Origin of the sequence: Klebsiella sp. D-Nf1 (genome assembly GCF_002810515.1) — a bacterium.
GTDB classification, from domain to species: Bacteria; Pseudomonadota; Gammaproteobacteria; order Enterobacterales; family Enterobacteriaceae; genus Klebsiella; species Klebsiella variicola.
This window is the reverse complement of the sequence record NZ_PIOK01000010.1, coordinates 57,672-106,512: the sequence shown is the minus strand read 5'-3', so window position 1 is coordinate 106,512 and position 48,841 is coordinate 57,672. Positions and strand designations below refer to the sequence as shown.

Below are 48,841 nucleotides of genomic sequence, written 5' to 3'. Positions count from 1 at the left end.
ATTTGCCTGGCGGCGACAGCGCGGTGGTCCCACCTGACCCCATGCCGAACTCAGAAGTGAAACGCCGTAGCGCCGATGGTAGTGTGGGGTCTCCCCATGTGAGAGTAGGGAACTGCCAGGCATCAAACAAAGCAGAAAGCTCAGTCGAAAGGCTGAGCTTTTTGTTTTGTCTGTTGTCTGTCGGTGAGCGCTCTCCTGAGGAGGACAAATCCGCCGGGAGCGGATTTGAACGTTGCGCAGCAACGGCCCGGAGGGTGGCGGGCAGGACGCCCGCCATAAACTGCCAGGCATCAAACAAGTGAAGAGCCCATCCTGACGGATGGGCTTTTTGCGTTTCAGTGGACCGGGCAGCATGCCGGCATATCTCCCCCGGTGGTGCTGCGCTGACCGGGGCTACAAACCGGGGCTGACTGGTAGCCCGGACAAGGTGCGCAGCACCGCCTCCGGGGAGGCCCCCTGTCAGCCGATGCTATTCATTAAAGTCTGTGTTAAGAAGCAATCCCTACCGATAAACTGCTAATGCCTCTCTAACCAACTTGCAATAAATGTCGCGATCTGTGGAACATCATTTAAATCCAACTGCGGAAGTGATGTCGCGATCGGCACATCGCTGGCCACGGCGATGGTATGCTCATCAATCACCAACTCTTCTACACAATGGCCGCTGTTTTGCCGAAAAAGTAGGATCTTCGGCAAGGGTTCATGTTTGAACCCCTCCACTAAAACCAGGTCCAGTTTGCTGGCATCCATTCGACTGACAAGCCACGTGAGATCTAATTCCGGCGTCTCTGGCGTCTCCGTCATCAACGCCCAGCGCTGTTCGCTGGCGACAATGGTTTGCGCAGCGCCCGCCTTACGTAATTCATAGCTATCTTTGCCGGGTTTATCGACGTCCATATCATGATGGGTATGTTTTATCAGTCCGGGACGCAGACCTCTGACGCACAGCTCAGGGATAAGACGCTTTAATAATGTTGTTTTTCCGGTACCGCTCCATGCGGCGATCGCCAGTAATGGGATCATGATGGCTCCTGCATCTGCTGCAAATCATCAAGCGTATTTACATTGATGAACGCTGATTTCACATCGCTGAAATTCACCGGGCGCCCACCCACTTGACGCATAAAGACCATTACCCGGCGTTCTCCACTGGTAAGGTAGGCCTCGAGGTCCGGGATGATTTGTCGATGCACGAGCGCAACGGCGGGATGATCCCGTTCGCCGTCATGGGCCCAAACGACCGGCGCAGCATCTTTCTGCTGTACAAAGCGCTCCACCAAAAAGGACGGAATGAACGGCGTGTCGCAGGGGCAAAAAACAAACCATGGACTTGTAACCTGCTGCATCACAGCAAGCATTCCGGCCAGTGGTCCCTGATAATCCTCCTGTATATCTCTAAAGACCGGATATCCACTGGCACGCCACTGTTCAAGATGACGGTTGGCGCTAATGACTAACGCATCAACCTGCGGGGCTAATGCCTCTGCGACGTGACGCCAGAGAGGGCGTCCATTGAGCAGCTGTAATCCTTTATCAATGCCGCCCATTCGCGTGGCTCTGCCGCCCGCCAGCACGACGCCGGTTATCGCCTCGCTTTGCATATGAATATCGCCTCTTTCATTGTGGGATTGACCCTGTTAACTTGTCCCTATCAAGAGTAAGGAGCATGACCATGAAATGTAAACGTCTGAATGAAGTAATTGAACTCCTCCAGCCTGCCTGGCAGAAAGAGCCTGAACTGAATCTGATGCAATTTTTGCAGAAACTGGCGAAAGAGGCTGGCTATGATGGCGAACTGAGCGATCTTTCCGACGATATTCTGATCTATCACCTGAAGATGCGTGACTCTTCTAAAGATGCCATCATCCCAGGTATTCAGAAGGATTATGAAGAGGACTTTAAAACCGCACTGCTGCGCGCCCGCGGGGTAATAAAAGAGTAAAAGGTTGTAAGCGCTGCCGCGTAAAGTGCAATGAGATGATATCCTGAACTATTCGTACGATTATCGGATGTCAGGATGCACGGTAAGGCTTTTACTTTTCAGACGCTTCGCCCGGATACCATTATCGATGGGTTATTCGATCTGGGTATGCGGGTGGATTCCGGTCTCACTCCGCTAAACAGCTATGAGAACCGCGTTTATCAGTTCCAGGACGAAGAGCGCCATCGCTATGTGGTAAAGTTCTATCGTCCTGAGCGCTGGTCCGCAGAACAGATCCTTGAAGAACACCAGTTTGCGCTTCAGCTTGTAGAAGATGAAGTGCCTGTTGCTGCGCCGCTCTTATTTAACGACAGCACGCTTCATCAGCATCAGGGATTCTACTTTGCCGTTTTCCCAAGCCTTGGCGGTCGTCAGTTCGAAGCGGATAACCTTGATCAGATGGAATGGGTTGGCCGCTATCTGGGGCGCCTGCACCAGACTGGCCGCAAACAGCGCTTTACTGCCCGCCCGGAAATTGGCGTGCAGGAGTACCTGCTGGAACCGCGCCAGGTGTTTGAACAGGCGACGCTTATCCCCTCTGGCCTGAAGGCCGATTTTCTGAAGGCGACCGATAAACTCATTGCTGCCGTCATGGAGCAATGGCACGGCTGTGGGAACACGTTACGCCTGCACGGTGACTGCCATGCGGGTAATATCCTCTGGCGCGACGGGCCACTGTTTGTCGACTTAGACGATGCGCGAACCGGCCCGGCGATTCAGGATCTGTGGATGCTGCTTATCGGCGATAAGGCTGAACAGCGTATGCAGCTAGAGACCATCGTCGAGGCCTATGAGGAATTCAGCCCCTTTAACAGCGATGAAATCGCGCTAATTGAACCTTTACGCGCTATGCGGCTGGTTTATTATCTGGCGTGGTTGCTCAGACGCTGGGACGATCCCGCTTTCCCGGTCAATTTCCCCTGGTTAACCGGGGAGGATTACTGGCGGGGGCAGACGTCGACTTTTCTTGAGCAGGTGAAGGTTCTACAGGAACCCCCGCTTCAGTTAACGCCAATGTATTAATGTGATATATCCAGGAGAGAGTAAATCATGAAAAAAGTTTGGCTGGCGCTGGCTGGTATGATTCTGGCTTTTAGTGCATCCGCTGCCCAGATCACCGATGGCAAGCAGTACATCACCCTTGATAAGCCGATTGCTGGCGAGCCGCAGGTGCTCGAGTTCTTTTCATTCTATTGCCCGCACTGCTACCAGTTTGAAGAAGTGCTGCATGTTTCTGACAATGTGCGTCAGAAACTGCCGGAAGGCACCAAAATGACCAAATACCACGTTGAGTTCCTGGGCCCTCTGGGCAAGGATCTGACGCAGGCATGGGCGGTGGCCATCGCTCTGGGCGTTGAAGATAAAATTACTGCGCCGATGTTCGAAGCCGTGCAGAAAACCCAGACCGTGCAGAGCGTGGCTGACATTCGTAAGGTGTTCGTCGATGCTGGCGTGAAAGGGGAAGACTACGATGCCGCTTGGAATAGCTTCGTGGTGAAATCTCTGGTCGCTCAGCAAGAGAAAGCGGCAGCCGATCTGCAGTTGCAGGGGGTACCGGCTATGTATGTTAATGGTAAATACCAGCTGAACCCGCAGGGGATGGACACCAGCAATATGGATGTCTTCGTCGCTCAGTATGCGGATACCGTGAAGCAACTGGTAGAGAAGAAATAAAAAAAACGCCGGTCACTGACCGGCGTTACTTTAGCTGTTCTGGCTGTGACTACCTTTCTTTGTCCCGCATGATGTCAGTCAACTGACGGTCTTTCTCTTCCCATAGCCCATTCAGCCAGCGCTGGAAGCCGCGCTTAAAGTTCTTATCGTTAACGTAATCGCCGTGCAGCTCTTCACCAATAGGGACCAGATTGATTCGTACTACAATGCGCGTCAGGCGGCCGCTCAGCATGTCGTAAAATGGCCTTGTATTGTTCTCCGGGTAGCACAGCGTGACATTCAGTAGTTTATCGAACTGCGAACCGAGTACGTTGAGCGCCATGGCGATGCCTGCCGCTTTAGGCGGTAGCAGGTTATCGTAAGGCGAGCGCGTCTCGCGTTTTTTGGCTTCGGTAAAACGCGAGCCTTCCACGAAATTGACGATAGTCGTCGGATGCGCGCGGAATTTTTCACACGAACGGCGGGTGGTTTCGACATCTTTACCGCGGCGTTCTGGATGTCTAATAAGGTAACTGCGCGAATAGCGGCGCATAAAGGGCATATCCAGCGCCCAGCAGGCGAGGCCGATGAAGGGTACCCATGCCAGCTGCTGTTTAAGGAAGTACTTATTCATCGGAATATGCTTGCGGAACAGCACGCACAACACCACGATGTCTGCCCAGCTATGGTGGTTACTGATCAGCAGATACCAGTTCTTTTTATTTAAGCCTTCCAGACCCTCGACGTCCCATTTAAGCCAGGGATTGAGATACAACAGCAGCGCCAGCCCTTCGCACCAGCAATACATCATAAAATTGCAAAAAACAGATATAGATCGCCATACCGCTGGAATGGGAACCAGCAGTTTAATCAGCCCGGCGACGATGATCGGTACAGAGCAGATAATGGTGACTAAGATGGTTAAGGCGATACTCAGCGGAAGTGTTATCGCAGCGAGTAATCTCGACATAGTTAGTTTATTCAGAAAGTTAGGCTGACAAAGAGCGCCTTTAAGCTGCGCAAGAGGCTGATTTTACCAGAAAACGCGGTAAATAACGGATCTTACGAGAACAGAAAAAAACAAGGATCTTCTATCCACATGGAACATTGGGTCATCAAATTGATGCCATGATCACCGATATGTTTTTAATTGGCTGATATATAAAGAGTAATACTATTTATTCGTTTTTTTTCAGGGGCGGATAAGCTGACGTTGTAAAACTATGCACAAAGTTATCCACAAACAAAGTTGTCCGGCGATCGCGACGATCGTTGAATCTTTTCCACGAAATGTGGGAAAAATTCAGGATTTCATGCCCGTCTGTGGCATCCTTTATCCATAATCTGATAAACAGGCACGGAAATTATGGTTCAGATCCCAGAAAACCCTCTCATCCTCGTTGACGGCTCCTCCTATCTTTATCGGGCGTATCATGCGTTTCCGCCGCTGACTAACAGCGCAGGGGAGCCGACCGGGGCTATGTACGGCGTACTGAATATGCTGCGCAGTTTGATCCTGCAGTATCAGCCGTCTCATGCCGTCGTGGTCTTTGATGCGAAAGGGAAAACCTTCCGTGATGAATTGTTCGAACACTACAAGTCCCACCGCCCGCCGATGCCGGACGATCTGCGTGCGCAGATCGAGCCTTTGCATAAGATGGTGAAAGCGATGGGGCTGCCGCTGATGGCGGTTCCGGGCGTCGAAGCCGACGATGTGATAGGCACCCTGGCACGGGAAGCAGAAAGGGCGGGCCGTCCGGTGCTGATCAGCACCGGTGATAAAGACATGGCTCAGCTGGTGACGCCGGGGATCACCCTGATCAATACCATGACTAACACTATCCTCGGACCGGATGAGGTCGTCACCAAGTATGGCGTCCCGCCGGAGCTGATTATCGATTTCCTGGCACTGATGGGCGATTCCTCGGATAACATTCCCGGCGTGCCGGGCGTGGGTGAGAAGACCGCCCAGGCGCTGCTGCAAGGCCTTGGCGGCCTTGATACGCTGTATGCGGAACCGGAGAAAATTGCTGAACTGAGCTTCCGCGGCGCGAAAACGATGGCGGCGAAGCTGGAACAGAACAAGGACGTGGCTTATCTCTCTTATCAGCTGGCGACCATTAAAACCGACGTCGAGCTGGAGCTCACGTGCGAAGAGCTGGAGGTGCAGCCGCCGGCGGCTGATGATCTGCTGGCGCTGTTCAGGCAGTACGAATTTAAGCGCTGGACAACCGACGTTGAGGCCGGGAAATGGCTGCAGGCCAAGGGCGGCAAACCGGCCGCGAAACCTGCAGAGCCTGCGGCAGCGGCACAAGCAGAAGCAGAGGATGAACCGGCCTCCGCCCTTTCAGCAGAGCACTATGTCACTATCCTTGATGAGGCCACGCTGGTCACCTGGATCGATAAGCTGAAGCAGGCGCCGCTCTTTGCCTTTGATACGGAAACCGACAGCCTGGATAACATCTCCGCCAATATGGTCGGTCTTTCATTCGCGGTTGAGCCGGGCGTGGCCGCCTATGTTCCCGTGGCGCATGATTATCTTGATGCACCGGATCAGATCCCCCGCGAGCGCGTACTGGCGTTGCTTAAACCGCTGTTGGAGGATGAGAAGCTGCTCAAGGTCGGGCAAAATCTCAAATACGATCGTGGTATTTTGGCCAACTACGACATTGAGCTGCGCGGGATTGCGTTCGATACCATGCTGGAATCCTACATTCTCGACAGCGTGGCGGGCCGTCACGATATGGACAGTCTTTCCGACCGCTGGCTGAAGCATAAAACCATTACCTTTGAAGAGATCGCCGGTAAAGGTAAGAACCAGCTCACCTTTAACCAGATTGCACTGGAGGAGGCTGGCCGCTACGCGGCGGAAGATGCCGACGTCACGCTCCAGCTGCATCTGAAGATGTGGCCGAAGCTGCAGCAGCATGAAGGTCCGCTGAATATCTTTAAGCATATCGAAATGCCGCTGGTGCCGGTGCTGTCACGTGTTGAACGCAATGGCGTGAAAATCGATCCCGCTGTGCTGCATGCGCATTCGCAGGAGATCGCTCTGCGTCTGGTAGAGCTGGAGCAGCGCGCGCATGATATTGCCGGGGAAGTGTTCAATCTCTCTTCCACCAAGCAACTGCAAACGATTCTGTTTGAGAAACAGGGCATCAAGCCGCTGAAGAAGACGCCGGGCGGCGCGCCGTCCACGTCTGAAGAGGTCCTGGAAGAGCTGGCGCTGGATTATCCGTTGCCGAAAGTGATTCTGGAATATCGCGGGCTGGCGAAACTGAAATCGACCTATACCGATAAACTGCCGCTGATGATTAACCCCAAAACGGGGCGCGTGCATACCTCCTATCATCAGGCGGTCACTGCTACCGGCCGTTTATCGTCTACCGATCCAAACCTGCAAAATATCCCAGTGCGTAACGAAGAAGGACGGCGTATTCGCCAGGCGTTTATCGCGCCGGAAGAATACGTCATTGTCTCAGCAGACTACTCGCAAATCGAACTGCGTATTATGGCGCACCTGTCGCGGGATAAAGGCCTGCTGACCGCTTTCGCAGAAGGGAAGGATATTCACCGGGCGACGGCGGCTGAAGTGTTTGGCTTACCACTGGACAGCGTCAGCAGCGAACAACGCCGCAGTGCGAAAGCCATCAACTTCGGTCTCATCTATGGTATGAGCGCCTTCGGCCTGGCCCGCCAGCTGAACATCCCGCGTAAAGAAGCACAGAAGTATATGGATCTTTATTTCGAGCGTTATCCGGGCGTCCTGGAGTATATGGAGCGCACCCGCGCTCAGGCGAAAGAGCAAGGGTACGTTGAAACGCTGGATGGCCGTCGACTCTATCTGCCGGATATCAAATCCAGCAATGGTGCCCGTCGCGCCGGCGCGGAACGTGCGGCGATCAACGCCCCGATGCAGGGGACGGCGGCGGACATTATCAAGCGGGCGATGATTGCTGTTGATGAATGGCTGCGGAAGGAGCAACCTCGCGTGCGGATGATCATGCAGGTTCACGATGAACTGGTCTTTGAAGTGCATAAAGATGAGCTCGATGCCGTGTCGAAAAAGATCCATGAACTGATGGAGAACAGCACTACGCTGGCGGTACCGCTGCTGGTGGAAGTCGGTAGTGGTGAAAACTGGGATCAAGCGCACTAAGTATACAAAGCGCAAAGCGATTTTCTGTAAGTAAGCAACATAACTTATAGCGTTTTGTGAGGATCATTTGAATTTGCTATGTAAATAGTGAAAAAAAACTACAAAAAATGCTTTATCCGTGAGCGAAAGAAGAGTAGAGTTAATCGCGTAGGGTACAGAGGTAAGATGTTCTATCTTTCAGACCTTTTACTTCACGTAATCGGATTTGGCTGAATATTTTAGCCGCCCCGGTCATTTATGACCGGGGCGTTTTTTATTGCGCGAAAGAAAAGTTTGATGCAGTTAAAACCGCGTAATATGAACGTCCGGATAGGGCGCTACGCGCCGTTATCCGGAAAAAGCGGGGTTACTCGGCGTCTTCGACGGCTTCTTGCGGCGGGATTTCGTTAAACCAGCTATCCAGCTTCTGTCGCAGCTTATCCACGCCAGATTTTTTCAGCGAGGAGAAGGGTTCAACCTGGACATCGCCATTGAAGGCCAGTACCGCTTCTCGCACCATATTCACTTGCGCTTTACGCGCGCCGCTGGCGAGCTTATCGGCTTTGGTCAGCAGGACCAGAACCTGAATATCACTTTCTACCGCCCATTCGATCATTTGTTGATCGAGATCTTTAAGGGGGTGGCGAATATCCATCAGCACCACCAGGCCTTTCAGGCACAGACGTTTTTCCAGGTACTCTCCTAGCGCACGCTGCCACTTGATCTTCATCTCTTCGGGTACTTGCGCATAACCATAGCCGGGCAGGTCAACCAGGCGTTTGCCCTCGGCGACTTCGAACAGGTTAATCAGCTGCGTACGTCCAGGAGTCTTGGAGGTCCGCGCCAGGCTCTTCTGGTTGGTCAGCGTATTCAGCGCGCTGGATTTTCCCGCGTTGGAGCGGCCGGCGAACGCCACTTCAATACCGGTATCGGCAGGAAGATGGCGGATATCTGGCGCGCTAGTGACAAAGTGCGTCAGTTGATAATTCCAGTTGGTCAAGACGGTCGTCTCCGTTAAAACAGGCTATGGCAGGGATTATACCTGAACAGCAGAAAAAGGCTGTTTTTACCGCACGCCGTTCCTGTAAGTAAAAACCATATGGTTTGTGAGACATTGACTATTCTTCGTATAGGACATACCTGAGAATAATAAGACGATAAAGATATAATGCATTGAAAATAAAAGAGTTATAAAAATAGAGAAATCTGAAAATGTTTTTTTAACGGCCTGGCTGGTTGTCGATTTTTGTCAACAGGGTAAAGTAATACACAACGGCGGGGATGCTGAAAGGATTAAGACTCAGGACGAGGGGTCAGGAAGCGCCAGGAGGCGAAGACCACAGGATAGTCAGGATGACGCGCGTCTTGGAGACGTTTCAAAGGGAAAAGGAAGAAACAGGGACCGTTGGACGCTAAGGGAAAGACAGGGTAAGTCGTTAGCGAACAGGGAAAGAAGAAGCCCGTTAAGGGTGGTCAGTGAGGAAAAAGGCGACAGAGTAATCTGTCGCCTTTTTTCTTTGCTTGCTTTCTGCTAGATTCCGCCTCAATTCTATACTGAATAATACTGTCTGAAGATTACATACCATGAAAAAACCGACATCCGCCACCCGTGGCAAATCCGGCCGCAAGTCGCGTGAAGAAATAAATCAGGAAGCTCGCGATCGCAAACGGCAAAAGAAACATCGTGGCCACGCGGCGGGAAGTCGCGCGAACGGCGGCGATGCGGCTTCAGCGGGCAAAAAACAGAGCCAGACGCAAGACCCACGCGTCGGTAGTAAAAAACCGATCCCGCTGGGCGTGAGCGAAAGCAGCACCCCGGCCCCCAAGCAGCATAAACCAAAGAGCGAGAAACCTATGCTTTCACCGCAGGCTGAGCTGGAGTTGCTGGAGAATGATGAGCGCCTGGATGCGCTGCTGGAACGTCTGGAAGAGGGCGGCACCCTGAATGCTGAAGAGCAGAGCTGGGTGGACGCCAAACTGGATCGCATTGATGAGCTGATGCAGCAGCTCGGCCTCTCTTACGATGACGAAGATGAAGAAGAGGAAGAACGTCAGGAAGATATGATGCGTCTGCTGAAGGGTGGAAACTAACATTTGCATCCCATCGGATTCCCGGTACTGCTTATAACCCTTCTGGTTATATGTTATCTGCTGTGGTTATTCGTTAAACTACGACGGTTGTCGCGGCGTCAGAAATGGCTGCGCAACCGGCTCATGACCCGCGGTGCGGTGAGGCCGGGACGGCGTACCCGTCGGCGGCACCATCGGAAGGAGTGAGCATGTCTGAGCAGATAATCGACTGGGATCTGGCCCTGATCCAGAAATATAACTATTCCGGGCCGCGCTATACCTCGTATCCCACCGCGCTGGAGTTTTCAGCGCAATTCGGCGCGGCGGAATTCGAAGCCGCTGTGGCCCGTTATCCACAGCGGCCCCTGTCGCTGTACGTGCATATCCCTTTTTGCCATAAGCTGTGTTATTTCTGCGGCTGCAATAAGATAGTCACCCGCCAGCAGCATAAGGCCGATCAATATCTCGATGTCCTTGAACAGGAGATCATCCGCCGCGCGCCGCTGTTTGCCTGTCGCCAGGTTAAACAACTGCACTGGGGTGGCGGCACGCCAACCTATCTCAATAAGGCGCAAATCAGTCGCCTGATGAATCTGTTGCGCAGCCACTTCCATTTCAGCGCGGAAGCCGAGATCTCCATTGAGGTCGATCCACGTGAGATCGAGCTGGATGTCCTCGATCATTTACGCACCGAGGGTTTCAACCGCCTGAGTATGGGCGTGCAGGACTTCAATAAAGAGGTTCAGCGTCTGGTTAACCGTGAGCAGGATGAAGCGTTCATCTTTGATTTGCTCAACCATGCGCGGGAGATTGGTTTTACCTCGACCAATATCGACCTCATCTACGGCCTGCCGAAGCAAACGCCGGAGAGCTTTGCCTTTACCCTGCAAAAGGTCGCTGAGCTCAATCCTGACCGCCTGAGCGTGTTTAACTATGCGCATCTGCCCACGCTCTTTGCCGCACAGCGGAAAATTAAAGATGCCGATCTGCCCTCCGCTGAACAGAAGCTGGAGATCCTGCAGGAGACCATCGGTTCACTGACGGCGGCAGGCTATCAGTTTATCGGCATGGACCACTTTGCTCGCCCAGACGATGAATTAGCGGTCGCGCAACGTCACGGCATACTGCACCGCAATTTCCAGGGCTACACCACCCAGGGGGATACCGATCTGCTGGGAATGGGCGTTTCGGCGATCAGCATGATTGGCGACAGCTACGCTCAGAACCAAAAAGAGCTGAAGCAATACTACCAGCAGGTGGCAGAGCAAGGGGACGCCCTGTGGCGCGGGATCGCGTTAACCCGTGATGACTGTTTACGTCGTGACGTGATTAAGGCGTTGATCTGTAATTTCCGTCTGGATATTGAGGCAGTAGAGGCGCAGTGGGATGTGGATTTTCAGTCTTATTTTGCGGAAGACCTGAAGCTACTGGCGCCGTTGGCACATGACGGGCTGGTGGCTGTGGATGATAAGGCCATTCAGGTGACGGCGAAAGGCCGCCTGCTGATCCGCAATATCTGTATGTGCTTTGACGCGTATCTACGGCAAAAGGCTCGGATGCAGCAGTTCTCACGGGTCATTTAATGTTTTCCCCCTCTCCGACGGAAGAGGGGGAACAATTAGCTGAACAGCCCGACCAGCGCAGCGCACAGAACGGCTGCGACTGCCGTCTGTGGCGTGTGACTCGCAGCGGCGCCGCTCGATATCATACTCACCAGTGATTCAAACATGATGCTCTCCCGTAATGCCGGGCACGATCATACTCAACTCATCGGAACAGTAAAGTACAAAATAGCAGCACTTTGCGCTGAACGGCTAATTTTCATCATGCCGTTAATCACTACTCCATTCCCAGCTCTTTTAGCTTACGCGTCAGGGTATTACGACCCCATCCCAGCAGGCGTGCGGCTTCCTGCTTGTGACCTTGCGTGTGGCGCAGGGCGGTTGTCAGCAGCGTGCGTTCCATTTCAGGTTGCGCTTCTGAGAGCAGGTTTTGATGACCGGAGCGCAGCGCCCGATCGGCCCACTGACCCAGCAGCGTCGCCCAGCTATCGGGCTGCATCTGCGTCGGGCTGTCCGGAACCGTGGTCTCAAACAGTTCGCTCGGCAGATCCTGCGTCAGCACTTCCTGGCCGGCGGCCATCACGGTGAGCCAGCGACAGGTATTTTCCAGCTGACGGACGTTGCCAGGCCACGCCAGGCGAGTCAGCGCTGTCTCCGTTTCCGGATGCAGCTGTTTGGCTTCAACGCCGAGCTCGCGGGCGGCTATCTGCAGAAAATGGCGAGCCAGACGTGGAATATCTTCCCGGCGCTCGCGCAGCGGCGGTAAATGTACCCGGATCACGTTCAGGCGGTGGAATAAATCTTCACGGAATTTCCCCTCCTGCACGCGCTGTTCCAGGTTCTGGTGGGTGGCGGCGATAATCCGCACATCAACCTTCACCGGCGCGTAGCCGCCCACGCGATAAAACTGGCCATCCGCCAGCACGCGCAGAAGACGAGTCTGCACATCAAGCGGCATATCGCCAATTTCATCCAGGAATAGCGTGCCGCCGTCAGCCTGTTCGAAGCGTCCCTGGCGGACGGTATTGGCGCCGGTAAAGGCCCCTTTTTCATGACCGAACAGCTCGGACTCAATCAGGTCCTTGGGGATTGCTGCCATATTGAGCGCGATAAACGGCGCTTTTGAACGTGGACTATGACGATGCAGGGCGTGAGCGACGAGCTCTTTACCGGTACCGGATTCGCCATTGATCAGCACGCTGATGGATGAGCGCGACAAGCGGCCAATAATGCGAAAGACATCCTGCATTGCCGGCGCTTCGCCGATGATGTCCGCAGTTGGGCTGCTTATCGGCGCATTTCGCGGCTGTTGCTGCTCCTGGTAGTGGCTTATCGCCCGATCGACCAGGGCGACGGCTTCATCAATATCAAAAGGTTTGGGCAGATAATCAAACGCGCCTTGCTGATAGGCGCTAACCGCAGCGTCCAGATCGGAATGTGCGGTCATTATGATGACCGGAAGCATTGGATGACGCTGCTTAATCTGTTTGAGCAGCGCCAGACCATCCATTCCCGGCATACGGATATCTGACAGCAGTACATCCGGGGTTTTGGTGGTGAGGGCATCTAGCACCTCATTGCCGCTTTCGAACGTTGTGCAGCTCAAGCCGGCTCCGGTGAGCGCGCGTTCAAGCACCCAGCGGATGGAGCTATCGTCATCAACGATCCAGGCTATCCCTCGTTGCATAAACACCTCTACTTCCGAATAGGCAGGTATACCGAAAATTCGGTATGACCCGGCCAGCTGGTGAATTCAATTTTGCCGGAGTGCTGATCGATAAGGCTGCGGGCAATAGATAAGCCCAGGCCGGTACCGCCTTCGCGGCCGCTGACCATCGGATAAAACAGCGTATCCTGGAGATGGGGCGGAATACCCGGGCCATTATCTTCAACGTCAATACGTGCGGCGAGGCGATAACGCACCCCGTGCAGCGTCAGCTGGAAAGCGGTGCGGGTGCGGAGAACAATTTCGCCCCCTTCCGGCCCCAGCGCCTGCAGCGCATTACGGACGATGTTCAGCAACACCTGTTCAATTTGATCCGGGTCGTGGGGCAGCTCTGGTAGGCTGGGGTCGTAATCACGGATTAACTTCACGTTGTCCGGTAACTCCATGGAGACCAGTTTCACTACCCGCTCGGCGACTTTATGGATACTTTCAGTAACGTGCATGCCCGGATGCTGTGGCCCAAGCAGGCGATCGACCAGATTTCTCAGCCGGTCAGCCTGCTCGATGATCACTTTGGTATATTCCGTTAGCGCCGGGTCGGGCAGGGCTTTGCTGAGCAGCTGTGCCGCGCCGCGCAGGCCACCTAACGGGTTTTTTATCTCATGTGCCAGGCCGCGGACCAGATCGCGGGCGGCGACCTGCTGTGCGTGCTGCAGTTGCTCCTGGCTCAGGCGGCGCTGGTTATCCATTGGCGCCATTTCCAGCAAAATAAAGCCTTCCGGTAGCCGCTGGGCGGTCAGAGACAGGATGTGTGAGCGGCCATCGATAACCAGCGTGACTTCGTTATCGGTAAAACCCTGGCCCGCCTGCAGACTCTCCTGCATCAGCCCAATATTCAATGAGAAATAGCTCAACAGCTCAGGTAACGGGGTGCCAAACAGCTTGCGTGAACTCTGCGCCAGCAGCTGCTGCGCCGCAGGGTTGGCAAAGTGCACCGCCAGGTCATCATCGACCAGTAAGATACTGTTGATTAGAGAGTTAAGGATCTGCCCAGCATCGGGCAGTGTGCCTGTTGCCATTCGACAGTCTCCTGAAAATGAGTGCACCAATTTAGTGCATTATAGCTTTTTATCGGTAAAAAGCTCGCGAGATCAGCGTGTTGGTGGAGAAAAAAGCCCATCCTGAGATGGGCTGAAAGTTTCCACGGCAACAAAATATCCCGGGCATCCCGCGCCACAACACGACATACCCTGGATTTACAGCAAAATTAGACGCTGTAGTACAGTTCGAACTCAACCGGATGCGGAGTCATGCGTACGCGGTCGTTCTCTTCCAGACGCAGGGCGATGTAAGCATCGATAGCGTCATTGGTGAACACGCCGCCAGCCGTCAGGAACTCGCGGTCAGCATCCAGGGCCTGCAGGGCTTCTTCCAGAGAACCAGCAACCTGCGGGATCTCTTTCGCTTCTTCCGGCGGCAGGTCGTACAGGTTTTTGTCCATTGCTTCGCCCGGATGGATTTTGTTCTTGATACCATCAAGGCCAGCCATCAGCAGCGCTGCAAAGCACAGGTACGGGTTGGCAGCCGGGTCCGGGAAGCGCACTTCGATACGACGCGCTTTCGGAGAGGTCACCACCGGAATACGGATGGAGGCAGAGCGGTTACGCGCAGAGTAAGCCAGCATAACCGGCGCTTCGTAACCCGGGACCAGACGCTTGTAGGAGTTGGTGGTCGGGTTCGCCAGGGCGTTAATCGCTTTAGCGTGTTTGATTACGCCGCCGATGTAGAACAGCGCCTGCTCAGACAGACCTGCGTATTTGTCGCCGGAGAACAGGTTAGTCCCGTTTTTCGCCAGAGACATATGGCAGTGCATGCCGGAGCCGTTGTCGCCGAACATTGGTTTCGGCATAAAGGTCGCGGTTTTACCGAAGCGGTGAGCGACGTTGTGAACAACGTATTTGTAAATCTGAATTTCATCCGCTTTTTTGGTCATGGTGTTGAAGCGAGTTGCCACTTCGTTCTGACCTGCGGTTGCCACTTCGTGGTGGTGAGCTTCAACAACCAGACCCATCTCTTCCATGATCATACACATGGTGGAGCGGATATCCTGTGAAGAGTCTACTGGCGGAACCGGGAAGTAACCCCCTTTCACGCCCGGACGGTGACCTTTGTTACCGCCTTCGTATTTGGTGGAGGAGTTCCACGCACCTTCGATGTCATCGATCGCGACATGGGAGCCAGAGATAGAGGCGCCGAAGCGGACGTCGTCGAACAGGAAGAATTCTGGTTCTGGCCCGAACAGGACGGTATCAGCGATGCCGGTGGCGCGCAGGTACTCTTCAGCGCGTTTCGCGATGGAGCGCGGGTCGCGGTCATAGCCCTGCAGGGTGCCTGGTTCGAGGATATCGCAGCGGATGATCAGCGTCGGTTCTTCGAAGAACGGGTCAATGACCGCGGTGGAGGCGTCTGGCATCAGGACCATGTCAGATTCGTTGATACCTTTCCAGCCACCAATCGAGGAGCCATCAAACATTTTGCCTTCTTCGAAGAATTCGGCATTTACCTGATGAGACGGAATCGTGACGTGCTGTTCTTTACCTTTGGTATCGGTGAAGCGCAGATCGACAAACTTCACTTCGTGCTCGTTCAGCATCGTCAAAACGTGTTCAGCGGACATACTTAAACTCTCCCGGATTGGTCATTGTCGTCGTGGTAACGAAAACTTCATACTGCTTAAAAGTGGCGTTGTTGCCTTAAAAAATATAAAGCGAAATCTGTGCCAACTTTTAAATGCCCTATAAAACGCTGTATCATGCGCACCATAGTGCAAAAGGACTGCACCATGATGGAGATAATGCACCAAAGTAGTGCCTCAGTGTGAACATTGAGCACCATTTTGGTGCAATTTTTGTTACGGTGCCCTTTTATCGCTCCGTGAAAGCGGTCACAAAGAAACTCTGCAATACTTGTTTGCGGAGGATGTTTGTGATCCTGTTCAGTCCTTCGCTTAATACGTGTACAATAACGCGCTATTTCTAATGCCTGAGGCAAAGTTGTGATCGAAAATCTGCGTAATATCGCCATCATCGCGCACGTTGACCATGGTAAAACTACCCTGGTTGACAAGCTGCTACAGCAATCCGGTACGTTCGACGCACGTACTGAAGCACAAGAACGTGTGATGGACTCCAACGATTTGGAGAAAGAGCGTGGGATTACCATCCTCGCTAAAAACACCGCAATCAAATGGAATGATTACCGTATCAACATCGTTGATACCCCAGGGCACGCCGACTTCGGAGGTGAGGTTGAGCGTGTTATGTCCATGGTTGACTCTGTGCTGCTGGTGGTCGATGCCTTTGATGGCCCGATGCCGCAAACGCGCTTCGTGACCAAAAAAGCTTTTGCCCACGGCCTGAAGCCGATCGTGGTCATCAACAAAGTTGACCGCCCGGGCGCCCGTCCGGACTGGGTTGTCGATCAGGTGTTCGACCTGTTCGTTAACCTTGATGCGACCGACGAACAGCTGGACTTCCCGATCGTTTACGCGTCCGCGCTGAACGGTATCGCGGGTCTGGACCACGAAGACATGGCTGACGACATGACCCCGCTGTATCAGGCGATTGTTGATCGCGTGCCGGCGCCGGACGTTGACCTTGACGGTCCGCTGCAGATGCAGATTTCCCAGCTGGACTACAACAACTATGTTGGCGTCATCGGTATCGGCCGCATCAAACGCGGTAAAGTGAAGCCGAACCAGCAGGTCACTATCATCGATAGCGAAGGCAAAACCCGTAACGGTAAAGTCGGTAAAGTTCTGACTCACCTGGGTCTGGAGCGTATCGAGAGCGACGTAGCCGAAGCTGGCGACATCATCGCGATCACCGGTCTGGGCGAGCTGAACATCTCCGACACCATCTGCGATCCGCAGAATGTTGAAGCGCTGCCGGCACTGTCCGTTGATGAACCGACCGTAACCATGTTCTTCAACGTCAACACCTCTCCGTTCTGTGGTAAAGAAGGTAAGTTCGTTACCTCTCGCCAGATTCTGGACCGTCTGAACAAAGAGCTGGTGCACAACGTGGCGCTGCGCGTCGAAGAGACTCAGGACGCTGATGCATTCCGCGTTTCTGGTCGTGGCGAACTGCACCTGTCCGTTCTGATTGAAAACATGCGTCGTGAAGGTTTCGAGATGGCGGTTTCCCGTCCGAAAGTTATCTTCCGCGAAATCGACGGCCGTAAACAAGAGCCGTTCGAAAACGTGACGCTGGACGTCGAAGAGCAGCACCAGGGTTCTGTCATGCAGGCGCTGGGCGAGCGTAAAGGCGACCTGAAAAACATGAATCCAGACGGTAAAGGCCGCGTACGTCTCGACTACGTGATCCCAAGCCGTGGTCTGATCGGCTTCCGTTCAGAGTTCATGACCATGACTTCTGGTACCGGTCTGCTGTACTCCACCTTCAGCCACTACGACGACGTTCGTCCGGGCGAAGTGGGCCAGCGTAACAACGGCGTACTGATCTCTAACGGTCAGGGTAAAGCGGTTGCGTTCGCCCTGTTCGGTCTGCAGGATCGCGGTAAGCTGTTCCTCGGCCACGGTGCTGAAGTTTACGAAGGCCAGATCATCGGTATTCACAGTCGTTCTAACGACCTGACGGTAAACTGCCTGACCGGTAAGAAACTGACCAACATGCGTGCGTCCGGTACTGACGAAGCAACGGTTCTGGTTCCGCCGATTAAGATGACCCTGGAGCAGGCTCTGGAGTTCATCGATGACGACGAACTGGTAGAAGTGACCCCTACGTCTATCCGTATCCGTAAACGTCACCTGACTGAGAACGACCGTAAACGCGCGATGCGCGGTGCAAAAGAAGAGTAATTTTTCTTCTTGTTGTTCGCTAAACCCCGCCTCTTCGGCGGGGTTTTTTTATGGGCGGTCTCTGCCTGTCGTCGCGCTATTTCCGAGTTGCCGAGAGAGATCGGTCACATTTATACCTAAAGTTTGTGTGAGGAATTGCTTTCTTTTTTTGCGGAAGAGTAAGATGAGTTATCTGGTTTAAACCAAATGGATTAAACAATGACTGAAAATATCTCCACTGTTGAAAATGCGAAAGAGAAACTGGATCTGTGGCTTAAGCAAGGGCTGACGGCTGCGGGGGGAAAACTCCCTTCAGAAAGAGAGCTTGGTGAGCTACTGGGCATCAAACGGATGACGCTGCGTCAGGCGCTGCTTAGCCTGGAAGCGGAATCGAGGATTTTTCGTAAAGACCGTAAAGGATGGTTTGTCGCCCAGCCGCGTTTTAACTATAGCCCAGAGCTCTCAGCGAGCTTTCAGCGAGCCGCCATTGAGCAGGGCAGAGAACCCTCATGGGGCTTTAATGAAAAACAGCGAACCCGAGACTATCCCGACGTTGCTAAACCCCTGCTGGATGTTATTCCGTCTGATGATTTATATCTGGTAACCGGCTGGGGAGCGCTTGAAGGGCATAAAGTTTTCTACCACGAGACCTTTATCAACCCTAACGTCGCGCCAGATTTTATTGACCGGTTGAAGAACCAGTCTTTTTCCTCCGTCTGGGAGCGTGAATATCATAAGCCAGTGGTGATTAAAAAACTGGCTTTTAGACCCGTCAGAATGTCGGGCGATGTGAGCAAATTCATCGGCGGCTCTGCAGGTCTGCCGGCTATTCTGATAGAAAAACACCGTGCCGATAGTGCAGGTAATATTGTGCAGATAGATCTCGAATACTGGCGATTTGAGGCTGTGGATCTCTTTATTAACTTGTAGGTATTTTATGGTCACTAAAGATAACGCCGGGAAGATCCTTTCCCGTATTGATAACATACCACTCTACCTTCATGCCTATGCCTATCATTTGAATATGCGGCTTGAACGTATTTTACCTAATGATTTGCTGGTCATCGCAGATAGCCTGCATTTAAAAGGGGTAAAAATACATGTTCTTGATGGCGAGCGCTACTCGCTGAGCAATATGAATGATATCCAGTTAGCCGAGTTTGGAGATAAAGCAAAATCGTTGCAACTGGATATTCATATCGAGACCAGCGCCTCCGATAAACAAACAATCGATCAGGCCGTCACTATCGCTTTAAAAACAGGCGCATCATCCGTTCGCTTTTATCCTCGTTATGAAGGACATTTGCACGACGTTATTGAAAAAATTTCCACCGACATTCAATACATTAAACAAGCATATAGCCATACTGGCCTGACGTTTACCCTTGAGCAACATGAAGATCTGAAAAGCGTTGAACTGGTAAATTTAATTAAACACAGCGAAATGCCAACGCTATCGCTTCTTTTTGACTTCGCCAATATGATCAACGCCAATGAACGACCTCTTGAGGCGTTAGCGTTGATGTCACCTTACATTACGCAGGTTCATATTAAAGACGCCTGTATTATTGCTGAGAACGGTGGACTTGGGCATCGGGCCTGTAACTCAGGCCAGGGCGATATGCCATTTAAGGCGCTGCTGACGAAATTAATTTGTCTCGGCGATGACCAGCCGCAGGTCATGGCGTACGGCCTGGAAGAGGAGGTGGATTACTATGCACCCCCGTTCCGTTTTGCAACGGAAGGTGACAACCCGTGGATCCCGTGGCGGCAAATGAGCGAAACTCCGCTACCTGATGCTGACCAGCTTGAAGAGCGGCTGCTGAAAGAAAAGCAGGATGCGATTGCGCAACTGAAACATGTCGAAGATACATTGCAAATAATAAAAAACGAAGCGCTTACCGTGCTGGCACACTAAATTTATCGATAATTCGTTATACCGGGTCATCATTTTTAATAAATGATGATGGTCTGTTATCTTCCTTAAACCAAATGATGTTAAATCATTAGGGGATCCTATGCTCACAAAAAAGAAATGGGCTATATTCAGTTTATTAACCTTGTGCGGCGGCACCATTTATAAACTGCCCTCACTGAAAGATGCCTTTTATATTCCAATGCAGGACTATTTTCATCTGACTAATGGCCAGATAGGTAATGCCATGTCGGTGAACTCAGTGGTGACCACGATTGGTTTTTTCCTGTCAATTTACTTTGCCGATAAGCTTCCTCGCCGTTACACCATGTCGTTGTCACTGATTGCAACAGGCTTATTAGGGATCTATCTGACGACGATGCCTGGATATTGGGGAATTCTCTTCGTTTGGGCCTTATTTGGCGTTACCTGCGATATGATGAACTGGCCGGTGCTATTAAAGTCGGTAAGTCGGCTGGGCAACAGCGAACAACAGGGGCGGTTATTTGGCTTCTTTGAAACCGGGCGGGGGGTTGTCGACACGATTATTGCCTTCTCTGCTTTAGCTATTTTTACCTGGTTTGGTAGCGGTTTGCTGGGTTTTAAAGCCGGGATCTGGTTCTATGCTCTCATCGTGATTGTTGTCGGGATCATGCTGTTTTTTATGTTGAAAGAAAAGGATGAGGATGCGCCTGAGAAAGCTATCACCGAGAGCGCCACAGAGAAAAGTAGCATCTCTTCGGTATTAAAAGATAAAACCATCTGGCTCATCGCATTTAACGTCTTCTTCGTTTACGCCGTTTACTGCGGACTCACTTTCTTTATCCCCTTCCTGAAAAATATCTACCTGTTGCCAGTAGCGCTGGTGGGCGCCTACGGCATCATTAATCAGTATTGTTTAAAAATGGTTGGCGGACCGATTGGTGGCCTGATAGCCGATAAAATTCTTAAGTCGCCAAGCAAATATCTCTTTTATACCTTCTGTGTGAGTACCCTGGCCTTAGTGGCGTTAATATTGCTGCCCCATGAAAGTATGCCGGTCTATCTGGGTATGATCTGCACTCTGGGATTTGGTGCAATTGTGTTTACGCAGCGAGCGGTATTCTTTGCCCCGATCGGTGAAGCAAAAATCGCTGAAAACCGGACCGGCGCAGCCATGGCGCTGGGGAGCTTTATCGGTTATGCGCCGGCCATGTTCTGCTACAGCCTGTATGGCTACATTCTTGACCTCAACCCAGGTCTGGCAGGCTACAAGATAGTCTTTGGCATCATGGCGGGCTTTGCGCTCTGTGGCGCGTTCGTCTCGGTCATGTTAGTGAAACGAATTAGCGGTGGCAGGAAAATGCTGCGCGCTGCGACGGAATAACCTCCCGTCTCATTCTGTTTATTCAAAGCCGCGTTATGCGGCTTTGTTCGTCAGTGGCTGGCGGCCCACGCGGTTGTTTCAGGTTTATACATAGTCAAACCTCATCTTTCCCGCTAAAGTTAATTTTCCACGGCGCGGAAGGAGACAAAAATGCTCTATATCTTTGATTTAGGTAATGTGATTGTCGACATTGACTTCAACCGGGTATTGGGAACCTGGAGTGATTTAACCCGCATCCCGCTGGCGACGCTAAAGCAGCATTTCACCATGGGAGAGGCTTTCCACCAGCATGAGCGTGGCGAGATCAGTGATGAAGACTTTGCCACCGCCATGTGCCATGAAATGAATATGTCCCTCAGCTATGAGCAGTTTGCTCACGGCTGGCAGGCAGTATTCGTCGCGCTACGCCCGGAGGTGATTACCATCATGCATAAACTTCGTGCCCAGGGGCATCGGGTGGTGGTGCTCTCCAATACCAACCGTCTTCACACCACGTTCTGGCCTGATGAATACCCGGAAGTGCGCGCTGCCGCCGATCGCATCTATCTGTCACAAGAGATGGGAATGCGTAAGCCTGAAGCGCAAATTTACCAGCGAGTATTGGAAGAAGAGGGATTTTCCGCCGCAGATACGGTCTTTTTTGATGATAACGTCGATAATATAGCAGGGGCTAACCGGTTGGGGATCACCAGTATTCTGGTGACCGGGAAGAAGACCATCCCTGATTATTTTGCGAATCAGCTATGCTAAAAACCGTTCATCAAAAATTACACCACCATACCCGGCCGCTGCTGGCGTGGCTTAAGCTGCTGTGGCGGCGCATTGATGAAGACCATATGACCACCCTGGCGGGAAACCTCGCCTATGTGTCATTACTTTCCCTGGTGCCGCTGATAGCCGTCGTGTTCGCGCTGTTTGCGGCCTTTCCCATGTTTTCCGAAGTCAGTGTGCAGATTCGCCATTTTATCTTCGCCAATTTCATTCCGGCGACGGGCGATGTGATTCAGGGGTATATCGAGCAGTTCGTGGCCAATTCCAGCCGCATGACCGCGGTAGGCGCGTTTGGCCTGATCGTCACTTCGCTGCTGCTGATGTACTCGATCGACAGCGCGCTAAACACCATCTGGCGCAGCACACGCAGCCGTCCCAAAGTTTACTCCTTTGCCGTCTACTGGATGATCCTGACTCTTGGCCCGCTGCTGGCGGGTGCCAGCCTGGCGATCAGTTCGTATCTGCTGTCGCTGCGCTGGGCGAGCGATCTGGACGGCGTGATTGATAATCTGCTCCGCCTTTTCCCGCTGATCCTTTCCTGGGCGGCATTCTGGCTACTCTACAGTATTGTGCCGACCACCCAGGTGCGTAACCGCGATGCAGTTATCGGAGCGCTGGTGGCGGCGCTGCTGTTCGAGGCTGGTAAGAAAGCCTTTGCCCTCTATATCACCACCTTTCCGTCCTATCAGTTAATTTATGGCGTGATTTCGGTGGTACCGATTTTGTTCGTCTGGGTGTACTGGACCTGGTGTATCGTCTTGCTTGGCGCTGAAATTACTGTCACTCTCGATGAATACCGCAAACTTAAAACAGAAGAAACAGAACAACCATGATTGCATTAATTCAACGCGTATCCCGTGCAAGCGTTACCGTGGAGGATGAAGTGACGGGCGAAATTGGTCCGGGACTTCTGGTGCTGCTGGGGGTCGAAAAAGACGATGATGAACAAAAAGCGAATCGCCTCTGCGAACGCGTGTTGGGCTACCGCATCTTCAGCGATGCGGAGGGGAAAATGAACCTGAATGTTCAGCAGGCGGGCGGCAGCGTGCTGGTGGTTTCGCAATTTACGCTGGCGGCCGATACCGAGCGGGGGATGCGACCGAGTTTCTCGAAAGGCGCTGCCCCTGACCGCGCTGAGGCGCTGTATGAGTATTTCGTCGCCCGCTGTCGCCAGCAGGAAATGAACACCCAGACCGGAAGATTCGCTGCGGATATGCAGGTTTCTTTGGTCAATGATGGTCCCGTGACCTTTTGGTTGCAGGTATGACCCAGCTTCCGGGCAGGCTGCGGGTAACAAAAGAGAGTACGACTATGTATCACCTTCGTGTACCGCAAACAGCAGAAGAGTTAGAGAGCTACTATCAGTTCCGCTGGGAGATGCTGCGTAAGCCGCTGCATCAGCCAAAAGGATCGGAACGTGACGCCTGGGATGCGATGGCGCATCACCAGATGGTGGTGGATGAAGAAGGCAATCTGGTGGCCATCGGCCGGCTATATATCAATGCGGAAAATGAAGCCTCCATTCGCTTTATGGCCGTTCATCCCTCCGTGCAGGATAAAGGGCTGGGGACGCTGATGGCGATGACCCTGGAGTCGGTAGCGCGTCAGGAAGGGGTTAAGCGGGTCACCTGTAGCGCCCGCGAAGATGCGGTGGAGTTTTTCGCCAAGCTGGGCTTTGTGAATCAGGGGGAGATCACTACCCCAACCACCACGCCGATCCGTCATTTTCTGATGATTAAACCGATCGCGTCGCTGGACGATATTTTGCACCGCGGCGACTGGTGCGCACAGCTTCAGCAGGCGTGGTATCAGCATATCCCGCTGAGTGAAAAAATGGGCGTGCGTATTCAGCAGTACACCGGGCAGAAATTTATTACCACCATGCCCGAAGCAGGGAATCAGAATCCGCACCATACGCTGTTTGCCGGTAGCCTGTTTTCGTTAGCGACCCTGACCGGATGGGGGCTTATCTGGCTGATGTTGCGCGAGCGGCATCTGGGGGGCACCATCATTCTGGCGGATGCGCATATTCGTTACAGTCAGCCCATTAGCGGCCGCCCCAGCGCCATTGCCGACCTGGGTTCGCTGAGCGGCGATCTCGACCGTCTGGCGCGTGGGCGTAAGGCCCGCGTGCAAATGCAGGTAGAGCTTTTTGGCGACGAAAAGCAGGGCGCGGTTTTCGAGGGGATCTACATCGTGCTGCCGGCGAAGCCCTTTGGCTCGTATGAAGAGGGCGGTAACGAGGAAGAGTAAGCGCCCTCTGGCCGTTATCGTCCTGGCGATGCCACACGCCAGGCGATATCCCGCATAGCATCACGCGCGGCGTGGCTGACGCCCCCCAGCTGAAAGAAGCCGTGGATCACCCCCAGATAACGCTGACAGGAACTCTCCACCCCTTGCTCCGTCAGCCTTCGGTACAGCACTTCACCCTCATCGCGTAAAGGATCGAACTCAGCTGTCAGAATATGCACCGGTGGCAGCCCGTTAAAATCTTCTCGCCAGAGTGGACTGGCATCCGGATGGTTTGCCGGCGTCGAGGCGAGGTACATTTCGTAGCCGCTCAGTAGCGTGTCCCGGGTAATCACATAGTCATCGCCATTGCTGAGGTAGCTCGCTATGCTGGCAGTGGGGTCAAGCATCGGATAAATCAGAATCAGTTGTGCAGGATGCCACGCCGCTTTCGCTTTCAGGCGCAGAGCCGTGACCAGGGCGAGATGACCTCCGGCGCTGTCGCCGGCCAGCGTGATGCGCGAGGCATCAACGCCAAGCTGCTTTGCGTGCTGGTGAATAATCGTAGCACCTCGTTCTGCATCATCGTGCGCCGCCGGAAAGGTATACTCCGGCGCCAGGCGGTACTGCACAGCGATCACCCGGCAACCGCTGAACATGGCTAACTGACGGAGTTGGTTATCGTGGGTGGTAAAGCCGCCGCTGACAAAACAGCCGCCGTGGTAGTAGATAAGCGTGGGTAGCAGGCCGTCGGCAGTGGGCGGCGAAACGACGCGGAAGTGCATACCCTCCAGAGTGATATCCTCCACCCGCACTCGCGTTTCCGTCTCCCCGGCGAGTACCGCACTGGCGATATAGCCGGCCCTCCGATCATCAATATGTTGCTCGCGTGATGACGGACGACCTGCCGCAATAAATGCCTCAACCAGCGAAGCAATCCCTTTTTCCAGCGCCATATGAAGTTCCTTATACTGTTTTAATATCCAGTGTTATAACCTGGATTATGGCGAAAAGACAGGCCTGTTGAGGTCGCCTGTGCATTATGGAAAGCGGCTCGCAAAAAAGCGTTTACCTGGCAAAATCCTTTTTGTTTCCGATTTCAAAAGCTGTAGATTGCTCATAACTTCATCACTGGTGATATACTTGAGGTATATATGAGCATGATGGCTGAAAGGGATATGGGCAGAATTCTTCTCGATTTATCAGACGATGTCATTCAACGTCTCGATGACCTCAAAGTGCAGCGTAACATTCCGCGAGCGGAACTGTTACGTGAAGCGGTTGAACAATATCTGGAGAAACAAGATCGAGCTAAAGATACCATCTCCAGTGCGCTGGGTCTGTGGCAAGACTGCGAAGAAGACGGCATGGAATATCAACGTCAGCTACGCAAGGAGTGGTAATGACCTCCGGATCTGCGCTTTTTGATACCAATATTCTTATTGATTTATTTAGCGGGCGTCGCGAAGCCAAACAGGCGCTGGAGGCCTGGCCACCGCAGAATGCGATCAGTCTGATTACCTGGATGGAGGTGATGGTTGGCGCTAAAAAATATCACCAGGAGCAGCGCACGCGAATGGCGCTAAGCTCCTTTAATATCATTAACATCTCACAGGATATTGCAGAGCGAAGCGTTGCGCTGCGGCAGGAGTATAAGCTTAAGCTGCCGGATGCCATCATTCTGGCGACGGCGCAACTCCATCGTCTGGAACTGATTACGCGGAATACGAAGGATTTTGCCGGTATTCCTGGCGTAGTCACGTCGTACGAACTACACCCTGAATAATTCGAGTGGCAGGAGGACGACAAGTGAGCGACAAACTCGTCTGAAACGAGTGTGTCCAGCCAAAGGCTGACCTCTGATGACAGTCAGTGGCTCGGGTAGTCATCCTTGCCTACGCTCGTATCGCAAGAAGGAAAACGGGCGACTAGAGCCGCCCGAAATCACACTGCAGAACTTACTCCCCTTCGCCGGGGAACATGAACGGGTTAATTGAGCTTCTGGCGAAGCCTTCCTGTTCCATGCGGGCGTCGAGCACCAGGGACGCCAAATCGTCGGCGACGGCTTCGACTTTCGGATCCTTCTCCTGATACATAATCTTCAGGTAGGTTCCACAGTCGCCACAGCTTTCGGCTTTCACCGCTGCCTGCTCGTTGTCCAGCGACCAGTAGTGCAGGTCGCGGCTCTGTTCACAGTTGCTGCACTTGACGCGCACCACGTGCCACTCGGTTTCACACAGGTTGCAGTGCAGATAGCGCAGCCCCTGAGTGGTGCCGATTTGCACGATGCTGGAGACCGGCATCGAGCCGCATACCGGGCAGAACTGACGCTGTTCACCGTATTCGGCGCGCGCTTTACCCGGGATCAGGCTGGCCATCTGCGCCCAGTAGAGCGACAGCGCGGCCCAGATGAACGGCGCTTTATCACTGCTGACGGAGGCGAAGTCGGAAACAAACAGCGCGCTGGCCATCTGCTCCAGCTCCTGCTCAGAGGCTTTTTCCAGATTCTCAATGACCGCCAGCGCCGGGCCGCTCATTTCCGGCTTCAGCTCGGCAATCATCGAGTGCAGCAGCTTGTGCCAGTGCTTGTCGCGCGGCAGGACGTGGATATCCAGCGGCGGTTTACCCTGTTCGCTGGCCGCTTTAATACGGGCCGTCAGATCCATTTGCAACGGATGGTCGTACAGCACCACTTCCTGGGCATGGGCGATCAGCGCGGCAAAGCGCAGGTAATCACCCAGGGGGTTGTTGGCGGCCAGCTCACGCAGGCGTTCAGCGCGGCGGTTGTACAGATTTTTCAGCCTGGGGAACAGTAGCGGCGGAATTGCTTCCGCCGTGCGTTTCTCGCTCGAACCCAGCTCGTCTTGCGGGATTATGCGAATACTCATTCAGATGACTTTTCCTGTTTCTGGCGGACCTCTCGGTACCAGCGCGGGTGATGTTTCTTCGCCCACGTTTTGGTAACCCAGCCTTCCACCATCGCGGTAATGGTGCCTTTCACCCAGAGGGCGGCGTAGATATGCACCATGATAACCACAATTAACGCCACTGCGGCAAATGAATGCAGCATCAGCGCAAATCGGATCACCGGGATTGAGAAAGCCGGCGCAAAATACGGACGCCAGATGATCACACCGCTCACCAGCAGCAGTACCAGCAAAATAATCGCCGCCCAGAACACGCATTTCTGGCCGAAGTTATAGCGCCCGGTATCGCCCACCTCCTCGTTGACGACGATCTTACGAATATTCTTCGCCCAAAAGATATCATCCCGATTGATTAGGTTGTGGTGCCAGTAACGGAAAAACATGATGATAAACGACGCGAACATCACCACCCCGACGAACGGGTGGAGAATACGCGCCAGCTGCGGCGTACCGAGAATATGCATCAGCCAGTTAAAGGACGGGAAGAAAAAGCCTAACCCGCTTACCGCCGCCAGGATGAAGCAGAAGGCGGTGACCCAGTGGTTGATGCGTTCCGGCGCCGTGTAGCGCACGATGGTGTCACGTCTTTTCATTTGCGCACCTCGTCTTTCTCTTCATGCAGATTGTCCTCTTCCTCTTCCGCGCGGTTCGGACCGACGCCGACGTAGTGGAAGATACTGGCTGCGAAGGTCGCGGCGAAGCCGACGGCCGCCAGCGGTTTCCAGATGCCTTTCCAGAACTTCACGGTTTGGCTGATCTCCGGGTTTTCCGGCAGGCCATGGTACAGATTCGGCTTGTCGGCATGGTGCAGCACGTACATGACGTGGGTGCCGCCGACGCCGGCCGGATCGTACAGGCCCGCATTGTCATAACCGCGGGTTTTCAGCTCAGCTACGCGTTCGCCGGCCAGCGTTTTCATATCCTCTTTGGAGCCAAAGTGGATTGCGCCGGTCGGGCAGGTTTTCACGCAGGCCGGCTCCTGGCCGACGGTCACGCGGTCTACGCACAGGGTACATTTGTAGACGCGGTTGTCTTCCGGGTTCAGACGCGGCACATCGAACGGACAGCCGGCGATACAGTAGCCGCAGCCGATACACTGCTCGGACTGGAAGTCGACGATACCGTTGGCGTACTGAATGATTGCGCCTTCTGACGGGCAGGCCTTCAGGCAGCCCGGGTCCGCGCAGTGCATGCAGCCATCCTTACGGATGAGCCATTCCAGCTTGTCGTTTTGCTCCACTTCCGAGAAGCGCATCACCGTCCATGACTTGGCGGTCAGATCCGCCGGGTTGTCATACACCCCGACGTTGTGACCGACTTCATCACGAATATCGTTCCATTCGGAGCAGGCCACCTGACAGGCTTTGCAGCCGATACAGGTGGTGACGTCGATAAGCTTCGCCACCTCCTGCTGGTGGTCCCGCGCCTGAGGCGCGGGGGTGAAACCGTTAGTCGCGGAACGACGAATAATATCTTGCGATTGATAAGCCATAAGTCGTCTCCGTTACACCTTTTCCACGTTCACGAGGAAAGCTTTGAACTCCGGTGTCTGCGTATTCGCATCACCGACGAACGGCGTCAGGGTATTGGCAATAAAGCCTTTTTTCGCCACGCCCTCATAGCCCCAGTGAATAGGAATGCCGATGGTATCGATGTCCTTACCGTCAACTTTCAGCGTGCGAATACGTTTAGTCACTACCGCCTTGGCTTTGATATAGCCGCGGTTGGAGGAGACCTTGACGGTATCGCCGTGGCCGATGCCAAGCTTATTCGCCAGTTTTTCACCAATCTCCACAAACTGCTCCGGCTGCGCGATGGCGTTAAGCAGCGCGTGTTTGGTCCAGTAGTGGAAGTGCTCGGTCAGGCGGTAAGTGGTGCCGACGTAAGGGAACTTATCGGCCTTACCCATCTGCTCGAGATCGCCTTTGAAGACGCGAGCGGCCGGGTTAGAGACCACGTTTGGATGCAGCGGGTTAGTCCCCAGCGGCGTTTCAAACGGTTCGTAGTGTTCCGGGAACGGTCCTTCCGCCATCTTATCGATAGCGAACAGACGGCCCATCCCTTCAGGCTGCATGATAAACGGACCGACGTCGCTGCCAGGCGCGGCGGCGCTGTAGTCCGGAATATCCACGCCGCCCCATTTCGCGCCGTCCCACTTCAGCAACTGACGTTTAGGATCCCACGGTTTACCCTGCGGGTCCGCGGAGGCGCGGTTATACAGGATGCGGCGGTTAAGTGGCCATGCCCAGGCCCAGCCCAGCGTGTTGCCGAGGCCTGACGGGTCGGCGTTATCGCGGCGCGCCATCTGGTTGCCTTCCGGCGTCCAGCTTCCGGCGAAGATCCAGCAGCCGCTGGAAGTCGTGCCGTCGTCGCGCAGCTGTGCGAAGGAGCTCAGCTGCTGCCCTTTCTTAACGATTACCGCGCCGGTTGCCGGATCGGTAATATCCGCCAGCGCTTTACCGTTGCTTTCCATCGCCACTTCTTCAGATGCCGGCTCGTGCGGAGTGGAGTAGTTCCACGTCATGTTGAGCACCGGCTCCGGCGCTGGTCCGCCCTCTTCGGCATACATCTTACGCAGGCGAGTGAAGATACCGGCGAGGATTTCGCCATCGGTCACGGCGATCCCCGGGGCGTCCGCGCCTTTCCAGTGCCACTGCAGCCAGCGGCCGGAGTTGACGATCGACCCGTTTTCTTCGGCGAAGCAGGTGGACGGCAGACGGAACACTTCGGTCTGGATTTTCGACGGGTCAACATCGTTCGACTCACCGTGGTTTTGCCAGAAGGTGGACGTTTCGGTGTTCAACGGGTCGATGGTCACAAGGAATTTCAGCTTCGACAGAGAAGCCACCACCTTGTTTTTGTTCGGGAACGAGGCGACCGGGTTAAAGCCCTGGCAAATATAGCCATTCACTTTGCCCTGATTCATCATCTCGAAATACTGCAGAACGTCGTAGCTCTTATCCCATTTCGGCAGCCAGTCAAAGCCCCAGCTGTTTTCTGCAGTGGCTTTGTCGCCGAAGAAGGCTTTCATCATGGAGACGAAGAACTTCGGATAGTTGCCCCAGTAGTTAACCTGATCTTTCAGCAGCGGCTTCGGCGTGTTAGCCGTCAGGTAGGTCTGCAGGTCGGCCTGTTTTTCATTCGGCAGCGACATGTAGCCCGGCAGGCTGGTGGAGAGCAGGCCGAGGTCGGTCAGACCCTGGATATTGGAGTGACCGCGCAGGGCGTTGACGCCACCGCCAGCCATCCCCATGTTGCCGAGCAGCAGCTGGATCATCGCCATGGTGCGGATGTTCTGCGCGCCGATGGAGTGCTGGGTCCAGCCGAGAGCATACAGGAACGACGCGGTCTTATCCGGCGCGCTGGTTTCGGCAATGTATTCGCAAACTTTAAGGAAGTCGGCCTTCGGCGTACCACAGATGTTTTCGACTACATCCGGGGTATAACGAGAAACGTGCTGCTTCAGCAGGTTCCAGACGCAGCGCGGATGTTGCAGCGTGGTATCGCGTTTGGCGAAGCCGTTTTCATCCAGCTCGTAGTTCCAGCTGGTTTTGTCATACTGGCGTTTTTCTGCGTTATAGCCGCTGAACAGGCCGTCGTCGAAGCTATAGTCCTCACGCACGATCAGGCTGGCGTTGGTGTAGGCTTCGGTATATTCACGGTTGAATTTTTCGTTATTCAGCAGGTACAGGATCACGCCCGACAGGAAGGTAATGTCGGTACCGGAACGAATCGGGGTATAGAAATCTGCCACCGACGCCGTACGCGTAAAGCGCGGATCGATAACGATGAGCTTGGCGCCGTTATGAATTTTGGCTTCCATCGCCCAGCGGAACCCCACCGGATGCGCTTCTGCGGCGTTACCGCCCATCACCACGATCAGGTTGGCGTTCTTAATATCCACCCAGTGGTTGGTCATCGCACCGCGACCAAATGTTGGAGCAAGACTTGCTACCGTTGGTCCGTGTCAGACACGCGCCTGGTTATCCACCGCCAGCATCCCGAGGGCGCGGGTGAATTTCTGCGTTAAATAGCCGGTTTCGTTACTGGAGGCGGAGGCGCACAGCATCCCGGTGGTCAACCAGCGGTTGACGGTGGTGCCGGCGTCGTTTTGCGCGATAAAGTTGGCGTCGCGGTCTTCTTTCATCAGCTTGGCGATGCGATCAAACGCTTCGTCCCAGCTGATTTGCTGCCATTTATCGGAACCTGGCGCGCGATATTCCGGGAATTTCAGGCGGCTTTCAGAATGGATAAAGTCCACCAGACCGGCCCCTTTCGGGCAGAGCGCACCACGGTTAACCGGATGATCCGGATCGCCTTCGATATGGAAAATGGATGCTTTGGCGTTTTTTGCGCCGTCGCCGAGGCTATACATCAACAGCCCACAGCCGACAGAACAGTATGTACAGGTGTTACGGGTTTCGCGCGTGCGCAGCAATTTGTACTGCCGTGTCTCCGCGAGCGCAGTTGCCGGGGCAAAGCCCAGCGCTGCTGCCGTGGTTCCCGCCATACCGCCAGCGCAGATCTTAAAGAACTGCCTTCTGCTGACCTGCATGGTTCGCTCCTTGTTTCGACATTGTCACATGTAGTTATTTACTTTGCGGTGAAGGCCGCAAAGGTTCAGAATTAGGGCTAATTTCCCTCATTCCAGAAGGGATAAAAACAGAATACCACATTGTGTGTATGCCTGTTCCAATACGGTTAAAGCAAAGTGAATAAGAAGCCTCTCGAACAAATCAAAAATGTGACGAATGTCACAGGATATCGCCAGGTCTCACTCTGGAAGCGCGAGGATCTGCAACACCCTCAGCCAGACGAGTTAGCCGAAGAAATTCCCGTCGCGCTGGTCTACAACGGTATCTCCCATGTGGTGATGATGGCTACGCCGAAAGACCTGGAGCAATTCGCCGTCGGCTTTTCCTTATCCGAAGGGATTATCGAGCATCGCCGGGAGATTTTCGGCATGGACGTGGTTTCAGTATGCAATGGCCTTGAGGTACAGATTGAGCTCTCCAGCCGACGTTTTATGGGGCTCAAAGCCCGGCGTCGCGCGCTGGCCGGGCGTACCGGCTGCGGTGTGTGTGGCGTCGAGCAGCTCAACGATATTGGTAAGCCGGTACAACCGCTGCCGTTCACCCAGACGTTCGAGCTAGCCAACCTCGACCACGCCCTGGCGCATCTTAACGACTTTCAACCGGTTGGCCGGCTCACCGGCTGCACCCATGCCGCCGCCTGGGTCCGGACGACTGGCGAGCTGGCGGGCGGTTTTGAAGACGTTGGCCGGCATGTCGCCCTGGATAAACTGCTGGGCCAGCGTGCGGAAATCGGCGAGGACTGGCAGCATGGCGCCGCGCTGGTCTCCAGCCGCGCCAGCTATGAAATGGTGCAGAAGGCCGCGATGTGCGGCGTCGAGATCCTGTTCGCGGTCTCGGCGGCCACCACCTTAGCGGTGGAAGTGGCCGAGCGCTGCAATCTGACGCTGGTGGGCTTTTGCAAGCCGGGCAGGGCGACAGTCTACACCCATCCGCAGCGTTTAATTGCGGGCTAAATATCAATCAATAAATTTGAATAATGACAGCAAATCCTTCCGCTTTTAGTTTACCGATGTGCGGACTACTATTTAACACATCAAGGCACGGCGCCTTATCTAAACAACTAAATGAAAGGGTTTATATCATGAAAAGCATCAAAACTTTTGTCGCAGTAATCGCACTGGCCGCTTCTTTTGGTTCCTTTGCTGCTGAAACCGTGACCGCCACCGCTGCCACGATGGATGGTGCGGAAGCGAAAATCGCTGCTCAGGCGCAGGCTGCTGGCGCTTCGTCTTACAAAATTACCGAAGCCTTTACCGGCAACCGCGTGCATATGACTGCGGAACTGAACAAATAAGCATAAAGTTACTGTCGAAAGAGCGCCTTAGGGCGCTTTTTTTGTTTCGCTTCCCGCATCTGCGATATTACCGATATTTCCCTCTGCTACGAAAAAAATGTGGTAGTAATCACGTTTCCGCTCTTTTCTTAAATCCCCATATTTACGGCAAAGGAACGGTCTGCGCGCCTGAATATCTCGATATTTTAACGCTATGAAATATAAAGATATTAAAAACAGAAAGCGATGGAGATCACCTTCTTTAAATGAGATGTTTATCACAAAAATAAGCATATCGCCGCTACTGTCAACTATTCACTGACGTAATTTAATACGCATTATGTGATCTTCATTGCAAATAGAAGGCTTGTACTCAGGGAAAAATGTTGTCAGGCAAATGAGCGAGGAAGCGTCATGAAAATTGGCATCGTTATTAGCGGCGGGGATGTTTCGGGAATGAATAATTTTATATTCCAGATAGCCAGGCAGGCTAATGCCGATATCACGCTGTTTAATGGCGGTATTCCAGGGCTACTGGAGAAAAGTCATCAGGATATGGCGTGGCGCGATCTGGTTGATTTCTCCATTACCGCAGTGCCGATCATTACCTCGGGGCGAACCAGTCGCAAACTGCAGCGCAGTGAATATGAAAGCATTGCTAAAAAACTTAAATCGCTGCGTATTGATGTGCTCATTATGGCCGGGGGTGATGGCAGCCTGCAGTTTCTGAATACCCTTAGTGAATTTGAGATTAATTGCTTTGGCGTGGGGATGACGATCGATAATGATGTGTATGGCAGTGATTATACGATTGGTTTTTCCACGGCCTGTGAGCAAATTATTAAAGAAGTCTCCCGTTTAAGAAATACCGGAAGAGCGCTGCCGGGTCGGGTTTTTATGGTTGAGATATTAGGAGGCTATTGTGGAGAACTAACGTTACAGTCCGCCATTAAATGTAATGCTGATATTGCCCTGATCCCGGAGGCACAAATGCCGCTGGCCATACTCGCGGAACGGATTACCCGGAAGCTGAGCACGCAAAATAGCGTCGTGATCCTCTGCTCAGAAGGCTATACCAAAGAGTACTCTCCCGGCTTTCAGGGGGCGATTGATACCATGATTAAACAGCTGGAACCACAAATAGGTGTCCGTATCCGTAAAACGATCGTCGGCTATGGCTTACGCAGCGGTGATCCAACCTGTGAAGAGATTTATCAGGGCACCATTATGGCCAGTGAAGTGGTTCGCTGTATTCAGTCAGGTATGAAAAATAAAGCCATAATAATTAATTCCAGTAACAAACCTATTCCGATTGATTTAGTCAGTATGAAAAAACGTCTGGTCGATACTGAAGGACATCATTATAAACTTGCCAAGCAACTCAATATTATTTGAGGAGACCCTCCATGCTGAAAATTTTATGCGTATGTGGCTGCGGCCTCGGTTCAAGCTTTGCCATTGAAATGACGGCGAAGGCAGTTTTAAAGAAGCTGGAAATTCCCGCTCATATTGAACACACCACCGTGTCCGAAGCCGGAGCCTTTAAATCGGATATGATTCTGACGCAAAAAACTTTTGCCGACATCTTAACCGCCGATGCCAGTGAAGAAGATATTAAACGTGTCGTGGTGTTGAATAAGCTTACTGATAAAGAGGAGATTGAAACCAAGATCGTCGCATTCTTAAAAGAACGTCATCTGAAGGTGGCTGATTATGAATAGCTTCGTTGCGTTTATCGTTAAGGATTTACTCGGTCAGGCATCCATCCTTATTGCTTTTATTGCCATGCTTGGCCTGATCCTGCAAAAGAAATCGCCAGGCAAAACCGCGGAAGGAACATTTAAAACGCTACTCGGTTTCTTAATTATGATGGCCGGGATAAACATCATTGTCGCCACACTAACCTTCCTGAACGATATCTTCACCCAGGGGTTTGGCATGAAAGGCTACATTACCGATGTGGCCGCCATCGCCGGGTTAGCGAATCGGGAATTAGGTTCGGAGGTGGCGCTGACGCTGCTGGTGATCTTTGCCGTCAATATTATTATCGCCCGTCTGACGCCGCTAAAATATATTTTCCTGACCGGCCAGGCGCTGCTGTGGATGGCGACAATTGGGGCTGTCATTGGCTATAAGTCCGGGCTCACCGGCGTACCGCTGATTTTAACCGGGGGTATCTTCGGCGGGGTGATGGCGGTCTTGATGCCGGCCCTGGCGCAGCCGGTGGTCAGGCGCATTACCGGGTCTGACGACGTGGCCCTGGGGCACTTCTGTACCATCGGCTATCTGGTGCAGGCCGCGGTCGCTAAGGTCGTCGGTAAAGGTTCTCGTTCCACGGAAGATCTCGAGCTGCCTGATAACTTTAAGTTTCTGCAGGATACCTATCTGGCCATGGCGGTGGTGATGGTACCGATGTATCTCATCCCGGCTATCGCGGCGGGGCCGCAGTACATCGCGCAGTTCTCCGGCGGCATTAATTACCTGATGTATGCCTTCATGCAGTCCATTCAGTTTGTCGCCGGGGTCTTTGTCCTCTATAGCGGCGTGCGTTTATTACTCAATGAGCTGGTGCCGGCTTTTCGCGGTATCGCGATGCGTATTGTCCCGGATGCGAAGCCTGCTCTCGATTGCCCGGTGCTGTTTCCCTATGCGCCGAATGCGGTGATTGTCGGATTTCTGGCGACGACTGTCGGCTCGATTATTGGCATGCTGGTTTTCCCGATGTTCGGCCTGGCGATGATCCTCCCCGGGCTGTTAACCAACTTTTTCGCCGGCGGCACGGCAGGGGTATTTGGCAATGCGCTGGGCGGACGTCGCGGGGCGATGATCGGCGGGGTTATCCACGGTCTGTTTATCACTTTTCTGCCGGCCATTCTGGTGCCCATGCTGGAGAGCTACGGCTTTACGGGCGTCACCTTCAGCGATTCTGACGTCATCAGTTCCGGTCTGGTATTAGGCCACGCCTTCCAGAATAACTGGCTCTTTGTCGCCTTGTTTATTGTGTTTGTCGCCGCACTGGCATGGTTTGTAAACGGTAAATCCGCTAAGCCGAAAGGGGAAAATGTTCATGAGTCTGTATAATTTTAATGAGATTTTAAACATCGCTCAGGAAAGAAATTTTAAAGCGATTGGTTCGTTTAACTTGCACTGTATTGAGATGTTACCGGCTTTTTTCAAAGCCGCGCAAAGCAGCCACAGTCCGTTAATGATCCAAATTTCAACCGGTACCGCAGAGTATCTGGGGTATCGGTTACTGGTCGATGCCGTGCGTTCATTAGCAGACAGTGAAAATATCCCGACCTGCCTGCATCTCGATCATTGCTCCGATATTAAGGCCATCGAGACGGCAATGAATGCGGGTTTTTCGTCGGTGATGTACGACGGCTCTCACTTAAGCCTCGAGGAAAATATCGGCAATACGCGAATTGTGGTGGAGATGGCCCGCCCGCGCAATATTACGGTAGAAGGCGAGCTGGGGGCGATCGGCGGGTCAGAGGATGGAAAAGCGGTGGCTGCCGAAGATATCTGTTTTACTACCGTCGACGACGCGAAACGTTTTGTGGAGGAGACGCAGGTCGATATGTTGGCCGTCTCGGTGGGCACTGTACATGGCCTGTACACCGGTAAAGCGCAGATACAGCATGCGCGGCTGAAGGCAATAAGCGAAGCGACTGGCGTGCCGCTGGTGCTGCATGGCGGCACAGGCGTCAGTGACGAAGATATGCGGCTGGCCGTCACTGAAGGGATTAATAAAGTGAACGTCGGAACGGAAATGAACGTACAGTGGGTCGACCGCTGTAAATCAACGTTCGAGAAAGGAAAAGTAAATGACAGCGTACGGAAATTTTTAATTCCCGCCAACCAGGCAGTTACTGCCGTATTAATGGAAAAAATGGCGCTATTTAAATAGCGTTTTTACCGACACTTATCTTTTGTTGCCCTGTCTTCCGCCAGGGAGGGAGCTTGCTATGTTTGAATCATTGAAAACGCTGTGGAAAAAAGAGCAAAACCCGCTGCAGAATTATGATCAACAGTCCCGTCAGCTGGCGGAAGAGATCGCCAGACTGGAAGGCGAATTACAGCGCCAGCCCGATAATAGCGACGTGCAAAAAACATTGATGTTGACTTACAACCGGGCACTATCGGTATATGCCAAAAGTAAGAGTCACCGGCAGGATATCGATGCGCTGTTTCTGCAGATTGATAATTTACGCAATATTATTCGCCGCAATATTTAGGAACAGAGAATGACCATAAAAGAACTGCTTATTGAGGCCGATGCTATTCAGGTTGGCGTAGTGGAGTCCGACTGGCAGCGGGTAATAAAGTTGGCTGCCCGCCCGCTGGAGGCGAAAGGGTTTATTTCGGCGGAATATAGCCAGGCGGTGATCGACAATACCTTGAATCATGGCGCTTATTACGTTTTTGATGAAGGGATTGCCATCCCCCATGCCCGCCCCGAGTGCGGCGTCAGACGAAACTGCTTTAGCCTGGTGGTGCTGGAAAAGCCCATCCCGTTTGCGGACAGTGAAAAGGCGGACATTGTCATTATGTTTGGCGCCCAGGACAGCAATGCGCATATCGAGGAGGGCATCCGTTCCATCGTCGCGCTGCTGGATAACAATGACACCATGGCCAAACTGCGGACGGCCCGCAGCCGGGAGGAGGTCGTCGCATTACTATGAACAGACATCTGACCCCCGGCTGCAAAACGGCCATTTTAATCAACGGCATTCCGGCGTCGGGGAAGAGCACCATCACCCGTTTGCTGGCGGAGACCTTTAGCCTGCCGGTGTTGACGATCGACGGCATCAAAGAGCCGTTTATGGCGCGCCTGGCCCCCGTCGACCGGCCACTGAATCGCGAGCTGGGCTGTGCGGCGTATGAGGTGATCTGGTCGATTGTCGGCGCGTCGCCTGCCAGCATGGTCTGGTTGATCGACGCCTGGTTCGGTTTTCAGCCCCGTGAAACTTTGCAGCAACTGTTACAGCTGGCGGGCGTGGAGCAGGTGCTTGAGATCTGGAACCATATCTCCCCGGAGATGGCCGTCGAGCGCTATGCCTCGCGGCTGGCGATGCGGCCGCCGGGCCACCCCGGAGAGGAGTATCTGCCGGAGCTGGCCCAGTTGGCCGGGCGTGCGCAGCCCATGGCTTTAGGGCCCGTACTGACGATAGACCAGCGGTACCCGCTGGAGATAAAACCGGTTATTCACTGGCTTGAAGGCGCGATCGCTGGAAAGCACGCCGGTTTGGCGGATTACGCTTACCCGTCCTAGGACATACCCGCAAGACGCAGCAGCGCCGTCACCACGGCGGCGGCGATAATCACGCCGATCAGCGGGACCTTGCGCCAGGCGAGGAACACGGCGAAAGCAACGCCCAGAACGCGCGCCATGCCGGCGAAATGCGCCCCTTCATAGAAGGTGGTGGCCAGGGCGACGGAAAAAAGCAGCACCGTCGCCGCATCGGAAAGCAGCGCCTGCGAGCGCTCGGAAAATGCCAGCCGATTGCCGAGCTTCGCGCCGCCGAGACGCATCAGATAGGTTCCCAGCGACAGGATGGCGATACCGGCGATAAACAGCGTCATATTGCCCATTATTTTTTCCTTGACAGTAAACCAAACAGCGAAAGCAGCACCGGCAGCCCGGTGGGCACAAACGGCACGGTGGCAAGCGCCAGCGCGGCGCCGCTGGCGGCGCGGATCAGCGTAGTGCGGTTTTTAAAGGCAGGTATCACCAGCGCCAGCAGGATCGCCGGGAAGACCGCATCAAGCCCGATGGTTTCCGGCGCCGGCAGCAGTTTTCCGACGGCCGCGCCGGTTAGCGTGCCGAGGGGCCAGATCAGCGCGACGCCGGCGCCGCACAGCCAATAGGCCGCTTTGCGCTGCGCGGGGGTGGGCTGTGACAAGCCAAAGACCACGCTCTCGTCGTTCATAATGTGGCACCCAATAAAGCTTAAGGCGCGCCGACCTACCAGTTCGCGTACGGTCACCCCGAACGGGATATGGCGCGCGTTGACTAACAGGCCGGCAGCGGCAGCGGCCAGTGGGCTACCGCCGCTGGCGACAATGCCGATAAACATGAATTCAGAAGCGCCTGCCAGCACGGACACCGAAAGCAAGAGCGGCACCCATAAGGGGAAGCCGTAAGCCACCGCCAGCGACCCATAGGACATACCCACCACCCCGACGGCAAGGCAGACCAAAACGATCGCTTTTATCGTGTCTCCGCTGAGACTGGAGAGAGTTTGTTTCATATCACTTAGCCATATCGAACGATTTCCCATTATAATGAACACATAATGAACGTTTTTCAAGGCGAACGAATCGTTCGATATAAAAAACAAAGGGGCGGGTATGACACAGCCAATCAGCGTTATTGCCAAAAGCCTGGTGCGGGAGCGGGCGCGGACCGGTCTCTCGCTGGCGGAAGTCGCGCGTCGGGCGGGTATCGCAAAATCCACGCTATCGCAACTGGAGTCCGGCAACGGCAATCCGAGTCTGGAAACGCTGTGGTCGCTCTGCGTGGCGCTGGATATCCCGTTTGCCCGCCTGCTTGAGCCGCAGGTGAACAAAACGCAGGTGATCCGCCGCGGAGAGGGGACAAAGGTGGTGGCGGAGCAGGCGAACTATCAGGCCATTTTGCTGGCCGCTTGTCCACCCGGTGCGCGTCGGGACATCTATTTACTGTTAACCCAGCCCGGCGCCGATCGTATTTCGCATCCGCATCCGCCGGGCTCGGTGGAACATATTATCGTTACCCAGGGGCGGGCGCGGGTAGGTCTGACGTCGGCGCCGGAAGAACTGGGCGAGGGCGACTATATCTGCTACCCGGCGGATCAGGAGCATGTTTTTCAGGCGCTGGAGCCGGATACGCAGGCCCTGCTGATCGCTGAGCAAAACTGACATCGCGTCGGTGGGGGACGCGCGCTCGCTGGACGCCATGCCCGTATTGCGGGACACTAGCCGCATTCTTCCGCGAAGACAGGCATACCTATGTCGCTGAAAGCCATTGCCAAACAACTTGGGATCTCCGTCACGACCGTCAGCCGGGCGTTGAACGGCTATGACGATGTGTCACAGGAGACCCGCGCCCGGGTTGAGGCTGAAGCGCAGCGCCGGGGCTATCGCCCCAACACTTTCGCCCGCCGTCTGAAAATGGGCACCATTGATGCCGTTGGTCTTGTCTTTCCTGTCCGCCCCGCGCCGCTCAACAATAACGTTTTTCTTGAGATGGTCGGGGAGATCAGCCATGAGCTGGCGCGCCATGACATTGATTTGTTGCTGATCGCCGATGATGAACAGGCGGATAAACATGGCTATATGCGCATGGTGCAGGGCCGTCGCGTTGACGCTTTAATCGTGGCCCATACCCTGGATGACGATCCGCGGTTGGCGCAGCTGCAGGCCTCTGGCTTTCCGTTTCTGGCGCTCGGCCGTAGCCGCCTGGCGCAGCCCTACGCCTGGTTTGATTTCGATAACTATGCCGGCACCTGCCGCGCCACCCGCCATCTGATTCAACAGGGCCACCAGCGTATCGCTCTGCTGGGTGAGAACAACAATCAGGCGTTTATTTCGCAACGGCGTAACGGCTACCTCGATGCCCTGCGCGAGGCGGGGTTATCCGATGCATGGCTGCGTAGCGTGCCGGCGACGCGCCGCGGCGGCTATCAGGCCACGCTGGAGCTGCTGCGTCTGCCGGAGCCGCCTACCGCGATTATCACCGACTGCAACACCCATGGCGATGGCGCCGCCATGGCGCTCGCCCATCTGGGCCGTTTAACCGGCGACAACCGCGTCGCCCTGGTGGTGTATGACGGGCTGCCGCAGGACAGCATCATAGAGACCGATGTCGCCGCGGTGATCCAGTCCACGCGCCAGGGCGTGGGGCGGCAGATTGCCGATATGGTGCGCCGCTTAATCGCCGGGGAAGATCTCGCCACGCTGCAGGTGCTATGGCAGCCGGAATTTTTCCCGGGTGAAACCGCCTGACCTGACCCTTTTTAACCCGTAATTCTGAAGCCGATCACGGATCCGAAACGTTTTGGTTGGCATCCGAAACGTTTCGGATCAACAGTAAGACATTCCTTGTTATGGAGATGTCTGATGTCTGATTCGCTGATACACCTGCAAAGCGCCGGTGCCGATGTTGTCATTAAAACTCGTCCTTTCGCCGAAATTGTCTACTGGGGGCCGCATTTAAGCCACTTTTCGCCGCAGGATGCCGACAGCCTGACGCGCCCGGTCGCCAACGGCAGACTGGATGTCGATTCGCCAGTGACCTTAATGGCGGAGCTGGGCCATGGCCTGTTTGGCGCGCCGGGCATTGAAGGCCATCGTCTGGGGCTGGATGCCTCTCCGCTGTTCACCACCAGCGAAGTGCGGCGCGAGGGCCAGACGCTGACCCTGGTCAGCGAAGATCCGCAAGCCGGCCTGCGTCTGCACAGCGAGATCGCGCTGGATGCCAGCGGCGTGCTCAGCGTGCGCCATGGCGTGACCAATCTGCGCGCCAGCCCATGGCAGGTGGATCGCCTGGCGGTCACATTGCCGGTCGCCGAACGCGCTCGCGAGGTGATGGCTTTCCATGGCCGCTGGATCCGCGAGTTTCAGCCTCACCGCCTGACGCTGGAGCACGACAGCTTTGTGCTGGAGAACCGCCGCGGGCGCACCTCTCACGAACATTTCCCGGCCCTGATCACCGGCAGCCGCGCCTTTAGCGAGATGCAGGGTGAAGTCTGGGGCGTGCATCTGGCCTGGAGCGGTAACCATCGCCTGCGGGCAGAGGTGAAAACCGATGGCCGCCGCTATCTGCAGGCCGAGGCGCTCTATCTGCCGGGTGAAATGGCGCTGGCGGAAGGGGAAACCTTGTGGACACCGTACCTGTATGCCAGCTACTCGGCGAATGGGCTGAACGGTATGAGCCAGCAGTTCCATCGTTATCTGCGCGAACGGATTATTCGCTTCCCGGGCAACAAGCCGCGCCCGGTGCATCTCAACACCTGGGAAGGGATCTATTTCGACCACGACCCGGACTACATTATGCGTATGGCTGACGAGGCGGCGGCGCTGGGCGTCGAGCGCTTTATTATCGATGACGGCTGGTTTAAAGGTCGCCATGACGACTGGGCGGCGCTTGGGGACTGGTATCTGGATGAGAAAAAATACCCCCACGGCCTGACGCCGGTTATCGATCATGTGAAATCGCTGGGGATGGAATTCGGTATCTGGGTGGAGCCGGAAATGATTAACCCGGATTCCGATCTGTACCGGGCGCACCCGGACTGGGTGCTGGCGCTGCCGGGCTATACTCCGCTGACCGGCCGCCATCAGTTTGTCCTGAACCTCAACATTCCGGAAGCGTTTGATTATCTGCTGGAGCGGATGAGCTGGCTGCTGGGCGAGCATGCGGTGGACTACGTGAAGTGGGATATGAACCGCGAGCTGGTGCAGCCTGGGCATCAGGGACGCGCCGCCGCGGACGCGCAAACGCGCCAGTTCTACCGCCTGCTGGATACGCTGGTGGCCCGTTTCCCGCACATTGAATTTGAATCCTGCTCCTCCGGGGGAGGACGGATCGATTATGAAGTCCTCAAGCGCAGCCATCGCTTCTGGGCATCTGACAACAATGACGCCCTTGAGCGCAACACTATCCAGCGCGGCATGAGCTACTTCTTCCCGCCGGAGGTGATGGGCGCGCATATTGGCAATCGCCACTGTCATGCCACTTTCCGCCAGCACAGTATCGCCTTCCGCGGCCTGACGGCGCTGTTTGGTCATATGGGACTTGAGCTGGATCCGGTGAGCGCTGATGAAGAAGAGCGCGCCGGATACCGGAAATATGCGGCCTTGCATAAACAGTGGCGCGACGTGATCCATCACGGCGTGCAGTGGCGGATGGATATGCCGGATGCCACCACCCTTGCCCATGGCGTCGTCAGTCCGGATAAAGCGCAGGCAATTTTCCTCGTCAGCCAGCTGGCGATGCCGGACTACTCCCTGATGGCGCCGCTGCGCCTGGCGGGGCTGGAGGCGAGCGCCCGCTATCAGGTGACGCTCCTCGATCATCCGAACATTCAGATCACCGGCGAGGGCGGCCATACCATGCGGAAGCTGCCGGCATGGATGACGACGCCGCAGACGGTGAGCGGTGAGTGGCTACAGCAGGCGGGGCTGGCGCTGCCCATCCTCGACCCGGAAAGCGCCATTCTGATTGGCCTGCAACGCGTGTGATGGTATCGGGCCGCGTCGCGGCCCTTCTTGAGGAAAATATAATGAACCCGACCGTCTGTACCCACAAAAACAACCCCAACTTCTGGATTTTCGGGCTGTTCTTCTTTCTCTACTTCTTCATCATGGCCACCTGCTTTCCGTTTCTGCCGATCTGGCTGTCGGACGTCATCGGCCTGAATAAAACCGAAACCGGCCTCGTTTTCTCCAGCCTGTCGCTGTTCGCCATCTGTTTCCAGCCGGTCCTCGGGGTGATCTCTGACAAGCTGGGGCTGAAAAAACACCTGATGTGGATCGTGACCGTTCTGCTGGTGCTGATTGCTCCCTTCTTCCTCTATGTTTTCGCTCCGCTGCTGAAAACCAACATCTGGCTCGGGGCGCTGAGCGGCGGCGCCTATATCGGCTTTGTATTCTCCGCAGGCGCCGGCGCGATGGAGGCCTATATCGAACGGGTAAGCCGCAACAGCGGGTTTGAATACGGCAAGGCGCGCACCTTTGGCTGCCTGGGATGGGCGCTGTGCGCGACTACTGCCGGAATGCTGTTCAGCATTAATCCCGAATGGGTGTTCTGGATGGGGTCAGCCGCCGCGCTGCTGTTGGTGGTGCTGGTGGCCATCGCCAAACCGCAGGCCAGTCAGTCCGCGCAGGTCATGGACTCGCTCGGCGCCAATCGCCCGGCGATCGATTTAAAAACGGCGGTGCGCATGTTCCGCCAGCGTAAGATGTGGATGTTTATTCTGTATGTCATCGGCGTGGCCTGCGTGTATGACGTTTTCGATCAGCAGTTTGCCACCTTCTTCAAATCGTTCTTTGCGACCCCGGAAGCGGGCACCCGCGCCTTTGGTTTCGCCACCACCGCGGGAGAAATATGTAACGCCATCATTATGTTCAGCTCGCCGTGGATTATTAACCGCATCGGGGCGAAGAATACCCTGCTGATCGCCGGGATAGTGATGGCGGCAAGGATGATTGGCTCTTCCTTCGCCACCACCGCCGCGGAAGTGGTGGCGTTGAAAATGCTCCATGCGCTGGAGGTGCCGTTCCTGCTGGTGGGTGCCTTTAAATACATTACCGGCGTGTTTGATGTCCGGCTGTCGGCGACGATTTATCTGGTGGGCTTCCAGTTCGCCAAGCAGGTGGCGGCGATCTTTCTCTCCGCCTTCGCCGGCAATATGTATGATCGGATCGGCTTCCAGGAAACCTATATGATCCTCGGCGGTATTGCTCTGACCGTCACCTTAATATCCGCGTTTACGTTAGCGGGTAAGGCGAAAACCGAGCCGCTTCGCGATAATGCGATGATTGTTTAATCTCCGAAATTTCATGACACAGGGATGTGCATGAAAGATAAGAAAATTGATATGTTAAATATGAGAAACACATGAAAGGGCTATGGATTATTTTTCTTCAGTAAAGAAGTATTAATACTTGAATAGTTAATCCCCTCATCCCCGTAATGAGTGGTAATGATATAATCACACCTCTGTTTTTCCTGCCTAAAAATATTGATATCTTTTGAGTTCATTAATTTCTCTCAAGGAACGTAAATGAATAACGATGGCCAGTAAAATAAAAATGCGAGGCCAGAGTATGGATCTATGTAACGCAGCAACATGTGAACTGGATTACATTCTTGGCAGAGATCACAATTTATAGTGAACACCATTGTTAGAGGGTATGTTCAATCATCATGGCATCTATTAAAGACGTAGCGAAAAAAGCTGGGGTCTCGACGGCAACCGTATCGCGAGTGCTCAACAATCATCCCAGCGTCGTGCCGGAAACGCGGCAGGCGGTGCGTGATGCGATGGATTATCTCTGCTATGTCCCCAGCAAAAGTTCGTTTCAGCTTAGCGGTAAATGTTCAGGGCTGATTGGTGTGGTTTTGCCTAACCTGGTGAATCCTCACTTCTGTGAACTGTTGGCGACGGTGGAAGAAGAGGCCCGGTATATCGGCAAATCGGTGATCGTTAAAACGCATCAGAACCAGCCGCAGCAGGATAAACACATTATTCAGACCTTGGTGGGGATGGGCATTGACAGCTTGCTATGGGTGCCGACAGAAGCAGAAGTCGAACTTTCAGAATGGTTAAGTATTACCCGGATCCCGGTCGCCGTCGTCACCCAGGTGTCCCGGTTCTTTAACTCCGTATCGATTAACCAGGACCGGGGGGCAGAAAGTATTGCGGAACATTTTATTCATACAGGTCATCTTTCGTTTGGCTTTGTTGCCCAGGAAGGGGTTGATAGTCGTAAAGTCTCATCGTATACCAAAAAAATAACGAGTCATGGTTTAAAGCTTGCTAAAGATAATTCGTTCTGGATAGCCAAAGGTGAGGGGGAGAAGATATCAGGCCATATTAGCATTCTTGATGATATTATTGCGAAACTCAGCGATCCGAAGCGAACCTGTACATGTCTGCTAGTGTATAACGATATTGCGGCAAATTATATTATCGATGGGCTAAAAGAAAAAGGCATCTCCATTCCTGAAGATGTTGCGATTGCCAGTTTTGATAATACCTTGCTGGCACAAACTAAAAAAATCACCAGCGTTGCACAGCCGGTAAATGAAATTGCTCACCTCGCGTTTCAGATGGTGAAGCATCAACAGCAGCCGGACAGTATTGAAATGCACGAAATTGTCTCTCGGTTAATTATTCGTGAGAGCAGCGTAAAAATTAATATTACTTCCCTGTAAGGGATGTATGTTGAGAAATGGCGCGACAATTTGCGCCATGGGCTCCTTTTAACAAAAAATAGGTATATTTATGTCTGCTACCGCAATGGAAAAGCCAAGTGCTTATGAAAAGCTGGGGCTGAGGGAGAAGATCGGCTACGGGATGGGTGACGCTGGTTCAGGAATGATATGGAGTGTACTGGCGCTCTATCTGACGTGGTTTTATACCGACGTCTATGGCCTGAATGCCGGGGTGGTGGGCACATTATTCCTCGTTATTCGCATCTTTGACGCTTTTAGCGATCCGCTGATGGGGGCAATCTGCGACCGCACCGTGTCACGCTGGGGAAAATTCCGTCCATGGCTATTATGGATGGCGCTTCCGTTTGGTCTGGGCGCGGTACTGATGTTCACGACCCCAGAACTCAGCATGAACGGTAAGATTATCTATGCCTGGGTTACCTATCTGGTCATGTCGCTGATTTATACCGCGATTAATATTCCCTATTGCTCCGTCGGCGGCGTCATTACCCTCAATCAAAAAGAGCGCATGGGTTGTCTGTCATGGCGATTTTTCCTTAATGGCCTGGCAACATTGATTATCTCCTCCTCTATTCTGCCGTTAACCGACTGGCTGGGTAACGGTGACCGTGCTTCCGGTTTCCAGCTGACCATGATCATTATGGGCGGGGCGGCAACGCTGATGTTCCTGTTCTGCTTTTCCAGCATTAAAGAGCGGGTGGTATCGGTTAAGCAAAACGAGTCGTTGAAGAAAGACCTACGGGATATTATCAAAAACGATCAGTGGCTCTTAATGATCTCTATTACCTTCCTGAACGTTTTCCCGGCATTTATCCGTGGTGGCGTAACTATCTATTATGCGACTTATGTCATGAAGGCGTCTGTCGGATTTATTACCTTCTTTATGGCGCTGGGTGTAGCCTGTAATATGCTGGGTAGTGTGCTTGCCAAACCGCTTACCGATCGCTTTGATAAGCTGGCGCTGTTCCGCATTATTAATATTATTCTCGGCATTCTGTCATTTGCGCTGTGGTTTATCGATCCGCAATCGTTGACCCCGCTGATGGCGCTATTTATCGTAATTAACGTTCTGCATTTAATTCAATCTGGCCCCATTCTGTGGGCGATGATGTCCGATGTCGATGACTACGGTGACTGGAAGTTCGGTAAGCGCCTGACCGGTATCTCTTTCGCGGGTAACCTTTTTATGCTCAAAATGGGGCTGGCGGTGGCTGGGGCAATCGTCGCCTGGATTCTGGCGTTTACCGGTTATGTCGCGAATGAGCCTCAGCAAAATAGTAAGACCATTCAAGGCATTATCATGATGTTCTCACTGTTGCCGATGGTGAGTTATTTCATCAGCGCGTATCTGGTGCGCTACTTCAAGCTGAATAACGCGTTCCTTGAAAAAATTAAAGCCGATCTTGCAAAACGTGAACTGGAAAAAGGACGTGGTTAATAGGTAGGGGGGTAGGGCATCAGTATTATTTATCATTCAATATCAGTCTTAATCAAATTAGAATATTTAAGTGATTTTCTGTTCATATCAGAGGAGGTTCTTTATGACGCATAATAATTATTATGACGTGACGCAGTGGCATATCGGTAATCCTTATAAGGATATTGGGGAAGTTATCAACAGTATTATCCTCGATATTAAAAAGCGGCAAACCGCAACCGATATTAATAACGGCGGAAAACCTGGCGCCGTTATCTATATTCCGCCCGGCGATTATCATCTGAAGACGCAGGTTTTTATCGATATCAGTTATTTAAAAATTATGGGGGCTGGACACGGTTTTGTCTCCTCAAGTATTCGTTTCAATACACCGGCTGACGAGTGGGCGAATTTGCATGATATTTGGCCGGGCGGGAGCCGTATTCTGGTCGATATTTGTGTGCATCCCGGCGATGAAGAACATGCTGGCGCTGCATTTTACGTGAAACGCAGCGGAGCGCCGCGAATTAGTTCGGTGGCGTTTGAAAACTTCTGTATTGATGGCCTGCACTTTATTGATGATGGGCTGGGAAACAACGATCCGGAAAATAGCTATATTAACGGCAAAACCGGGATTTATATCGCCAGCGCTCAGGATGCTTTCCGGATTACAGACATGGGATTTATCTATCTTGAGCATGGTCTCACGGCGTACAATAGTGATGCTATGGCGATCCATAATAACTTTATCGCCGAATGCGGCAACTGTATCGAGCTTCGTGGCGCCGGACAGGCTTCTAAAATAACCGATAACCTGATTGGCGCAGGCTATAGAGGCTATTCGATTTATGCCCAAAACTTCGGTGGGTTATTAATTTCTGGCAACAATATCTTTCCGCGTGGCGCCAGCAGCGTTCATTTCTCTGGCGTTGTTCGTTCTACCGTTACTGGTAATCGGTTGCACTCATTTTATCCAGGAATGTTGGTTCTGGAGAATAACTGTGCGGAGAATCTCATCGCTGCAAATCATTTTTTCCGCGATCGCGAACCCTGGCCGCCGATGCAGACCTATGACAACGGCCTGGATGATGCCTATGGTCTGCTGCATATCAATGGTAGTAATAACTCGGTTATTGCCAATCATATTTCCGAAACTATTGATATCCAGTATCTTCGGCCACAGGGAATAAAGCCGGTCATCATCCGGCTGGTTGCCGGTAAAGGAAATTACCTTGCGAATAATCATATTGTTGCGACCACGGAAGCGTCAGTGCAGCAGGCGCACCCTTCCGAAGAGGACGCTTGCTTTGCGGCGCAGGTCAGCGCTTTGCTGACGACGGATAGATTGAAAACCCTTGATGTGGTCGCGGTGCTGGTAGAAAAAGCGTCGTCTCAAAACACGATACTTGATTGCGGCAATAACAAACAGTTGATGATGGACAGAACGATGAATGCCATCAGGGCTACGCCATCT

The 48,841-nt window shown here is 53.7% G+C and carries 47 protein-coding genes and 1 rRNA gene (1 of these 48 running past the window's edge); 33 read left to right on the top strand and 15 right to left on the bottom strand.

Going from position 1 to position 48,841, the window contains the following annotated elements:
• The first annotated feature begins 5 nt into the window (after window positions 1-5).
• A 5S ribosomal RNA gene (gene rrf, locus CWM54_RS25460) occupies window positions 6-121 on the top strand.
• Window positions 122-516: 395 nt separating this feature from the next.
• Here the strand turns inward: rrf and mobB are convergent.
• Together mobB and mobA are read right to left on the bottom strand one after the other, a co-directional pair.
• Window positions 517-1,023, bottom strand: a complete 507-nt coding sequence (gene mobB, locus CWM54_RS25455) for a molybdopterin-guanine dinucleotide biosynthesis protein MobB (RefSeq protein ID WP_100698910.1) — start codon at window positions 1,021-1,023, stop codon at window positions 517-519.
• Window positions 1,020-1,601, bottom strand: coding sequence for a molybdenum cofactor guanylyltransferase MobA (gene mobA / locus CWM54_RS25450; protein WP_100698908.1), 582 nt, complete (start codon window positions 1,599-1,601; stop codon window positions 1,020-1,022). Before mobA ends, mobB begins: the two co-directional genes overlap by 4 nt.
• A gap of 71 nt (window positions 1,602-1,672) precedes the next feature.
• Between mobA and CWM54_RS25445 the strand changes: the two genes are divergently transcribed.
• The 3 genes from CWM54_RS25445 to dsbA all read left to right on the top strand — a co-directional run bounded on the left by CWM54_RS25445 (window position 1,673) and on the right by dsbA (window position 3,655).
• Window positions 1,673-1,942 carry a YihD family protein gene (locus CWM54_RS25445; RefSeq protein ID WP_061156277.1) on the top strand — a complete coding sequence of 90 codons (270 nt, stop codon included), beginning with the start codon at window positions 1,673-1,675 and terminating at the stop codon, window positions 1,940-1,942.
• Between the two features lie 75 nt (window positions 1,943-2,017).
• The gene (locus CWM54_RS25440) at window positions 2,018-3,004 is read left to right on the top strand and encodes a serine/threonine protein kinase (protein ID WP_100682001.1); all 987 of its coding nucleotides are present in this window, start codon (window positions 2,018-2,020) and stop codon (window positions 3,002-3,004) included.
• Between the two features lie 27 nt (window positions 3,005-3,031).
• A complete protein-coding gene (gene dsbA, locus CWM54_RS25435) occupies window positions 3,032-3,655 on the top strand; it encodes a thiol:disulfide interchange protein DsbA (protein ID WP_008807917.1) in 624 nt (207 codons plus the stop codon).
• Window positions 3,656-3,704: 49 nt separating this feature from the next.
• Here dsbA and CWM54_RS25430 read toward each other — a convergent pair whose 3' ends face one another.
• Complete coding sequence (locus CWM54_RS25430) at window positions 3,705-4,604, bottom strand: acyltransferase (protein ID WP_100682002.1); 900 nt, start codon at window positions 4,602-4,604, stop codon at window positions 3,705-3,707.
• A gap of 396 nt (window positions 4,605-5,000) precedes the next feature.
• On the opposite strand from CWM54_RS25430, the gene polA reads away from it, so the two are divergent.
• A complete protein-coding gene (polA, locus tag CWM54_RS25425) occupies window positions 5,001-7,793 on the top strand; it encodes a DNA polymerase I (protein WP_061156274.1) in 2,793 nt (930 codons plus the stop codon).
• Window positions 7,794-8,139: 346 nt separating this feature from the next.
• Here the strand turns inward: polA and yihA are convergent, their stop codons facing one another.
• Complete coding sequence (gene yihA, locus CWM54_RS25420) at window positions 8,140-8,772, bottom strand: ribosome biogenesis GTP-binding protein YihA/YsxC (protein ID WP_048996322.1); 633 nt, start codon at window positions 8,770-8,772, stop codon at window positions 8,140-8,142.
• A 584-nt stretch (window positions 8,773-9,356) separates the two neighbouring features.
• Between yihA and yihI the strand changes: the two genes are divergently transcribed.
• Window positions 9,357-9,863, top strand: a complete 507-nt coding sequence (gene yihI, locus CWM54_RS25415) for a Der GTPase-activating protein YihI (RefSeq protein WP_061156272.1) — start codon at window positions 9,357-9,359, stop codon at window positions 9,861-9,863.
• Window positions 9,864-10,051: 188 nt separating this feature from the next.
• The gene (gene hemN / locus CWM54_RS25405; RefSeq protein ID WP_100698906.1) at window positions 10,052-11,425 is read left to right on the top strand and encodes an oxygen-independent coproporphyrinogen III oxidase; all 1,374 of its coding nucleotides are present in this window, start codon (window positions 10,052-10,054) and stop codon (window positions 11,423-11,425) included.
• Window positions 11,426-11,460: 35 nt separating this feature from the next.
• Here hemN and CWM54_RS28925 read toward each other — a convergent pair whose 3' ends face one another.
• From CWM54_RS28925 to glnA, 4 genes are all read right to left on the bottom strand, one after another.
• A complete protein-coding gene (locus CWM54_RS28925) occupies window positions 11,461-11,571 on the bottom strand; it encodes a YshB family small membrane protein (RefSeq protein ID WP_004152951.1) in 111 nt (36 codons plus the stop codon).
• Between the two features lie 110 nt (window positions 11,572-11,681).
• Window positions 11,682-13,091, bottom strand: coding sequence for a nitrogen regulation protein NR(I) (gene glnG / locus CWM54_RS25400; RefSeq protein ID WP_008807911.1), 1,410 nt, complete (start codon window positions 13,089-13,091; stop codon window positions 11,682-11,684).
• An 8-nt stretch (window positions 13,092-13,099) separates the two neighbouring features.
• Window positions 13,100-14,149: a nitrogen regulation protein NR(II) gene (gene glnL, locus CWM54_RS25395; RefSeq protein WP_008807910.1), complete on the bottom strand. Its 1,050-nt coding sequence runs from the start codon at window positions 14,147-14,149 to the stop codon at window positions 13,100-13,102.
• Between the two features lie 188 nt (window positions 14,150-14,337).
• The gene (gene glnA, locus CWM54_RS25385; RefSeq protein WP_061156270.1) at window positions 14,338-15,747 is read right to left on the bottom strand and encodes a glutamate--ammonia ligase; all 1,410 of its coding nucleotides are present in this window, start codon (window positions 15,745-15,747) and stop codon (window positions 14,338-14,340) included.
• Between the two features lie 378 nt (window positions 15,748-16,125).
• On the opposite strand from glnA, the gene typA reads away from it, so the two are divergent.
• From typA to fabY, 8 genes are all read left to right on the top strand, one after another.
• Entirely contained in the window at window positions 16,126-17,949 is a 1,824-nt protein-coding gene (gene typA / locus CWM54_RS25375; RefSeq protein WP_061156269.1) for a ribosome-dependent GTPase TypA, read from the top strand.
• A 198-nt stretch (window positions 17,950-18,147) separates the two neighbouring features.
• Complete coding sequence (locus CWM54_RS25370; protein ID WP_100698904.1) at window positions 18,148-18,858, top strand: GntR family transcriptional regulator; 711 nt, start codon at window positions 18,148-18,150, stop codon at window positions 18,856-18,858.
• Between the two features lie 7 nt (window positions 18,859-18,865).
• Entirely contained in the window at window positions 18,866-19,846 is a 981-nt protein-coding gene (locus tag CWM54_RS25365; RefSeq protein ID WP_100682006.1) for a sugar phosphate isomerase/epimerase family protein, read from the top strand.
• A 100-nt stretch (window positions 19,847-19,946) separates the two neighbouring features.
• Entirely contained in the window at window positions 19,947-21,209 is a 1,263-nt protein-coding gene (locus CWM54_RS25360; RefSeq protein WP_061156266.1) for an MFS transporter, read from the top strand.
• A gap of 150 nt (window positions 21,210-21,359) precedes the next feature.
• Window positions 21,360-21,959 carry a glucose-1-phosphatase gene (yihX, locus tag CWM54_RS25355; protein WP_061156265.1) on the top strand — a complete coding sequence of 200 codons (600 nt, stop codon included), beginning with the start codon at window positions 21,360-21,362 and terminating at the stop codon, window positions 21,957-21,959.
• Entirely contained in the window at window positions 21,953-22,813 is an 861-nt protein-coding gene (locus CWM54_RS25350; protein WP_074387464.1) for a virulence factor BrkB family protein, read from the top strand. Before yihX ends, CWM54_RS25350 begins: the two co-directional genes overlap by 7 nt.
• On the top strand, window positions 22,810-23,247 hold the full coding sequence (gene dtd, locus CWM54_RS25345) for a D-aminoacyl-tRNA deacylase (RefSeq protein WP_012543288.1): 438 nt from the start codon (window positions 22,810-22,812) through the stop codon (window positions 23,245-23,247). Before CWM54_RS25350 ends, dtd begins: the two co-directional genes overlap by 4 nt.
• Window positions 23,248-23,291: 44 nt before the next feature.
• On the top strand, window positions 23,292-24,233 hold the full coding sequence (fabY, locus tag CWM54_RS25340; protein ID WP_165784254.1) for a fatty acid biosynthesis protein FabY: 942 nt from the start codon (window positions 23,292-23,294) through the stop codon (window positions 24,231-24,233).
• A gap of 14 nt (window positions 24,234-24,247) precedes the next feature.
• Here fabY and CWM54_RS25335 read toward each other — a convergent pair whose 3' ends face one another.
• On the bottom strand, window positions 24,248-25,165 hold the full coding sequence (locus CWM54_RS25335) for an alpha/beta hydrolase (RefSeq protein ID WP_100698902.1): 918 nt from the start codon (window positions 25,163-25,165) through the stop codon (window positions 24,248-24,250).
• Window positions 25,166-25,369: 204 nt separating this feature from the next.
• Here CWM54_RS25335 and CWM54_RS25330 point away from each other — a divergent pair, with 204 nt between their 5' ends.
• Both CWM54_RS25330 and CWM54_RS25325 read left to right on the top strand, forming a co-directional pair.
• Window positions 25,370-25,612 (top strand): CopG family transcriptional regulator, encoded by a 243-nt coding sequence (locus CWM54_RS25330; protein ID WP_004150355.1) that lies wholly within the window; start codon window positions 25,370-25,372, stop codon window positions 25,610-25,612.
• Window positions 25,612-25,995 carry a type II toxin-antitoxin system VapC family toxin gene (locus CWM54_RS25325; protein ID WP_100698900.1) on the top strand — a complete coding sequence of 128 codons (384 nt, stop codon included), beginning with the start codon at window positions 25,612-25,614 and terminating at the stop codon, window positions 25,993-25,995. Before CWM54_RS25330 ends, CWM54_RS25325 begins: the two co-directional genes overlap by 1 nt.
• 172 nt (window positions 25,996-26,167) lie before the next feature.
• On the opposite strand, the gene fdhE is transcribed toward CWM54_RS25325, so the two are convergent.
• From fdhE to fdnG, 4 genes are read right to left on the bottom strand one after another with little or no spacing between them, the layout of a single operon-like run.
• Window positions 26,168-27,097 carry a formate dehydrogenase accessory protein FdhE gene (gene fdhE, locus CWM54_RS25320; RefSeq protein ID WP_100682009.1) on the bottom strand — a complete coding sequence of 310 codons (930 nt, stop codon included), beginning with the start codon at window positions 27,095-27,097 and terminating at the stop codon, window positions 26,168-26,170.
• A complete protein-coding gene (gene fdoI, locus CWM54_RS25315; protein ID WP_061156261.1) occupies window positions 27,094-27,729 on the bottom strand; it encodes a formate dehydrogenase cytochrome b556 subunit in 636 nt (211 codons plus the stop codon). The genes fdhE and fdoI overlap by 4 nt, the downstream gene beginning before the upstream one ends.
• Window positions 27,726-28,628: a formate dehydrogenase subunit beta gene (gene fdxH / locus CWM54_RS25310; RefSeq protein WP_002882822.1), complete on the bottom strand. Its 903-nt coding sequence runs from the start codon at window positions 28,626-28,628 to the stop codon at window positions 27,726-27,728. Before fdxH ends, fdoI begins: the two co-directional genes overlap by 4 nt.
• A gap of 12 nt (window positions 28,629-28,640) precedes the next feature.
• Window positions 28,641-31,691: a formate dehydrogenase-N subunit alpha gene (fdnG, locus tag CWM54_RS25305; RefSeq protein WP_089503795.1), complete on the bottom strand. Its 3,051-nt coding sequence runs from the start codon at window positions 31,689-31,691 to the stop codon at window positions 28,641-28,643.
• 156 nt (window positions 31,692-31,847) lie between these two features.
• Between fdnG and fdhD the strand changes: the two genes are divergently transcribed.
• From fdhD to CWM54_RS25255, 9 genes are all read left to right on the top strand, one after another.
• Window positions 31,848-32,684, top strand: a complete 837-nt coding sequence (fdhD, locus tag CWM54_RS25295; RefSeq protein ID WP_100698898.1) for a formate dehydrogenase accessory sulfurtransferase FdhD — start codon at window positions 31,848-31,850, stop codon at window positions 32,682-32,684.
• A gap of 128 nt (window positions 32,685-32,812) precedes the next feature.
• Window positions 32,813-33,025 carry a YdgH/BhsA/McbA-like domain containing protein gene (locus tag CWM54_RS25290; RefSeq protein ID WP_004127125.1) on the top strand — a complete coding sequence of 71 codons (213 nt, stop codon included), beginning with the start codon at window positions 32,813-32,815 and terminating at the stop codon, window positions 33,023-33,025.
• 393 nt (window positions 33,026-33,418) lie between these two features.
• Window positions 33,419-34,399, top strand: coding sequence for a 6-phosphofructokinase (locus CWM54_RS25285; RefSeq protein WP_061156258.1), 981 nt, complete (start codon window positions 33,419-33,421; stop codon window positions 34,397-34,399).
• Window positions 34,400-34,410: 11 nt separating this feature from the next.
• Window positions 34,411-34,725: a PTS sugar transporter subunit IIB gene (locus CWM54_RS25280; protein ID WP_061156257.1), complete on the top strand. Its 315-nt coding sequence runs from the start codon at window positions 34,411-34,413 to the stop codon at window positions 34,723-34,725.
• Window positions 34,718-36,085, top strand: coding sequence for a PTS sugar transporter subunit IIC (locus CWM54_RS25275; RefSeq protein WP_004203642.1), 1,368 nt, complete (start codon window positions 34,718-34,720; stop codon window positions 36,083-36,085). The genes CWM54_RS25280 and CWM54_RS25275 overlap by 8 nt, the downstream gene beginning before the upstream one ends.
• Window positions 36,072-36,914 carry a class II fructose-bisphosphate aldolase gene (locus CWM54_RS25270; protein WP_100698896.1) on the top strand — a complete coding sequence of 281 codons (843 nt, stop codon included), beginning with the start codon at window positions 36,072-36,074 and terminating at the stop codon, window positions 36,912-36,914. Before CWM54_RS25275 ends, CWM54_RS25270 begins: the two co-directional genes overlap by 14 nt.
• A gap of 58 nt (window positions 36,915-36,972) precedes the next feature.
• Window positions 36,973-37,242 carry a hypothetical protein gene (locus tag CWM54_RS25265; protein ID WP_100698894.1) on the top strand — a complete coding sequence of 90 codons (270 nt, stop codon included), beginning with the start codon at window positions 36,973-36,975 and terminating at the stop codon, window positions 37,240-37,242.
• A gap of 9 nt (window positions 37,243-37,251) precedes the next feature.
• Window positions 37,252-37,689, top strand: coding sequence for a PTS sugar transporter subunit IIA (locus tag CWM54_RS25260; RefSeq protein ID WP_100698892.1), 438 nt, complete (start codon window positions 37,252-37,254; stop codon window positions 37,687-37,689).
• On the top strand, window positions 37,686-38,279 hold the full coding sequence (locus CWM54_RS25255; protein ID WP_074387455.1) for an AAA family ATPase: 594 nt from the start codon (window positions 37,686-37,688) through the stop codon (window positions 38,277-38,279). The genes CWM54_RS25260 and CWM54_RS25255 overlap by 4 nt, the downstream gene beginning before the upstream one ends.
• Here the strand turns inward: CWM54_RS25255 and CWM54_RS25250 are convergent.
• Window positions 38,276-38,599 (bottom strand): AzlD domain-containing protein, encoded by a 324-nt coding sequence (locus CWM54_RS25250; protein ID WP_061156253.1) that lies wholly within the window; start codon window positions 38,597-38,599, stop codon window positions 38,276-38,278. The two genes, CWM54_RS25255 and CWM54_RS25250, sit on opposite strands and share 4 nt — an antisense overlap.
• Window positions 38,599-39,258, bottom strand: a complete 660-nt coding sequence (locus CWM54_RS25245; RefSeq protein WP_100682015.1) for an AzlC family ABC transporter permease — start codon at window positions 39,256-39,258, stop codon at window positions 38,599-38,601. The genes CWM54_RS25250 and CWM54_RS25245 overlap by 1 nt, the downstream gene beginning before the upstream one ends.
• 100 nt (window positions 39,259-39,358) lie before the next feature.
• Between CWM54_RS25245 and CWM54_RS25240 the strand changes: the two genes are divergently transcribed.
• From CWM54_RS25240 to CWM54_RS25210, 7 genes are all read left to right on the top strand, one after another.
• The gene (locus CWM54_RS25240; protein WP_002882865.1) at window positions 39,359-39,907 is read left to right on the top strand and encodes a helix-turn-helix domain-containing protein; all 549 of its coding nucleotides are present in this window, start codon (window positions 39,359-39,361) and stop codon (window positions 39,905-39,907) included.
• A 90-nt stretch (window positions 39,908-39,997) separates the two neighbouring features.
• The gene (locus CWM54_RS25235; RefSeq protein ID WP_100682016.1) at window positions 39,998-40,993 is read left to right on the top strand and encodes a substrate-binding domain-containing protein; all 996 of its coding nucleotides are present in this window, start codon (window positions 39,998-40,000) and stop codon (window positions 40,991-40,993) included.
• 114 nt (window positions 40,994-41,107) lie between these two features.
• The gene (locus CWM54_RS25230; protein WP_100698890.1) at window positions 41,108-43,231 is read left to right on the top strand and encodes an alpha-galactosidase; all 2,124 of its coding nucleotides are present in this window, start codon (window positions 41,108-41,110) and stop codon (window positions 43,229-43,231) included.
• A gap of 41 nt (window positions 43,232-43,272) precedes the next feature.
• Window positions 43,273-44,538: an MFS transporter gene (locus CWM54_RS25225; RefSeq protein WP_100698888.1), complete on the top strand. Its 1,266-nt coding sequence runs from the start codon at window positions 43,273-43,275 to the stop codon at window positions 44,536-44,538.
• Window positions 44,539-44,918: 380 nt separating this feature from the next.
• The gene (locus CWM54_RS25220) at window positions 44,919-45,929 is read left to right on the top strand and encodes a LacI family DNA-binding transcriptional regulator (protein WP_061156249.1); all 1,011 of its coding nucleotides are present in this window, start codon (window positions 44,919-44,921) and stop codon (window positions 45,927-45,929) included.
• A gap of 70 nt (window positions 45,930-45,999) precedes the next feature.
• Entirely contained in the window at window positions 46,000-47,388 is a 1,389-nt protein-coding gene (locus tag CWM54_RS25215) for a glycoside-pentoside-hexuronide (GPH):cation symporter (protein ID WP_100682019.1), read from the top strand.
• Window positions 47,389-47,491: 103 nt separating this feature from the next.
• Window positions 47,492-48,841: the 5' portion of a NosD domain-containing protein gene (locus CWM54_RS25210; protein ID WP_061156247.1), read on the top strand. Its footprint extends 24 nt past the window's final position; the window shows 1,350 of its 1,374 coding nt (coding positions 1-1,350); its start codon is at window positions 47,492-47,494; its stop codon lies beyond the right edge, outside the window.

Bases quoted from the DNA above. Each gene is read 5' to 3' on its own strand.
- mobB (WP_100698910.1), bottom strand. From the start codon at position 1,023: ATGATCCCATTACTGGCGATCGCCGCATGGAGCGGTACCGGAAAAACA.
- mobA (WP_100698908.1), bottom strand. From the start codon at position 1,601: ATGCAAAGCGAGGCGATAACCGGCGTCGTGCTGGCGGGCGGCAGAGCC.
- CWM54_RS25445 (WP_061156277.1), top strand. From the start codon at position 1,673: ATGAAATGTAAACGTCTGAATGAAGTAATTGAACTCCTCCAGCCTGCC.
- CWM54_RS25440 (WP_100682001.1), top strand. From the start codon at position 2,018: ATGCACGGTAAGGCTTTTACTTTTCAGACGCTTCGCCCGGATACCATT.
- dsbA (WP_008807917.1), top strand. From the start codon at position 3,032: ATGAAAAAAGTTTGGCTGGCGCTGGCTGGTATGATTCTGGCTTTTAGT.
- CWM54_RS25430 (WP_100682002.1), bottom strand. From the start codon at position 4,604: ATGTCGAGATTACTCGCTGCGATAACACTTCCGCTGAGTATCGCCTTA.
- polA (WP_061156274.1), top strand. From the start codon at position 5,001: ATGGTTCAGATCCCAGAAAACCCTCTCATCCTCGTTGACGGCTCCTCC.
- yihI (WP_061156272.1), top strand. From the start codon at position 9,357: ATGAAAAAACCGACATCCGCCACCCGTGGCAAATCCGGCCGCAAGTCG.
- hemN (WP_100698906.1), top strand. From the start codon at position 10,052: ATGTCTGAGCAGATAATCGACTGGGATCTGGCCCTGATCCAGAAATAT.
- CWM54_RS28925 (WP_004152951.1), bottom strand. From the start codon at position 11,571: ATGTTTGAATCACTGGTGAGTATGATATCGAGCGGCGCCGCTGCGAGT.
- glnG (WP_008807911.1), bottom strand. From the start codon at position 13,091: ATGCAACGAGGGATAGCCTGGATCGTTGATGACGATAGCTCCATCCGC.
- glnL (WP_008807910.1), bottom strand. From the start codon at position 14,149: ATGGCAACAGGCACACTGCCCGATGCTGGGCAGATCCTTAACTCTCTA.
- glnA (WP_061156270.1), bottom strand. From the start codon at position 15,747: ATGTCCGCTGAACACGTTTTGACGATGCTGAACGAGCACGAAGTGAAG.
- CWM54_RS25370 (WP_100698904.1), top strand. From the start codon at position 18,148: ATGACTGAAAATATCTCCACTGTTGAAAATGCGAAAGAGAAACTGGAT.
- CWM54_RS25365 (WP_100682006.1), top strand. From the start codon at position 18,866: ATGGTCACTAAAGATAACGCCGGGAAGATCCTTTCCCGTATTGATAAC.
- CWM54_RS25360 (WP_061156266.1), top strand. From the start codon at position 19,947: ATGCTCACAAAAAAGAAATGGGCTATATTCAGTTTATTAACCTTGTGC.
- yihX (WP_061156265.1), top strand. From the start codon at position 21,360: ATGCTCTATATCTTTGATTTAGGTAATGTGATTGTCGACATTGACTTC.
- CWM54_RS25350 (WP_074387464.1), top strand. From the start codon at position 21,953: ATGCTAAAAACCGTTCATCAAAAATTACACCACCATACCCGGCCGCTG.
- dtd (WP_012543288.1), top strand. From the start codon at position 22,810: ATGATTGCATTAATTCAACGCGTATCCCGTGCAAGCGTTACCGTGGAG.
- fabY (WP_165784254.1), top strand. From the start codon at position 23,292: ATGTATCACCTTCGTGTACCGCAAACAGCAGAAGAGTTAGAGAGCTAC.
- CWM54_RS25335 (WP_100698902.1), bottom strand. From the start codon at position 25,165: ATGGCGCTGGAAAAAGGGATTGCTTCGCTGGTTGAGGCATTTATTGCG.
- CWM54_RS25330 (WP_004150355.1), top strand. From the start codon at position 25,370: ATGATGGCTGAAAGGGATATGGGCAGAATTCTTCTCGATTTATCAGAC.
- CWM54_RS25325 (WP_100698900.1), top strand. From the start codon at position 25,612: ATGACCTCCGGATCTGCGCTTTTTGATACCAATATTCTTATTGATTTA.
- fdhE (WP_100682009.1), bottom strand. From the start codon at position 27,097: ATGAGTATTCGCATAATCCCGCAAGACGAGCTGGGTTCGAGCGAGAAA.
- fdoI (WP_061156261.1), bottom strand. From the start codon at position 27,729: ATGAAAAGACGTGACACCATCGTGCGCTACACGGCGCCGGAACGCATC.
- fdxH (WP_002882822.1), bottom strand. From the start codon at position 28,628: ATGGCTTATCAATCGCAAGATATTATTCGTCGTTCCGCGACTAACGGT.
- CWM54_RS25290 (WP_004127125.1), top strand. From the start codon at position 32,813: ATGAAAAGCATCAAAACTTTTGTCGCAGTAATCGCACTGGCCGCTTCT.
- CWM54_RS25285 (WP_061156258.1), top strand. From the start codon at position 33,419: ATGAAAATTGGCATCGTTATTAGCGGCGGGGATGTTTCGGGAATGAAT.
- CWM54_RS25280 (WP_061156257.1), top strand. From the start codon at position 34,411: ATGCTGAAAATTTTATGCGTATGTGGCTGCGGCCTCGGTTCAAGCTTT.
- CWM54_RS25275 (WP_004203642.1), top strand. From the start codon at position 34,718: ATGAATAGCTTCGTTGCGTTTATCGTTAAGGATTTACTCGGTCAGGCA.
- CWM54_RS25270 (WP_100698896.1), top strand. From the start codon at position 36,072: ATGAGTCTGTATAATTTTAATGAGATTTTAAACATCGCTCAGGAAAGA.
- CWM54_RS25265 (WP_100698894.1), top strand. From the start codon at position 36,973: ATGTTTGAATCATTGAAAACGCTGTGGAAAAAAGAGCAAAACCCGCTG.
- CWM54_RS25260 (WP_100698892.1), top strand. From the start codon at position 37,252: ATGACCATAAAAGAACTGCTTATTGAGGCCGATGCTATTCAGGTTGGC.
- CWM54_RS25255 (WP_074387455.1), top strand. From the start codon at position 37,686: ATGAACAGACATCTGACCCCCGGCTGCAAAACGGCCATTTTAATCAAC.
- CWM54_RS25250 (WP_061156253.1), bottom strand. From the start codon at position 38,599: ATGGGCAATATGACGCTGTTTATCGCCGGTATCGCCATCCTGTCGCTG.
- CWM54_RS25245 (WP_100682015.1), bottom strand. From the start codon at position 39,258: ATGAAACAAACTCTCTCCAGTCTCAGCGGAGACACGATAAAAGCGATC.
- CWM54_RS25240 (WP_002882865.1), top strand. From the start codon at position 39,359: ATGACACAGCCAATCAGCGTTATTGCCAAAAGCCTGGTGCGGGAGCGG.
- CWM54_RS25235 (WP_100682016.1), top strand. From the start codon at position 39,998: ATGTCGCTGAAAGCCATTGCCAAACAACTTGGGATCTCCGTCACGACC.
- CWM54_RS25230 (WP_100698890.1), top strand. From the start codon at position 41,108: ATGTCTGATTCGCTGATACACCTGCAAAGCGCCGGTGCCGATGTTGTC.
- CWM54_RS25225 (WP_100698888.1), top strand. From the start codon at position 43,273: ATGAACCCGACCGTCTGTACCCACAAAAACAACCCCAACTTCTGGATT.
- CWM54_RS25220 (WP_061156249.1), top strand. From the start codon at position 44,919: ATGGCATCTATTAAAGACGTAGCGAAAAAAGCTGGGGTCTCGACGGCA.
- CWM54_RS25215 (WP_100682019.1), top strand. From the start codon at position 46,000: ATGTCTGCTACCGCAATGGAAAAGCCAAGTGCTTATGAAAAGCTGGGG.